Below are 57,671 nucleotides of genomic sequence, written 5' to 3' on the forward strand. Positions count from 1 at the left end.
CATTAAGCGGGTTCGGTTCTTTTGTTTTGGCAATATCTGCCCCTGAAACCTCCTGCGTGCTATACGTCAGCTGCCTTTTTTCCCTTTTTATCCCTAAAGCCGTTACAACTACTTCGTTTAGGGCTTGATTATCATCGGCCAGCGTAATGGTCAGCTGCGTCTGCGTTATTAGTTTGATTTCTTGCGCTTGATAGCCCAAAGCTGTAATCTGCAAAGTTGCCCCCGCCGGATAGCTGATAGTAAAAACACCATTAGCATCAGTAGAGGTACCCAGCGTTGTTCCGAGCAATTTAACAGATACCCCCGGGATGGGCTCTTTGGATTGGTCGGTTACCAGCCCCTTTAATGTCTTGGTTTGCCCCTGAACATCTAAGAAAGCCCATAAGCTTACGATGAAGGCAATTAAGTAGTTGATTCTCATGATTAATTTGTGTTGGTTTTGTGTATTATCGTCGCTCTTTGCGTCGACTATAACAAAACTATTACATAATCACGACGGATAATCCCCAAAAATTAACTACAACAAACCATATATTAACAAATAAACAAAATACGACACATTTTATTAGCTATTTTACATTTATTTACAGTAAAAAACATAAAAAACACATCAATAAGAAAAGAATACCCGTAATAAATCATGGAAAAACATAGAATTCGAATTCAGACAGCAATCCATAGCCACGTTTTTCTGAATAACTTGCCTGATAGGGCCCAACTCGCCATATTTTACCCTCCCATTCCGGCTCAACGTAAGGACTTCCAGGAAATTCAATCCATTTCGATCCGTTTTTGCTTCCACGAACGAAAATTAATTTTCCCTCTCGTTGAATTTGGAGGTAAGGATAAAAATCGAAGCCTGTATTATTATGTTGCTGCTTTCGCCTATCTTGTAAGTCAGTTATGATATTGCCTATTCCCCAACCAAGCATCACCCCATTCTGCAATAACTGTTCATTTTCTTCATTCACATAACGAACCATCAAACCCGCTTCATTTGGGCCCAATGGTTTGCGTTGCTGTAGACCGGACAAATCGTTCACTTTTAGTTGCATCAAAAAGTTTCCGGATATATTTTTATATAAAAAGGGCCCTCTGTTACCGCTACCATCCCAAGCTGTTTTTGCCGAAGCTAGATGAACGGCACCTTGGTGCTGCCTCACGGTTAGACTATCGGCCGAATCTCCTTCCATACCATTCCAATTATACTGGCCACTAAAATCCTTTGTGAGGTCTAAGCCCTCTCGCATACTAGTAAATCGGTTTTTTTCGACACCCTTTAGCGAAACTTGTTGTGAGCTCCATACGAAGCCATAACGGTCTTTTACAAAAAACCGAAAAGCGTGCTTTTCTCTTTTACTCAAATCTTGTGCGAGGTAATGGGTGGTTGATTGCCAGGCTGTACTTGGACTGTCCGTTCCGATTTCTTTAAAGCTAAATTGATAATCACGCTTGGCAAGCGAGGTATCTGCCTGCATAAAAGCCAAGTGTTCCGACACCCATTTTGGATGAATCGTATAGGTCGGATTAATTTGCTTGTCCGATTTTAGATTCAGCACGGAATCTGCCCAGCTCTTTAACTCGTTTTCATCTTTAGCCTCATCCAGTAAATGAAGCGACTTTAGATAAACGCCTTTTGATGGAATCACTTTCATGAGTGCTGCACGCAGCTCATTTCGTTTTTCCCATTTATCCGAATGGTAGTAATAAAGCCCATCCCGCTGTTTCACGAGGGCAGTTAATGCCCAAGTATCCTTCGCCTTCCGTTTACCATCTGTGTATACCAAAACAAGGCTATAATAAGCCAAGCTATCAAGTGTCGATTTTAAATAAGGAAACAGCGCGTCCCTCCCGTTCTTCATGTATACCGCCATTTGCCCCTTGTAAGCGAGTAGTTCAGCTTCCTGATTTTGAAGCTCTATTACTGATTTACCATAGCCTTTATTTATCCAAGTCTTCACTTTTCCAAACACTAAATCTTTCGATTCAAAAGATCCAACATACGCGCTCTTTTTAGCGCTATTCCGTAATTTTTCAATCTCTTGCGTCGTTAAAGCATAATCGTACATTTTTAGCGAGGCGATGGCACCACTGAAAAATTGCTGTAAACGTCTGTCTGTCCCAATTAATATTTCGGCAGGTCTTTCCAGAAAAAGCATGCGGTTACCGCGATTCTCTAATTTGCCATTGACATATAATCGCTCTTCCGTACCATCGAAAACAAGCACCACATGATGCCATTCATCGGCGCTTGGAATATGCTTGAAAGCCAAATTAGACCATCCCCCGTGTACGGCACCTCCGAGGGACGGATCGGATCCATAGCCCAATGATGCATGTGTCAAGTCTCTCCCGCCCGAAGCCCATTGAATAATTGGTTCTTCTTTAGCAATGTTTGCATTATTTATCCATGCACTGATGGTGAAACTACTGTTTCCTCCTATGGTTGGAGGAAGCGCCATTTCAGATTGCCAATAACTTTGTCCGTCAAAAACAAAAGCTTTTCGACCTTGCACCAAATCAATCGAACAGCTTCCGTTTTTTACCCGAAAAAGGCCGCCTAATACACCTTTGTTAGTCACCTTTTTATCTGCAGTGTGTAGGGCATATTGATCTGCCTCTAAGTCGACCAGCAGACCTAGACTTTCTTGCCTTCCAACTGGAGCTTGCGGCATTGACAGCTTTCCTTCTTCATAACCAATACGGGGTTCGCTAAATATTTTTACGTTCCAAATAGCTTTATTAAGTCCAGGTAACTGGGTGTTTTTTATGGTGATTCGAAAATAACGAGCTTTTACGTCGCCGTAATCTTTCATCGGGCTACCCCATTGCGTATTTTGGGTGCGGTCTGCAAAAACTTTCCAACGCTGACCATCGTTAGAATATTCCATCAGGTATTGATAATACCAAGTAGCATATTCAAACTGAGTGAAGACACTCTGTATACGTTCTTCTTTTCCTAAATCCACTTGCCACCATGCTTCATGCATATTATCGGCAGCCTTCCAGAGCGTTCCATTATTATCATCCGATGCATAGCCAGCTTTAAAATCTTCATTATATACCGAGGAAGCTTTTACAGTCTTACCTAATACTAAGTTTACCGACTGAATATTGCTTTTTGTTAACGCACCTATACCTTTATGCGTAGGCACAACTTTTTTTATATTTCCCTCTTCGTCGAACGCAAGCTTATCCGCGGCTATTTGTCGGTGAAAACCACCTCCACTGTGCGGATTGTTATGTCGGTGGTAAACGATGTAAAAGTCGTCTCCCTCCTGCAATACACTGTTATGCCCTGGTCCATGTATGGTACCGTCTTCATTGGTAACCAAAATCGGACTGTTTTTGCCATAAACAAAAGGTCCCATAGGTCCTTTCGTACTCATTACATAATGGACCTTATAGCTTGCATCTTCGCAATGCTCAGCGCTATACATTAAATAATAAATTCCATTCCGCTTAAACATAAAAGGAGCCTCAAAAAAGTCCTTCGCAATGGCATTGGAAATGATTCCTGTTTTCGCAAAAGATTTCATATCGGCATTCAACAACCCCATCCCACAACCACTGTTCGGATAAATTCCCCAGGTACCCCAAAACATATACATCTTGCCGTCATCATCCCGAAAGGTTTGCCCGTCTAACGTGATTACATTAGGCACGAAATAATTCGGAACAACGGGCTTTACACCAGGAAGCAGCGGAGTCCAGGGACCGGTAGGTGAAACGGACGAGGCACCGTAAAGCTCACAAGGCTGGCTATAGTACATATAATACTTACCGTCGACCGCCCTATTAACATCCGGGGCCCAATAGACAGGTGTATTCGGCCAATTCATCGGTTCCATGTACCAGTTCACAAAATCTTTGGATTTCCATACTTGAGATGGTCCCAATCCAAAACCGTTGCCATCCGTCGTGGCATAAATATAATAAGTATCCCCCCATTTCTTTATAGTTGGATCGGCGAAATAACCCGGTATGATGGGATTTCCAGCCTTTGGCCAGTTGTGTCCTAGCTCTTGTGCAAATCCGCGGGTCGAGAAAAGAAGTAGAAAGAAAACAAAAAACCTTTTTTTATCCATCATATTCTGTAAATAAGGAAGGGCCATCTCTTGCCCATAAAGATGGCTTTCCACATCAATTAAACGAACATAAACCAACTATTTAGGCCTTTTTACACTGTAAAAACCAAAGTTAAGGTCTTAGCAAATGGACAACCATCCAGATATTAACAGACTATTGTCTTTTTTTAACAATAAATGTCTTTAAAACAGTTATTTTATTTTTCTGCCAGCGCTCGATAGGAACGAAAATAGATCGCTTGCTAATAAATGGTTACTATTGGTTAAAATACTTTTAGTTTTAACTGCCGGCAAGTCATTAATTTCGAACAAAACAAATAAATGTCAATAAAACATTTATAAACTGAACTAATAACCAATTATAAATTAAGTTCAAACTAAGGTAAGCACTACAGAATCCGAAACAGTAGTGATTATTATTATGTAACACTAAATTAATGAGCAATGCACAACAGTTCATGACCCCTTTTTATCCTTCTTCCTTCACAAGCTACAAGGATGGAAGAATCAACATTGGCCAAAGTATTAAAATCAAAGTTTAACGTAAGTTTTATTATTATTTATGAAAAAAATCAACATTTCAGAGAAGGTGGGGCACTTTCGATTAGCTATGCTAGTTCCATTTTTCATTTGCCTTCTTATGCTCGCCAGTATTCTTTCATGTAAAAAAAATCCTTTTCATCCGGTTCCCGGAGAAGAGGTCGATAGTTTAGCGATTTATATTCCGCAAGAATTCCAACAGATGGATTTCAATGATTCAACGAGCACCTGGTGCTATCCTCGTAGCCGGCAGTCAGAACACTTCATTGTCTTTTGGGGAGCAAACTATGGAGATAAAGATCCAAATTCAACCGATATTCCCGCTAAATATCGGGTCAATATCGACGATCTGTTAACCAAAGCCGAATCTTTCTATGATTTAAATATTAATGTATTAAAATTTGCTGAGCGTGGTAAGGGTAAATCGAATCTCGACAAATATAAGATGATGATTTTCCTTTATTACCAAGACGAATGGTTAGCAACAGGTTCTGGTTACGATGACGTAATCGGCGCACTCTGGATAAGTCCGGGCACCTCACAACCCGTCGGTTCCACCATTGCCCATGAAATCGGGCATAGTTTTCAGTATCAGGTTCATTGCGATTTAGGCGGAGGTTCCGGTTTCCGATATGGTTTTGGTGGCAATGGAGGAAACGGCTTTTGGGAACAGACTGCGCAATGGCAAGCCTATCAAAGCTATCCGTTGGAAGCTTTCTCCTCACACAATTTCACCGTTTATACGCAAAACTATCATCGGCATATTCACCATGAATGGCAACGTTATGCAAGTTATTTCATCCATTACTATTGGACAAATAAGCATGGCATTGACATCATTGGGAGAATCTGGCGTGAAGCGCAACAGCCAGAAGACCCGATACAAGCTTACATGCGGATAACCGGTATTTCCAATGCGCAATTAAACGATGAATTATATGACGCAGCAGCGAAATTTGCCACGTGGGACTTAGATGCTTTGCGGGAAAACGGAAAAAATTACATCGGTGCACATAGCTTCAATTTTAATGAACTTGCCGATGGCAGTTTTCAGGTTGCTTATGACCATTGCCCAGGTACATCAGGTTATAATATCATACCACTGAAAGTACCCGCAGCCGGGACACAAATTTCAACGGCGTTCACGGGTCTACCTAATGCCACAGGGTATAATACGGTGGATGCTTCGCGCGCAGGTTGGCGGTACGGTTACGTAGCTTTATTAGCTAATGGAGCCCGCGTATATGGGAACATGGAGCAGGGTATTCATAAGACCGTGAATTTTACCATTCCCGAAAACTGTGCAAAGCTATGGTTTGTTGTAACGGGAGCACCTAGTACCTATACGGTACATCCTTGGGATGAAGACGAAAACAATGATGAACAGTGGCCTTATAAAGTTAAGTTTACAAACACGACACTTATCAATCATATCGATCTAGAAGAGGGAGCAACGCCGAAGGATACCACATTCACCTATGATGTAAGTTTTCCAAGAGACACGGTCAATTATACCGGAAAAACCGTAACCGTCGACATAACGCAATTAGCACAAACCTTCGTACTACAACCTGGCAAGATTACACAATTAATGGGAAGTAATGTTAAGTTTTACGCAGTTGAGCCTGATGGCAATTTGAATGCCACAACCACAGCCAATGGTTATGGTCATTGGTTTGACGCAAACGGCAATGTTATTAATTGGGGAAGTAACGCAAAAGTTTTCTCGGAGTTTAACGCCACAAATTTTGCCTTTTCAATCGGGCAGTATCCAGGCCATTCGATTTCAGGGAACCAATACACGGTGAAACAGGCCTTGGTCTATGAATATGAACCGGGAAAAACAGCACAAGCTACATTCGTATTTAAAATTAACATCGAATAAGCCATAAAGAGGAGTGTTCTCGGACACTCCTCTTTATGCTAATAACCCACTGCCAAGCCAATACTAAAAGATCTTCTTATGGAATAGAAACTTTGTCGAACAGACCATGCTTATTTAGAATAATTTAAAATAAATTGTTTAGACTCATTTTAAATAATATATTTGCTCCCAAAAATCTAAATACCCATGCCACAAAGGTTTACCTTCTTTATCTTTATATTTTTATGGACTTACGGTTCGGCCTTCGCCCAAGTCACCAGTATAAACGGCACGATTCGTACTTCGGACGGAAAACCTGCTGAGTTGGTGAGTATCACCGTAAAAGGTACTAAGCTCGGAGCCGTAACGGACAAATTCGGCAATTATTCTATAAAGGGCGTTACTCCTGGGTCTTATGCGCTTAAAGTAACTTCTGTAGGGCTTGAAAAACAAGAAAAAACAATCGAGGTAAAACCAGGTGTTCCCTTAACAATAAATTTTTCGTTGGCGGAAAACGCCGCTACCTTGCAAGAAGTGCTTGTGTCCACTAAAAATCTAAATAAAAAGGACAATTATGTTGCACGAATGCCGCTTAAGAAATTGGAAAACCCGCAAGTATATAGTATCGTATCATCAGAGACGATGAAAGAACAAGGGCTTACCAACTTTGACGATGCTTTACGCAATGTGCCGGGCATTACGCGTACTTGGGAATCAACAGGGCGAGCGGGTGATGGGGCTTCTTACTTTGCATTAAGGGGGTTTGACTCTCAACCCATTATGTACAATGGTTTACCGGGCTTAACAAGTGGAAACCTCGACCCCATCAATATCGAAGAAATACAAGTGATCAAAGGGCCTTCAGCCACCTTATTCGGCGGCAGCTTCTATAGTTATGGAGGGATGATCAATACGGTCACCAAGAAACCATATTATGAATTCGGTGGTGAGATCACTTATCAAATGGGAAGTTACGGACTAAATAGGGTGACGGCAGATATTAATACACCTTTAAGTAAAACAGAAAAAATAGCGCTGCGCATCAATACAGCCTATCACGATGAAAACAGCTTCCAAGATGCGGGTTTCAAGAAGTCCTTTTTCATAGCTCCATCGTTGGTTTATGAGGTAAACGATCGACTGTCTTTCCATTTGATGGCAGAAATTCTTGAAGAAGAGCGTGCCGTTCCGCCTGTATTTTTTCATTCAGACCGTACTGGACCGCTGCCATTTAAATCGCTCAAAGAACTTAACTTGAATAATGATCTATCATTTACCAATAATGACATGACCATTAAAAACCCACGATTTAATCTACAGGGCCAAATGCTGTACAAAATATCAGAACAATGGACTTCGCAAACGGCTATTTCAAGAGGGACTGTGAAGTCTGATGGTTATTACACCTATATTTGGGACGACGGAATCAGTGATTCGTATTTTGACCAATTTTTTCATAAAGAAAGACAAACAACCAGTGTAACCAATATTCAGCAAAACTTTAACGGCGACTTCAACATTGGTGAACTTCGGAATCGCTTATTGGTAGGATTAAACTACTTTAGCCGGAATGTTATTGATAATGGCTCAGGCACAGCAGCCGTAAGAAAAGTTACCCCACAGCAAGCAGAGGTGGAATATATCGAACCGGGTACCACTGACACGATCCCACCTGTTTACCTCTCGCGTGCTTTTGTTGACCAGATTCTAGCGGGTACAGGAAGTGCTAACAGTAATGTAAGCAATAGTTCCTATAGTGCTTATCTTTCCGATGTATTGAACATTACGCCGGCGTTATCGGCAATGGCAAGCTTACGGGTTGACCATTTCGTTTCAAAAGGGGAAAAAAGCGACCCGGAAGATGATTTTAACCAGACAGCATTATCTCCAAAGTTTGGCCTAGTTTATCAACCTATTTTGGATAAGGTGTCCCTTTTTGCCAATTATATGAACGCTTTTATCAATGTAGCCCCTCGTTCAGTTGCTGATCCAGATGGAAGTAATCCACGGATAAAATCGTTTAAACCTGAGCAGGCCAATCAATTCGAGTATGGTATAAAAACCGATTTGTTCAATGAACGATTAAATACCACCGTATCGGTATATAATATTATGGTGTCAGATCGGGTATCGCCGGATCCCGCTAATGTAAATAACTCATTACAGGGAGGTAAAGTTCAGAGTAAGGGCTTTGAGGTTGAAGTGAATGCCAACCCCATGCAGGGGCTCAATCTAATTGCTGGATATAGTTACAATAAAACCGAGGTTATAGCAGGTGATGAAGCGGATTTTTATAGTGAACCCGGCCGTGCGATTGGAGGTCAAGGTCCACAAAACCTCGCTAATTTATGGGCAAGTTATCGGTTCACAAGCGGGAAATTACAGCATTTCGGTGTTGGCGTCGGAGGTAATTATGCCGGTAAATATCGGGTAATTGATAGTAGTATAACGGGCGAATTTGATTTACCAAGTTATGTATTACTCAATGCAGGGCTGTTTTATAACCAAACACATTATCGCATATCCTTTAACCTAAATAACATCACCAATAAGGAATATTATATAGGTTATTGGTCGGTTAACCCACAGAGGCTCCGCAACTTCGCTGCCAGCTTTAGTTATAAGTTTTAGATCGATTACATAACTGATTAATCTCCGGATTTAGCGCGCATCATACGCTTCATGATGGGGTTAATCAGTATCAAGCCAATACCTATCCATACGGCATATAAGGCTAATTGCTTATACCCTTCCGTATAGGCTAGTAGCTTATCATATAAAGAGGCCTTTTCGTCGGTAACGGACATATCTGCGCCCAATAAACCGGCAACATATTGCCCGTAAGCGCTCCCTAGGAACCAAAGTCCCATCATCATACCCGTCAGCTTTTGGGGAGACAATCTGGTGATGACAGACATTCCGATTGGACCTATGCATAGCTCACTCAAAGTGATAAAAAACCAAGCAAGTGTAAAAACATTCAAAGAAGTTTTACCCTGTTCATTTGCATAAAACCGAGTTGCGAAAAACAAATAGAATCCGATAGCCAGTAAAAAGAATCCGATGCCAAACTTAATTAAGGTATTGGGCTCGATCTTCTTCTTCGCCATCCAAATCCATAACATTCCCAAGGGCGAGCTACAAAGTACAATAAAGAGCGCTCCCGATGAATTATTGATCATGTTGGGATCGATTTGGAAGAAAAGGAGCTCATGTTTTAAATTATTAGCCGCGAATAAGCTCAAAGAACCACCCATTTGCTCAAAGAATGCGATATAGAAAATATAAGCGATAATGAAGATCAGTGCCGCTAACAGAGGGTACCGAAACCGCTTATCCGACAGTTTGAACCATTCATAAAAGAAATATATTAGCGCTATCGGACCGATTGTATACATAAAAAGGTCGGTATACTGCGTGTTTTGAATCATGATCAAGATGCAGGGGATCGCCAGTAAGGCTAGTAAATAGACGAGTATTTCATTACGTCTACGCTTTCCTTTTGATTGGTGCAACAGCGGCGATAAACCAATGGGGCCTAACTGCTTTTTTGAGAAATGAAAAGTAATGAGTCCGATCAACATTACCCCACCTGCCGCAGCAAAGGCGGAACTCCAACTCACGTATTTTCCAAGATAAACGCACAGAATACCGCCCAAAAACGACCCGATATTAATACCCGCGTAAAACATACTAAAACCGGCGTCTCTCCGTGTGTCGGTGGGTTTGTATAGCTGGCCAACCATCGAAGAAATGTTCGGTTTAAAAAACCCGGTACCAATAATGGAGAGTGAGATTCCTATGTAAAAGAAATGATTTGGTGAAATAGCAATTAAAGTACTACCTGCAATCATTACCAAAGCGCCAAAAATCAGGGATTTATTAAAACCTAAGACTTTATCCGCTATGATGCCCCCCATAAAGGTGAAAGCGTATACAAATGCTTGTATTGCTCCGTATTTCAGGTTTGCTTCTCGATCATTTAAAGCTAATTGATCCACCATAAACAGGGCCAATATCCCCCGCATACCATAAAAGCAGAAGCGTTCCCACATCTCTACGGTAAAGAGATACCATAGTTGTTTTGGATATTTTCCTTCGAAATTTTGGATTTCCGCTAATGTTGTTCGAGGCATAACAGTACGTTGATTGACAAAAAAATTTTCCGAATGTAAATAATTATATCCGAAACAGGTAAATATCTATCAGTTGTTGATATGACAACTGATAGATATGAATGGAAACAGGCTTTTAAGAACTAAGGTACAAAAGTGGGCTGTTGGTCCGGATTGGGATTCTGTATGAGCAATGGATTATTAATTACTTCCTTTTCGGGAATCATCATAATTAGCTTGTTGGAATTCTGCGGAACATGTATGTTTTGATAATGCCCTTGTGCAGTTGTCCGCTCCACAGGTAATTGCAAACGCAAAATGTCAAACCATTCTAAGCCTTCTCCCCACATTTCTTTACGACGCTCCAATAAAATCGCATCGATCAAAGCTGCTTGGCTCGATGCATTTGTGAGGGCAGCACCTCGCTGTTGCTGTAACATATTTAGTACCTGCAAAGCTGTCTGCACATCATTCTGCCTTGCGGCGGCTTCCGCCTCTACTAAGTACATTTCGGCCGCCCGAAAATCGTATAAATTCCCGTATGGTGGCTCATCCCGCAATTCTAAAAATTTTGTTGCGGCATACTTTCCCGGATATAATGGATTTGCTATCACTAGTAAACGGGGATCATCCTTCATGATAACATCAACAAAATAATTGGAAGGGAGAATTTGCTCAGCCTGCCAAGGTGCATTATTTTGTCCAAAATCAAACCAGCAAGCGGGTGAATCGTACCACCAATAATCTTGTGACCCTTGCTCATAACCTAATACCCATTCGCGATTAGGACTGGAAAACCCAGCTTTATATTCGCCCATCGTCATCAACTCATAACTTGCACGAATTTTATTTGCGTATTTTCGCGCATTGACCCAGTCTTCCATCGTAAGATAGACTTCTGCCAAAAGAAAATTGACAACATCAATATTGTAATAATTAATACTCGGACGATTGAATTCAAGCAATAGCGTTTCAGCATCAGTTAGATCGGCCACAACTTGGTTGTAAACTTCCTGGACTGTGGCTCTTGGTTTCGGTTCCAGATCAGATGTTAACTGCAAGGGAACACCTGGCTGATCTTTTGCGATGCTGTAGGTATGTTGATACATACGAACCAAATTAAAATAACAACGGGCTCGTAAAGCCAAGGCTTGCCCTTTAATCGCGTTTTTATCAGATTGGCTTCCGATAGCTTTGTCCACATTTTCCAAAATAATATTGGCGTTGTTGACTATCTTATAGAGACTTGTCCACATGATTGATGTAATTGAGCTGGTAGCATCATAACGCTGATTGCTATATGTGTAAAAATACCAGTTATTACCAACCTGTTCTTGGTTAACCATCATATCGAAGCCTGATACAGTTGATAGCAGCCTAATTCCAGATGGACTTGATACAGGAGGATTATTATTCCCATCACGCATCATGCGATAGGTGCCTTGCAATAATAGGTTTAAGCCTGTTACGTCATTTAGCACCAGGTTTTCCGGTAAATTAGCAGTCGGTTCTTCCGTTAAGAATTTTTCACAACTGGTGGTAAGCAGTAACATAAAAGCCAGCATACCCAGAGTTATTTTTTTTATATTTTTCATTTCTTATTATTTTACCACCTCTAAAAAGATACATTTAACCCTAAGGAATAACTCCTTAGGGTTGGCACGCCGGAACTTGCAGCTGTGACCCCCATCATTATTCCCAAATTGTTATCATAGCCAAAGTTTTCAGGATCAGTACCTCGTTTTTTTGCACTGCCAAAGGTGAGTAGATTATCTCCCCGGAAATAGATCCTCAAAGCGGAGAGCCCCCACTTCGACACCAACGATTGTGGCAGTGTATATCCCAACATCACGTTTTTCAAGCGCACGAAATCATTATTGAAAATGTATTGATCACTATAACGGGCATTGGCAAAAGCATCAAAAGTACGGTAGGTATAGATTTTTGCCACATCCGTTACATCACCAGGCTGTTGCCAACGGCGATCTAAATTATCATAGGCTGCAAAATTTTCGCGCAATACATTGCTTTCGGAGAAATTATAATCGTAGAGCTTACCTCCAAAGCTATAATAAAGCATGAAAGAAAGGTCAAACCCCTTATACCGGAAATTATTGGTTAGTGCGCCATAAACATCCGGCAATACAGAACCTTGGTTAATTCGCTGTGCGTCCACATTCACTTCATCATAGTTTTCTGTTTTCACTTGACCAATAATATTTCCATTGCCGTCAAATTCGTATTTCCACCATTGGTTGTGTCCATTATCGGGGTTTACACCGGCAAAACTGGGCGCATAAATATCATAACGCGACCCCCCTTCTCTCCATTTAAAGATCGCAACCCCAAAATTATATTGGGTTTCTTTACTAGGTAAACTGGTAATTTCATTTTTATAACCTGTAGCATTAAGCGAGATGTTCCAATCGAAATCCTTTGTCCGAACGGCGGCATAATTAAGATCCACTTCCCATCCTTTGTTCTGCACATCTCCGATATTCCGTAAAATCGCATCCATGCCTAAAGAAGGAGCTAAGGGCATGTCAAGCAGTAAATCCTTCGATTTACGGGTAAAATACTCAACACTTCCAGAAAGTCTATTAAATAAGGCAAATTCTAAACCCACATTCGTCTGAATATTGGTTTCCCATTTGATGTTCTCATTCCTTAAACGTGCGAGTGTCACTCCAACTGCTCCCACGTAGCTCGTAGGTGCATATTGAGCTTGATAAGCATAGTAGTTATTTACCCGATCATTTCCTACTTCACCGTAGCTTGCTTTTAGCTTTAGGTTTTGCAACCAATCCTGTGTGTTCTCCATAAAAGATTCTTCAGAGATACGCCAAGAAGCACCTAAAGAATAAAATCGACCCCAACGATTATCGGGATGAAAACGTGATGAACCATCGGTACGTAAACTTCCTGATATATAATACCGGTTATTATAGTCGTACTCCGCCTTGCCAAAAAAGCTAGCCAGACCATAACGGGCATAGCTTGACCTCACAGTCGGGTCATTAGATGCTAACTCCAGCTCTTTGAAATATGGAAGCGCAAGTCCAGAACGGGTTGCCCCAGAACCAGAGGTTGTGTAGGAATAGATTTCCTGTCCGGCCAACACATTGATATGGTGTAAGTCATTAAAAGTTTTATCGTAGGTTAATACATTATTAACCGTATGTGAATAGGATCGGTAATTGTCTCGCTGTACATACCCCTCTGAAGGAAGCAGTTGATTTTCTCGTTCGGGACTTTTCCACATGCTATAGAAATTATCGATTAATTGAAAAGAATAAGTCGTTTTCAGGCTTAACCCCTCTAATAATCGGAACGTAAGAGCAGATACCGTTTGTAAATTATCGGTTTGGCTGTTTTTTGCTTCTGTTAAGGCTCCATAGGCGCTCCATCGAGGCCACCAGGCACGACCGTTACCTACCCCCTCATCTAGTTGCGGTTTTCCGGTAAAAGGACTTATCGCATATGAATTGGTTTCATAGTCCCATAAGTAAGCGGAATATTCCGTTGGCATCACACGAAACACCCGTGCGTCAAAGCCACCGTTTACATCCGCGCTGTTCATAAACATAATGGAGTTACTCATACTGAACCAATCGTTGATCTTTGAGTTCAAGGCCACTCTTCCGGTGTAACGCTTAAAACCGTCGCTGATATGAACACCCTTATCATTTAGGTAGGAAAAGGAGGCATAATACGTATTGTTTTCGCCCATTGCTCCGCTAAAATCTACTCCGTAATCTTGCTTTAATCGATAATTGAAGGCTTCATCGAACAGATCAAAATCCCATAAACGTTGTGCTTCCGATTTTATTTTCCCGTCCAAACCAACAGGATAATCCATGTTCCAACCCGAACGATAATTCCTTAACAGGTTACCATTCGCATCATAGAGGGGTGTCGTATTCCAAAATACAGAAGGCACCCGGTTACTCGCGTACGCTCGCGCTTCTTCATCGGATTTTCCATCAAAATCTCGCGCATCGTTGTACAAGCCTTCCCATGCCAGTTCCCATTGTTTGGCCGGAGAGACACGCTCCGGAAACTTAACGGCAAAATCACTGGTTGTCCAAGCGGCCCGTGCATTCACTTTTGCCTTGCCCGAAGCACCCCGCTTGGTCGTAATCATAATCACACCGTTTGCTGCCCGTGAACCATAAAGAGAGGTTGCCGCAGCGTCTTTCATGACCGTGATAGATTCAATGTCTGATGGTGAATAAGCACTTAAATCAACATCCGACGGTACCCCATCCACTACATATAGGGGCGCCATTTCGGCTGTTAACGATCCAATACCCCGAATCGTAATCGTCGGATTCGCTCCAGGTCGTCCGGAGCTATTCGTTACTTGAACCCCGGCGGAAAGACCCTGTAGGCCCTGCGCAACATTGGAAGTGTTGACGTTTTCAAGTTGTTTCGCATCAATGACGGTAGCAGACCCGGTGAAGGATGATTTTTTGCTCGTTCCGTAGGCGGTAACCATAACCTCATCTAAACCGGCAATATCATCTTCCATAACCACGTCCATATCATCAGCACTTGTAACGGACAATTCATAATTTTTATACCCAATCGATCGGAAGATCAACTTAACACCAAGCTTAGGTAGCTGAAGTATAAATTTCCCGGATTCATCTGTTTTAGTACCTATTCCTTCTCCTTCTTGCACAATGCTCACGTCAGGCAACGGAAGCCCTCTCGAATCTTTTACACGTCCGGTTACTTGTTCCTGCGCCTCCGCACGCATTATGGAAAGTAACAACAGCATTAAAAATGTCCAACTAAGACATTTCTTGTTGGTTTGGTAGTTTGCTTGCATACAAATTTTAATTTTAATTAATACATCGTGTGGATTACACAAAAGCTAGATTTCGTCGTGATTTCCTCGGTTCTGATAAATAAATAATTGGTAGCGTTAGTATATAAATGTCATTTAAACATTTATATTTCAAATGTAGAGGGAAACGGGAATTCACACTCTCCGGATTTTAACAAGTACGCTTTAAAATTTAACCAATTTGTTACATGTGGCTAATATTTAGGAAGTTTTAGGAAATAAATGGCTGTGCGTAGCAGGTATCCTTAAAATCAGAAAGACCATCCGCCTCACGGCGGACGGTCAAACACACATGAAACAAAGTCTTTTAGTCTTATGCTTTATCCTTGCATTACTAAGCTTGATGCTCGTTGATATTTTTAAAAATGGCCGTTACAACTGGTTAATATTGAACTCCGTACTAGCCTTCCACACAAATGTACATAAGGCGCTTATTTAAAGTTGAGCATATCTTAACAATCTATCATCGAATATGAACGAAAAAAGGGAACCCCTTCTTTCGAAGCGGCCCCTACCATAGATTACGTTAATATGCTCCCTAATTATTACAGATCAATGTTAATATAGTTTCTTGACTATGCAACGGCACTCGGTAAGCGCCCCTTTCGATATCCTGCTTTTTATCCAGGGAATAGCTTGTTGCTTTACTATCTTGGTTCAATCGCAAAAAGGCCTCTGGGGTAAAAGCATTTTTAGCAGCAAGCTTAATGCGTATAGCTTTTGTATTTACATTGTACGCAACTTCACTGAATTGGCCTGCATCAAGGCTTAGCCAGAGCTTGGCCGATGCGATAAATATTTTCGATTTTGCAGCGGTAGTTGGCTTGAACACAACCCAATCCTTTTCTTCTCTCGTGTTACCACCAAAACCTAACCATCCAAAATCTTCATGATGCACTAAGTAGCTCGACGTATTGATCGCATAACCAAAGAAACCGCTACCGTAATCTCCTGACAGGGCATCGTTTGCCAAGGTAGAAGGGTAAGAGTGAAAAGCGGAAGGACCGAAGCCGTCCTCGGTAATATTAGCGATCGAACCCATTAGACCTCCATATCCGACACGCAATAAATGAAGATTTTCGGGTTGATCACGGTAAGCCTTCAAAACCGGAATCGCATTCAATGCCGAACCATAGTGATGAATCTGCCGCTCAATCCGTGCGATTTTACCCCCATAAAGAAAATCCCAGTAGCGGCGCGCATTACCATTATAGGCCCAATGTGGCATGGTAGGCATATAGGCCATGATAGCGCTTAGTGTTACGGCCGCCTTATCGTGATAGCCAAAATAATCGGACCACATATATACTTCTTCTTGCCCGGTGGAATCCCAAGGCATTTCGCTCCCAAATGGATAATTAAGGGTGCGCCAATGATCTGCTCTTGCTTTCATCGCTGCTTCCAATTCCTGCGCTTCAACCAATCGGTTTTCATTCTTCAAGTCTTGCAATATGAGCAAAAATATGCTTCCTTCCATTTGACCAAACTGCGCATAATAAGGCGCCTGTTTTACCATGGCCATGCTGGTGTGAAAAGCCTTCTCTAAATACCATTGCCAATTTTCTTGATCTACCAAGCCTTGATGATAACGGGACAATCGGTATAATACCCAATGAGCTGCCGCTACGTGCGGATAATTATAGGATCGTCCAACATCATCCGCCCCTTTTTTATTCCAGGCCGACCAAACTTTATAATTAATATTCGAATCGTAAGTACCTGCCGGCATGGAGTCCGGCTCATAATAAAACACACTTTTTTTAACGCCATACTTTTGAGGCCCTTCGCTATGCTGAATATTTCCCCACAGCGTTTCATGCGCAAAAACTTGTAACTTCTGTAGTTCTTCCTTATTAGGCTGCACGAATTGCTTCATCATCGCCTCTAACCAACTTCCTGCGCCTCCTTCGTCACTTAATCCAGCTACCCAAGCGCGGCGATCTTGTGTAACTTGCTTTTGTTCTTCGTAATCATAAGAGATAACGGAAGGATTCCGCCCAAAGGGATCATTCGCTTGATCAAACCACTGTTTGGTGGTCAAAAAGTGGCCGATAGAATCCATGATTTGAGATTCGGGTCGGATTACTTTATAATGAATGGTCTGCGTTTTACCATCTGCATAATGAACTTTTACAGTTGCCCTACCCCACTTCCTTCCTGTAACCTGATACGATTGCAAATTCTCTTTAATACGCTTATCCTTCATTATAGATAAGGCGTTCTTCGGATAAATATCGATCGATTTCACCTTCGACGCATAATCAATAAAAAGCTTTCCTTCTACATCTTGAGGCAGCACATAGCCGGGGATTCCAACTGCGACCGGCCTGTTATTCGCCTTCAAAGCTTTTTCAAGCTGCGTAACATGATCGGCTAATATGAACTGCAATCCGTAGCTTATCTGTTCTTTCGGCTTTAACACGACGGCACTCGGTTCATTCCACTGGCTAACACCCTTCCATTCCTTTTCTGCATAAGCTTTACTATGCACCATCCATTCGTGAAAACCTTCAAAAGTAATACCCCTTGGTGTTGGATCATCCAGCAGTGGTCTGTATGCTTCAAACGGTGTTTTGCCGTAGGGAAGTACCAACAGCGCTTCTCCAGTCCCGCTCAAACGCGCCACTTGTAAATACCCTGCATCCATGCCTATATAAGGATCAAAAAAAACGTTTTTTGCATGCGCCTCATCCAAACTTCGCTCGTGCAAGATATTATTAAAGATCATGGGAATTCCGAGAGCACCTATCTCAACACCTTGCTCCGTGTTGTTAGTAAGTTCAAACCGAAGAATCAGCTTTCCATCTACCTGTTCCCAATAACGCTTAACCTTTATCGGAGCGTCATTCCCTAAAGTAGAACTTAAATCAGCCGCCGCTAATACTTTCCCCGCTTGAGGCAAAGCCTGTACCGTGCTCCGATGCTTTGCTGACGAATAATCTTTCCATTCCACGGATCCGACCTGCCTTAAACGCAAATTAATATCACCTAACTGATAAAGTCCATCGGCCTTACGCAAATCCAATCGATCACCGGGCGTGAAGTCAAATGCTAAATCGTTCAGTGGTTGCAAGGCCGCAACCGTCTGTGATTCCTTAACGAGCACAAGATTAAATGATTGGGTGCGATAGGTCTCCTTCCCGCTGGCGAGCCCTAAAGTTTCTGGCCGCTGAGCAAGTACTTTCCAAGGATCTTGTGCATAACAAATGGAAGTCAATAATATACAAAATGGTATCAATAAAAGACTCCATGTAGGCCTTTTGCCAATGCCAACCGTTGGTATATGCATCTCTCTGTTCATGTATATCTTAGCTTATGTAAAAATTGCTTCAATATACAAATGTAAACAAGACACTTATTCAATTGAAACCGAATATTGACCTAAAGTAAGCTTATTTTAACGTTTCTCAGTAGTTCAAGCAGGGATTTCGTCTTTAAAAAAGGAAGGATTATTTTAGTCATATTTTTATTCTCTTTAATTTCATCCTATTGTTTTCTTTTTAATGGTTGATGAGAGCTCGAGTAAATAATAGTTGCCCTGTGTGTCCATTATTATTTACATCTCGGTTTCATCTCACTTTACCATCGATGCAAAGTGAGGCAAACATCAAGGCTGTCCAGTTCTCGCTAAAAATTCGGTTCCTATCCCTCTGTTCTGCGGAGCCGCCCCTATTCACAATTCCTTCCCTTCGCTTTTTCGCATAACACTTTAGCCCGCCCTACTAACCGAATTTTCTTTACGCTCACCCTGGAAGGCCGTTTTACCCTGCGCTATCACCCAGACGCATAGCCGTTCCGAAGGACGTCAATGGCCTAGTCTGTGGAGGCAGCAACCGGCAGTCAAATATGCCCCTTCACCATTATTATGCGAAGCAGACGGTAATCAGTGAATCGGCGAACGAAGGGCATGCCATTGCGCAAGAGGGTGGCTCCGATTCACGGATGGGCATCTGACCACGGGTTGCAACGGAATAGACAAGCCGAAGCACCTTGCCCCACTTGGGTGCGTCCAAGTGGGATGTATAAAATAATCCTTCCTTTAATATAAACACCTTCATCTGCATATTAAAACGAAACCGACCAACGGGAGTTCACCGAAGGTAATCCCTGCCCTACTTTTAGCCTGTTTTGGCATCGATCACTGGACTATTTGATTTCTAAAAATTGGACTACATAAACAAAATCATAAGTGTATACCTTCACACAAAATTAGCATCATGTTTTCAATACAAACTCCCTTAGAAAATGAACGCGCATTGTTAGTTCCTTTAGTAGAAGCCGATTTCGATGATTTATATGCCATTGCGTCAGATAAAAGGGTATGGGAACAACATCCCAATAAAGACAGGTGGCAAGAAACGATTTTCCGAACATTTTTTGAAGGCGCTATACAAAGTAAGGGGGCCTTTAAAATAATAGATAAGGAAACAGGCCTCGTAGCAGGCAGCACGCGTTTTTATTCCTATAACGAAGAAGATAATAGCATTCAGATCGGTTATACTTTCTTTGCTATCCAATTTTGGGGTACAGGCTTAAATCCTGCAGTGAAAAAATTGATGCTAGCGTATGCCTTTCAATTTGTGGATCGGGTATACTTTCAGGTTGGCGCAGGCAATCTTCGTTCGCAGATAGCAGTCAGCAGGCTCGGCGCTACGAAAATCGCCGAGCAAGAAGTAGCTTATTTTGGAGAGCAACCGAAGCTAAACTTCGTATATGAATTGAAAAAGCAGTGAGAGGCTTCATCCTCATACTCGTCACCAAATTGTCTTACCATGCTGGTGGTTCTATTCCAAGCAAATGCTTTACAAAATAATCTCTTCTTTTATGTTCTCCAAAATCGCCACCTGAAGAATGTCCCATACCGGGCACCATTAAAAAATCAAAATTCTTGTTCGCTTTAATTAAGGCATTTACTACCTGAAGAGTAGAAGAGGGATCCACATTATCATCTAATTCGCCTACTATAAGCATCAATTTACCTTGAAGGCGATAGGCATTTTCGACATTGGATGATTCGGTATAATGCGGGCCAATGGGGTAACCCATCCACTGTTCGTTCCACCACATCTTATCCATTCGGTTATCATGACAACCGCAAGAAGACACGGCTACCTTATAAAAATCAGGATGAAAAAGCAAGGCCCCTGCTGAGCTTTGCCCGCCTGCTGAGGTACCGTAAATGCCTACCCGGTTTAAATCCATATACGGATATTTTTCAGCTGCTGCTTTCATCCATGCAATACGGTCGGGAAATCCTGCGTCCTTTAAATTTTTCCAGCAAACATCATGAAATGCCTTGGATCGATTGGAGGTACCCATTCCGTCCATCTGTACTACGATAAAACCAAGTTCAGCTAGTTCCTGCGCGCCATATGGGACAAGGGTTTGAAAGTTTTTTGGAACAAAGGAACTGTGAGGGCCGGCGTAAATATACTCGATCACAGGATACTGTCTAGTGAGGTCAAAATTGGTTGGGCGTACAATGATGCCCCATATGTCTGTGATGCCATCTCGGCCTTTGGCTGTAAAAACTTCGGGCATTTTCCATCCCGTAACCGATAAAGGCTGTATATTGGCCTCTTCCAAATCCATCAGTATTTTACCGGTAAGTGCGTCTCGTATGCAGGCTTTAGGTGGCAAATCTACGCGTGAATATTGATCAACAAAGAGCCCATGATTAGGGGAGAACGTCCCTTCATGGTTTGCGTTTTCTCTTGTTAAAACTGCCATTCCCGTTCCGTCAAAGTTAATGCGACAGTACTGAATAAGATAGGGATCTTGTCCTTTTTCCCGACCACTAGCGGCAAAAATGATTTGTCGCGCTTTTTCATCTACATGAACGACTTTCCGAACCACCCACTCCCCCTTTGTAATTTGATTTTTTACCTTTCCGGATAAACCATCATAGAGGTACAGATGATTCCAACCATCGCGTTCAGAAGCCCAAATAATTTCTTTTCCATCTGCTACATCATAGCGATATTTTTTTCCGCTATAATCAATAAAAGTTTTGCTCCGCTCGTCCACCAAAACTTTTGCCACACCAGTTTGCCCATCCATTTCAATGATTTGATAACGCTGATGTCCTCGTTGGTTATATTCAACGGTAAAGGAACGGCTATCCTTATGCCAGGTTGGGAAAGACAAATCGTACTGATTTTCGATCAACGCAGCAGGCATAGCAATCACTTTCTGCTCTTCTACTAAAAATAAAGCTGGTGTGCGCTGGGGTAAGGCATCTCCCGGTTTAAGATAATCGCGCGTTTGTAACTTAGGTTGTAGTTGCTCTTCAGGTGATGATTCGATTAAATAAAGTGTATGATCTTCATTCTTCCTAACTTTAGCAGCCACAAGCTTTTTGCTATCAGGTGACCACGACATCCAAGCATCGTAGTATTCCCCGGCGGAACCATCGAAGCTCAACTGAACTTCCTTATCGTCACCTTTCCTCCGTTGGATATACACATTATAGTTTTTTATATAGGCTATCCATTGGCTGTCAGGCGAAAAGGTCTTTCTATCTTGTACATCTTTGGTTCTGGACCCCCAATAATTTTTTCCCTTCTTCAAGCGTTCGGTGAGCGCTTTATTTTCTTCGACTTTTTCAGTTGAAAAATCCAGTTCCCATCCTTTTTCATAAGCCACAAAAGTTAGTCGCTTCCGTTCCATGGAATAAGCCAGCTCAGTAAGCGGTAAATCCGCTGCCTTCGCATGCACACCGCTTAACACCGATAACTGATCGGCCACATTTTGATGATCGAAAGCCGGCTTCTTTATGTGCTGTTTGCTATTAGCTATTATAAACTGTTTACCGGTAGCAGTAGTTGAACTATAAAAAACCGTAGAGGCCGAGTCAATCCACACGATATTCGAGGTCAATCCCAAAGCTTTGCCTTTAATTAGTTGTCGTAGATTATTTGCTCGATCATAATCCTCTTTAGTTCCTTGTCCGAAAACGGATTGCACTGTAAGCATGGCTATTCCGATCATAACCAGGCCTAATATATTTTTGTTCATTTCTTATGAGTTATAAGTCCCAATTTGTATGCACCGGCGAACCCAGCATCCTATTCCTTGATTTGTCTTTTTGCTATCAGATAATAAACCGGAATTCCTGCTAAAGTGATGATCAAGCCGGGCCAGGTATATTGTGGTTTGTAGATGATCAAAAGCACGCAAAAACTTAAGCCCATTAAAATATAAATAATTGGTAGCACCGGATAACCCAAGGCTTTATAGGGGCGCGGTTGCTCGGGTCGCTTCTTCCGCAAAACAAATATTCCTATAATGGTTAGCATATAGAATAGCACCACCACAAAGGAGATCATGTCCAGAAGATCGCCATAGCGACCACTTAAACACCATAAGGATGCAATAATGGCCTGTAGCCACAATGCTACCTCAGGAACAGCCTGCTTATTTAGGGTACCCACCTTCTTAAAAAAAACCCCTTCTTTGGCCATCGAGTAGTAAACGCGTGCACCCGCCATAATAAGACCATTGTTACATCCAAAAGTAGATACCATGATCATTAACGCAATGATAATCGTCCCTGCATTACCAAAAATAATATGAGATGCGGTCACAGCAACACGATCTTTTTCGGAAGCAGCCATCTCAGGAAGGCTCAAAACACCCGTATACATTAAATTGGTAAGCATATATAAGAGGGTGACCAGTATCGTTCCAAGTGCTAAACTAAGACCAACATTTCGTTGTGGGTTTTTAACTTCGCCTGCAATAAAAGCAACGCTATGCCAAGAATCACTACTAAAGATAGATCCTACCATAGCAGCAGCTATAGCACCAAAAGCGGCCATACTGGTATAGGTTTCCACCGAACCATCTACATTTAATCGCTGCAAATTCCAAGATGAACCGCTTAACCAATTTGCTTGCCATACGTCTGATTTAAGTGCAAATAATCCAAAAATAATTAGGAGAGCTAATGACAATATCTTCGCTAAGGTAATGATCGTTTGCACCCATTTGGCATTACTCACGCCACGGGTATTGATATAGGTCAACACCAAAATAACTACAATGCTAAGTAGTTGAGCGGGCGATAACTGAATAATACCTAAATCTGCTATCATTAAATCCTCACTAAATTGAGGTAAGAGATAGGCTGTAAACTTTGCAAACGCTACACCAACAGCAGCAATAGTGGCTGTTTGAATTACAGTAAAAAAGCTCCAGCCATATAAGAAGCTAATTAAGGGATTATAGGCCTCTTTCAAATAGATATATTGTCCACCGGCTTTTGGGAACATCGAACTAAGTTCGCCATAACTCAAAGCAGCAGTCAGCGTCATAAAACCGGTAATAAACCAAACAAACATTAACCAACCTGCGCTTCCCGTTTGACGGGTGATATCCGCGCTAACGATAAAGATGCCGGAACCAATCATGCTCCCCGCTACAAGCATGGTGGCGTCAATGAGTCGTAAAGCGGGTTTGAACCCCTTTTGATCGGTATCTTCTTTCCCTGTTGCGACAGCAGTAACAGTCAGCTCATTGTTATTTGAAATCATAGAATTTCCAATTTGTTTTGAAATCTTTAGCTAATTTTTGCTGTGTAAGAATCGCCCGCATCATTTCTATAGGCATCTGATTTTCTTTCATAAATGCGTCATGAAATGCTTTCATAGTCATTTTACCGCTGTCAACCAGTTCATGCTTCAGTCCCATAATCTGGATTCCTCCAAGCAAATAAGCTGCTTGATAAAGAGGGGGGTATCCTCCTTGGAACGACCGTCGCACCTCCCCTTCGGCATTTGCGCGCTCAAAGCCAACACGATCTACTAGAAAGTCTATGCATTCTTGAGGAGACCACTTCCCTAAATGATAGTTCAACGAGAAAATAATACGTGCACAACGGTGCATCCGCCAGAATAACATACCTATACGCTCCTCGGGAGTTTTGGCGAAACCATTTTCGTACAATAATAGCTCCCAATAGAGGGCCCAGCCTTCTGTATAAAAGGGTGTTCTGAATTCTCTTCTATAAGGTTTATAACGGCTATTCATAAAATATTGCAGGTGATGTCCCGGTATCAGCTCATGCTGAACAGTACCCCTTGAAAAATAGGGGTTATTCCCTCGCATACTCATCATCTTATCTTCGTATGCCATCTCCGGTGTTGGATAGGAGATGCTAATTTCTCTTCCCCCTGTGAAAAACGGATTTACCAGTTGCCTTTCCGGCGTCATCATAATCATTCCCCACGTTTCATCCGCCAATTCGGGCCAGGTAATCCAATCTCTCTTTGTAATAAAAGATTTTGCGTCATTATAGAGTTTAATAATCAATGCGGGTTGTTCGCCTGCAGGAACATAGCTGTTCTTCACCTGTTCTTGTGCCTTTTTCCAATCGGAACCGAAGCCCATTTCCTGCGACGCTTTCAGCAGCTCTTGATCACACCAGGCGAACTCTTGGTTGGCAATATCGATGAGCTCTTGGGGTGTATAAGGGATAAACTCTCTTCGCAGCAATTTGTTTAAGGTCACGTCACCTACAGGGTTTCCTTTAATACCACTATTATCGGGTTTTTGGGTCGTTCTCACTTCTCCGAGTGCAAACAGCCCTTCAGCATATTTTCCCAACAAAGAGTCCAACTCCTCAAAGGTTTTCGGTACCCACCAAGTAAACATCGGATCGTAACCATTATAAAATTTAAAAATGTTCTGCACCCGAGCTTGTAGCGCATAGACAGCCTGCTTTGCAAAATCGGCCTTTTTCATGTCAATTTTGGCCTGTTTAGGCAGCCCTTCCAGCTGAACTTTTAGATAGTTCACAAATCCGTTAAATTCTTTTGCAATCTGTTCACCATCAACAGAAACACCACGTAGCCGCATTTTCTCTAAACTATAGATCGAATCGGCAAAAGGAATAAAGGACTTGATGGCTTGATAATTTGCACGCTCTTCCTTCAATTCTTCCTGATAGCCTTCTAACTGATTTTTTAACAGCAGGTAGTCTACCTGACCATTAACCTGTAAATCATTAAATGGAAATTTAGCCAGTTCATCTAGGTACTGAATAGTGAGCTCATCCAATCTTTCCCGCTGTTGGGGTGAGTTCAAAACCGCTTGATAGGAAAACCCATTGGTTGCCCGCGGTGAATAAAAATCCAATATCGTGCGCACATCTTGATTGTACCGAATAATGGTCGGCGCTATTTCGCTTGTCTGTTTGTAGAAATCATTTGACTGTGCACCTGTTTCTTTTATCTGTACAATGAATAAGAAAACGAGTATCGCTTTTGAGAGCGAAATAATGGACTTCGGGCCTGTATTGATCATTTCTTCTTGCTGTTTATAAAATTATAACTTAGTGTACCCTCCTCATCTGGTCACCTTGCTAATCGAGTATCACCTACTGCTGCCCTAAGAAAAATGGAGGTTTATTATTGTTAATTGTTAGCAAGAGCAAATATAATTTTATCGGTAGGTAATGGCCGATCAAATATTAACCATTTATTACCTTATTTTAAAACGAAATGTAATATAGTAGTTAGCTTTCACATTCTTAGCCTTCAGGAATTTCGCTTTTAAAAAAGAAGGATTATTTTATACATCCCACTTGGACGCACCCAAGTGGGGCAAGGTGCTTCGGCTTGTCTATTCCGTTGCAACCCGTGGTCAGATGCCCATCCGTGAATCGGAGCCACCCTCTTGCGCAATGGCATGCCCTTCGTGCGCCGATTCACTGATTACCGTCTGCTTCGCATAATAATGGTGAAGGGGCATCTTTGACTGCCGGTTGCTGCCTCCACAGACTAGGCCATTGACGTCCTTCGGAACGGCTATGCGTCTGGGTGATAGCGCAGGGTAAAACGGCCTTCCAGGGTGAGCGTAAAGAAAATTCGGTTGGCAGGGTGGGCTAAAGTGTTATGCGAAAAAGCGAAGGGAAGGAATTGTGAATAGGGGCGGCTCCGCAGAACAGAGGGATAGGAACCGAATTTTTAGCGAGAACTGGACAGCCTTGATGTTTGCCTCACTTTGCATCGAAGGTAAAGTGAGATGAAACCGAGATGTAAATAATAATGGACACACAGGGCAACTATTATTTACTCGAGCTCTCATCAACCATTAAAAAGAAAACAATAGGATGAAATTAAAGAGAATAAAAATATGACTAAAATAATCCTTCCTTTAATATAAACACCTTTTCGTTCATTCCATGTAAAAAATTTGTAGCTGAAACTCTTTTTTTCGAAAAAGGGTTTCATATAAAAAATTAAAACTCTATTTTCAACGATGCGAGCATCCGACTCGCATGAGAAGACAATTTTAACCTGCAGATCAAAGATGGAATATACATTTGATGCCATTGTAATAGGTTCTGGTATTAGCGGTGGCTGGGCAGCAAAAGAGCTATGTGAGCGAGGCTTAAAAACACTCGTTATCGAGCGAGGCAGAATGGTAAAGCATGTCAAAGATTACCCCACTGCGATGCTTGATCCTTGGGATTTTCAACATGGCAACACGAAAACACGTGCGATGATTGATGAAAATCCAACCATCAGCAAGCATTATGCGTTTGATGAGTCAACCAAACATTTTTACATTCAGGATGCTATACATCCGTATATTCAGGAAAAGCCTTTCGATTGGATCCGTGGTTATCAAGTCGGCGGTAAGTCGCTCTTATGGGCAAGGCAGACCCAACGTTGGAGTGATTATGAATTTGAGGCGCCAAAACGTGACGGTTTTGCGGTTGATTGGCCCATTCGCCACCAGGATCTAGCACCTTGGTATAGTCATGTGGAAAAGTTTGTTGGTATTTCAGGTAATCGCGATGGGCTACCCAACCTTCCCGACAGCGAGGTTCTCCCGGCATTTGAAATGAATGTGGTTGAAAAACATATTAAAAATAAAATTAATCTCCATTTCCCGGATAGGCCTGTTATTATGGGAAGATGCGCGCATGTAACAGCACCACAAGCAATACACACCAATCAGGGGAGAACGAAATGTATGGCACGTTCATTATGTCAACGCGGCTGTCCCTTTGGGGCCTATTTCAGTTCAAACGCTTCAACCTTACCTTGGGCAGAAAAAACGGGTCATCTCACCATCAAAACAGATACCGTTGTTCATTCGATCATCTATGACGAAAAAACAGGAAAGGCCCTTGGTGTGAAGGCGATTGAGAGCGACACAAAAAAAGAGCATTTCTACAAAGCCCGTATTATATTTGTAAATGGAGCTACCTTAAATAGTAACTTGATATTATTAAATTCCAAATCAGCTAAATTCCCTGATGGGCTCGGCAACCTTAATGGCTTAATGGGGACACACATCGCCTTTCATAATTATCGAGGTCGAATAACGGCTTCTCTAGAAGGATTTGAAGACCAATATTATTTTGGCCGACGTCCAACTCAAGTTTTTATGCCCTCTTTCAGAAATGTATACAAGCAGGAGACAGATTTTTTACGCGGTTATATGGTCGCTTTTAGTGCAAGTAGGGAAGGATGGGCCAAACCGGTAGATGGTATCGGCGCTTCTTTCAAGGAGGCGCTTACAGAAGCCGGAAAATGGACTATTTCTATGATGATGCAGGGAGAGACTGTGCCCATTAAGGAAAACCATGTCCGATTGAGCAAAGAAAAATCGGATCAATGGGGTGTCCCCCTACTGATTACTTCTATCGCCTATACGGAAAACGATGATAAGCAACTTCAGGATTTTTTTCAGGAAGGCACAAAAATGCTTGAAATGGCTGGTTGTAAAGACCTTGTCACAGTTGATCAACATGCAATCGGCTATAGAAATCCCGGACTTGAGGTACATGACATGGGGGGTGTACGTATGGGACATGACCCGGAAACATCGCTTTTAAATAAATGGAATCAACTACATCATTGTAAGAATGTATTTGTGACAGACGGTGCATGCATGACCTCAACGGGCAATCAAAACCCTTCCCTTACCTTTATGGCATTGACAGCACGAGCGGCAAATTATGCAGCAGATGAAATAAGAAAGGGCAACCTATAACAGGTCGCCCTCCTTCAAGAACAATCTAAAAGCTAGAACTTCATTACAAAGCCTCCGTATGACTCCATAGGCATTAAAACTTCGTTTGTTGCTTTCACCGGATGGTGGGTAATCAATGTCGAACCCTTGCCATCAACAAACATCTCTCCGTCCTTGCTATGAATAAAAGATAAATCAAGCTTAAGATCTCTCGGCTTTTCTTCTCCATTAATAGCCGCGACATACCAATTTTCACCCGATTTGCGTGCGATGACCACATACTTACCTGGATAACCATCTATAAACTTTACATCATCCCAACTATTCGGTAATGAACGTAAAAAATCTCGAACATCATCCGATACTTTCTCCATGCCTTCAGGAGACTCTGCATAATGTTGTATGCCTGAAAGAAAGAGTACACTTGTGGCCAATTCAAACGCACTACTTGTTTTCCGTTGTACACTGCTTTGAATTTTATAAAGATTCATCGGCGTAAAATCCATCGGATCGAATGCATTGCGTGTAAAAGGAAGCATGGTGGCGTGCGTAGCTTCTTTGTCGGCATCTGCCTGACCAAATGTAACCATTTCAAAGCCTCGAACCGCTTCTGCCGTCATCAGGTGCGGGTACGTCCTCGCCCAACCTCTTGGCAAGGTAGCGCCATGAAAGTTTACCAATAATTGGTAACTGGCGGCATCTTCTAAGATTTCTTGATAATAACGAATAACCGATTGACCGTCTCCGCCGAAGAAATCGACCTTGATTCCTTTAATGCCCATTTCCTTTAAACGCTTAAACTCCTGTTGCCTACCGGTGTGGCTTAGTAATTTATCTTTGGGTGTATATTTTACCGTGTTCCAGTCCCCGGCAGAATTATACCATAAAATTAGTCCAACGCCTTTCCGACTGGCATACGCAGATAATTCAGCGATTTTTTCGTAACCAATTTTTGTATCCCAATTCACATCGATCAGGCAATATTGCCATTTCATACTTGCCGCAAAATCAATATACCGCTTTTGTTCATCATAGGTAATAAAATCGTCCTTGGAATTAATCCAGCTCCACGAGGCCTTTCCGGGTTTAATGAAGGAGGAATCGGTATTCATCGCGGGCGGAGCAAGGTCGGTCCCTAAGGTAGATTCAATTATGGTTGCCAAATTGCCAACGGTAACAATCCTCCATGGAGAATAGAACGCTTTATCTGAACGAGGTAAAATACCATCGCTCACGATTTCTTCTCTTGAATCGGGAAAAGTGATGTGATAAATTCCGTTGGGTGACTGCGCTGCCAAACGGCTTGCACAATACTGACTATCCAAAGCCGCTTCTGTAATAAGTAACCAGTTATTGCCGCTTTTAAACAACGAAGGATATATCCAGCCCGCTCCTGTTTTCTCTGGCGTCCCAACGGGTATTTCCTGCTCATAATGTTCCTCATAAGAAGGATTCGTATGCTCCCAACCGGTTTTAGCAACGGCCATAGGTTGTAACCAAGCCTTTGACCCTGTTGGTAAGTGATAAGTTGTCAATTCTTTTTCAACCTTGGTGTGTGTTTTTATGTCAGGAAAATAGTAACGGAAAGCTAAGCCATCATTGGCTAATTGAAATATGATGCGACAATGTTGACCTTCTTCATTTTGTAACCCCAAAACCAGACCATTTGCTGCATAGTGATTTTGTTTTCTCTTTGCATTGTGCATTACATAGTCATCGTTAATGCCCTCATATACGGAATCGGATAGTACTTGTAACTTGTCCTCGAAACTGGTTTGGCTGAGTAAAGCGCCCAATCGGGATGAGTCCAAGACAAGCGTGTCATTTTTGCGAAGCTGATACCATAGTCGTCCTCTTTCATCCAGTTTATAGGTCAGCACAATTTTCCCATCAGGGCTCTTCAATACCGATTGTGAGCCAGATCGGCAAGCCGCGAAAACTAAACAACAAAGAAATAGTGCACCGTACCGGAGCCGATCCCATTTTTGCTGAAATAGTACCATCCTTATTTAATTAAAAATTTATAGATTGTTTTGGTTTGATAGCGTTCACTTGGTTTTAATACCGTGGAAGGAAAAGCCGGTTGATTGGGTGAATCAGGAAAATGCTGCGTTTCCAAACAAAAGGCCGAGCGATACCCGTAATCTTTACCGCCTTTGCCTATAGGTTGTCCCCCCTCCATAAAATTGCCACTATAGAATTGTATGCCGGGCTCTTCCGTCAACACTTCCATTTCAATACCGGTTTTGGGACTGTATACGCGAGCTGCTGACTGCAAGCCATCTTTCTTATTTAATACAAAATTATGATCATACCCTTTTCCTCTCTTCATTTGCTCATCATTTGCATTAATTCGTGCACCAATCGGTGTTGCTTTTCTAAAATCGAAAGCTGTGCCCGTAACGTCCAAAAATTTACCTGTTGGAATCAACGTTTCATCTACAGGGGTAATTTTATCGGCGTAAATGGTTAGATCATGATCTAAAATGGTGGCATCACCTTCTCCATTTAAATTAAAATAGGCATGATTTGTTAAATTTAAAACGGTTGCTTTATCGGTAGTAGCGGTATAGTCAATTTCTAAACGATTATCATCTTTTAAAGAATAAACAACAGTCATATCGACATTGCCAGGATAACCCGCTTCTCCATCGATCGAATGATACGTTAGTTTTACTGTTTTTTCATCTACTTGCTCGGCATCCCATACCTTATCATACACACCATTAGCCCCGCCATGTAATGAGTTTTCTCCATCGTTTTTTTCCAGTTGATACGTTTTTCCATCAAGGGTAAACTGCCCTTTTGCAATGCGATTTCCATAACGTCCAACAATAGCCCCATAAAAAGTTGCTTTATTTGCTTTATAGGTAGCCGCTTTATCATAGCCTAATACAACATCAGTTTGCGTACCTTGTTTATTGGGTACAAGCAAACTGACCAAACGTGCACCATAATTTGTAACGGTTGCCTTTGCTTTGGCATTTGTAAGCGTGTACAATTGCACCTCTTTTCCGTCTATTTCCGCATTGAAAGTCGAGGCCGTATCGGTTTGATTTGCTTCTGCTTTTTCAGCTGACTGCTGTGCGCGTTGATTACAAGCACTATTTAGAAGGCTTGCAGTCAAAATGGTAACATAAATTATTTTGTTCATGATTTATTATCTATTCGTTTGCGAATTCGTGATAAGTTAATAAGGGCCAATTATCGTGTACCACGAGGAGATACCAGCTTAACATACCTACCTCATTTTAATTTTAAAGATATGAAAAGAATAAGGAGCTAGCTGTGTCTCTAGTGTTTTACCTTGTAGAACGACTTGATCTATTTTCGGACTCACCCTGTTGGGATCTTGGATTGTGTTTTCCTCCTCCAACCCAGCCGCTAAGAGAACGTGCTCAACATCCTGTGCTAAGCTACCTTTAGTCTGTATTTTAAAGCTCCCATCGATTGCGTAGTCATTGTGATTTACCACTTTGATAATTACTTCATTTATTTTCTGATCCAGGACGGCCGAAGCATAGACACCTTGCTGTCCACTCACAGCCTCATTTTCCATGCGGATAGGTATTACATCTGTTCCTTTGTTGGTAGCATATAGCTTCTGCACCTGATAGTTCGGTGTACCATAAGCCTGTAAGTTATCTACCCAGATTAAATCCGGTGTCCATTGCCATCCATCTACATGGGCGAATAAAGGCGCATAAGACGCCATACCAACAACGTCCGCATTTCGCTCTACCCCCGTCAGAAACGCTGCTTCTGCAATAGCTGCTTTCCAATTGTTTCGATTACCGGTACCTGCTGTGCGATCGGTATGAGCAGCATATTCACCCGCAAAGATTTTGGGACCTTGACGATCATAGGCATCGTAACGATTCGCATGCGTCAAAAACCAATCTGGACTACGATAATAATGTTCATCGATAAAATCAACCTGTAAGCGTCTCAATTCTTTATTGAGAAATTCGAAACGCTCACCTTCCGGATCGGTACCTGAGCTTGCAACAATCTTAATTTCAGGATAGTGTGCATTCAGGGCTTTTTTAAACACTTCCAATCGTTCTATATATTGTGGACCCCAATTTTCATTTCCCACACCCAGCATTTTCAAATTAAAGGGTTGCGGATGTCCCATTGCTGCTCGTAACTGACCCCACTTTGTACTAAGATCTCCATTGGCAAACGCGATTAAATCCAGGGCATCTTGTACATATTCATCTAACTCATCCAGCGGTACCAACTCAGCGGTATTAAATTGGCAGGCCATTCCACAATTTAATATTGGAAGCGGTTCGGCACCAATATCCTCGGCCAATTGAAAGTACTCAAAGAACCCTAAACCAAATGTCTGGTAATAATCGGGTGTTAAGCGATGCTTAAATTCCGTATTCCAGCGATTGATGATCAGTTTACGATCTTCAACTGGCCCAACCGTTTTTTTCCATTGAAAACGATTTGCTAAATCCCTACCTTCTACAATACAGCCCCCGGGAAAGCGTATAAAACCAGGTTTCATGTCAGCCAACAATTGTACCATATCGGCACGTAATCCTCCCGGTCTTTTTTTCCAAGTATCTTCGGGAAAAAGTGAGATCATATCTAAATCCAAAACACCTTTGCCTTCAAACCAAAGAATGAATTTGGCTTTTGGTTCTGTTCTCGTAGCTTGAAAACTTATTTGTTGTTTTTGCCAATCTACACCCGTTTTTTCCGGGCGAAAGTTACTCTCCCCAATGATAGCGCCTAGACTATCGACCAATTGCACATGGAGTGTAATACCAGGAGTGCTTTGCTTATACAAAATGCTAAAGTCGTATCGAAGGCCTTGTTTAACTCCCATTCCTCGAAAGCCTTCATTCCTTAATCCAACTTTACCTGCTGATAAGTTAGTATTGACTCGTAAAAAACGAGGATTATTTGGCTTATCTTTTCGATTTAATACCAAGAAAGCTCCTTCTCCAATATTTTCTCCCAGCTTCTTCCAGCCCATAAAAGGATCCGCGAATTCAAAGGACCGATTTTTTATAAGTTCGGCATAAATCCCTCCGTCAGCTCCTAAATTAATATCCTCAAAAAATACCCCCCACATGTTTGGTGATATGTCGGCTATTGGGTGAGAAGCATCGATGGTAAACGTCTTTTTCTCCTGAGCATGTACGTTGAGTATACAGCTCAAAATAAATGCTCCTAACAACTTACTGCGCATCATTCGATTATATTTTCTATCGTTTATACTGCTAATTTAACTCCAAGACAGCCACAGAGAAAGGCGGTAGGGTGACTGAAATTTGGTTATTTTTAATATTGCCCCCTTTAAATACCTCGGGTTTTATATAATCCGGCTTTTCAAAAGAATTAAAATCTCTTAGTTTTTTCGAAGTAAGTAATCTTCCACTTAGGTTTTTATATTCTTTATCACTTAGTTCAATCGTCACTTCTTGTTGTTTTTTTGGATCGATGTTGACCAGCGATATATGCGCATTGCCGTCCTTTGCAATGGATGCAGAAGCAGAAACAGCAGGAATGGACTCGCCGTTAAATGAAAGATTTTGGCTATTTACTTCAATTGGAACCAATTTGGCATCCTGATGCACTTTGTACATTTCCAAAACATGGTAGGTTGGCGTTACCAGCATCTTGTCCCCTTCGGTTAATATAACCGCTTGCAGCACATTCACCGTTTGCGCCAGATTAGCCATTTGCACCCGTTCTGCATGATTGTTGAATATATTGAGCGTCATACCGGCTATCATCGCATCCCTCATGGTATTTTGTTGATATAAAAAGCCGGGATTAGTGCCAGGCTCTACCTCGTACCAACCGCCCCATTCGTCCACAACCAGTGCAATCTCCTTTTTAGGATCATATTTATCCATGATTGCGCTGTGCTTTTCCACCAATTCATTCATAAACCAGGCAGATTTCATCGTTTTGAAATACTGTTCATCGGTATACATGGTTGCTGAACCTTTCTTTTGCCAGTCAATTACTGCATAATGATGCAATGCGAGTCCTTTAACCAATGATTTGGGTATCTTTTTCATAAGCGTCTCCGTCCACTCGTAGTTATCGCTGTTAGCACCTGATGCGATACGAAACAACCCACCATTATTTGTCCAATCTGACATAAAAGTGGCGTATTTACGGTATACATCTGCATAATATTCGGGTGTCATATTTCCCCCACAACCCCACGCTTCGTTACCGACTCCCCAAAACCGAACTTTCCATGGTTTATCACGCCCATTTTCCCTTCGAAGATCAGACATCGGACTTTTTCCATCAAAATTGACGTATTGAACCCAATCGGCCAATTCTTGCACCTCTCCGCTACCTACGTTGCCTGCCAAATATGGCTCCGTACCAAGTAGTTCACACATATTTAAAAAATCATGAGTACCAAAACTGTTATTCTCGGTCACTCCTCCCCACCAAGTATTCACAATACTTGGTCGCTTTCCCTTCGGCCCGATACCATCCTTCCAATGATACGTATCCGCAAAACAACCGCCCGGCCAACGAAGATTGGGTATGTTTAATTTTTTTAATGCCTCAATCACATCATTGCGAACACCGTTGGTATGTGGAACGGTTTTATTGTCCTCGCCTACATAAATGCCATCGTAGATGCAACGGCCCAAATGTTCGGCAAAATGCCCGTAGATATGTTTATTAATGGTAACGGTGTCTTTCCCCGGCAGTAATTTCACCAGGTTTTGCGCCCATAATGTCGTGCCGGAAATCAGCAGGGACAGTAAGGCAATAAGTGGTTTTTTGTTCATGGTATCAATTTTGGTAACTAACAATAATTGGCTATATACTCGCCTAAGATAGAAAATTATTAATAAATGTAAAACAAACATTTAAAACAAGTCGATTCGCTGCGCCAGTTGAATTTTAGATTGATTTGTTGCATGTGTTTTATGTATTGTTTTTTGCGTTAAGCTTAAATTGGTCTGACGAATATAGAAGCTTTTTATTAAACGTCAAAAAAACATTTAATAAAAATTGTCTAAAAAACACTTATTTAAATACTTAATCGTTTAAACAAATGATTATCTTTGTAACATCGTATGTTTTTTCGATTTGATAAAGCAAATAGAATTTGATTATATTTATCGCATGTAATGCATCCGTGGAACTAATTTTTACATAAATGCTGATAATGATCTTAAATGAATATTATCTTACCGATCTAATTACCTTTAAATTATGACGAAATACTCAAAACAAACACGCCTACTTGTTGCTGTAGACTGTATTATCTTTGGATTTGATGGAGAAAGCCTTAAATTACTGCTTATCCAAAGAGGCTTTGAACCCGAAAAAAATAAATGGAGTTTAATGGGTGGGTTTGTGGAACCGAGCGAAACACCCGAAACGGCAGCCGCACGTGTTTTAAAACAATTAACAGGCTTAGAGCATGTATATATGGAGCAAATGGAAGTTTTCGGTGAGCCTAATCGGGATCCAATCGAAAGAACCATCAGTATAGCTTATTACGCCCTTATTGATATTCGTAAGTATAAAGATCAGCTTAGCAAGGAATACCGTGCCGAGTGGATGCCATTAAAGGAAATACCGAAACTCATCTTCGATCATAATAGCATGGTAGAGCATGCAAAGAAAAAATTGCGTTATAAGGCAGCGCTGCATCCGATACTCTTCGAATTGCTCCCCGAAAAATTCACCATTCCGCAAATACTTACACTTTACGAGGGTGTTTATGATATCGTTCTGGATAAAAGAAACTTCAACAGAAAACTTTTGTCCACAGGTTTACTCGTGCGTCAGAAAGATAAGGATAAGGAAAATTCGAAAAAAGGTGCATTTTATTACAAACTCAATAAGGAAACCTATAAAGACAAAATAAGCTCATTCTTAAACTTTATACCAAACCCTTAATTTTTTTAACCACATTTTTTCGATAATATTTTTTTATCTAAAAAAATAAATGTTATTTTGACACGAAATGACAGAAGAGATTGACAGACTGACCAATTAGTATCGCAAACTTCACAGCACTGTGACTCTCTATATATAAAAAAACAACGAACAAAATACGCTTTAGTATATGGACAATGCATATGTTATCGGAGTAGACTATGGTACGGATTCCGTACGGTCTGTGTTAGTGGATGCACATAATGGACAAGAGATCGCTTCCTCCATCTATTATTATCCGCGATGGAAACAGGGTTTATACTGCAACCCCTCCATCAATCAATTCAGGCAACACCCCTTAGATTATATCGAAGGTCTGGAATACACGATTAAAGACTGCTTACAGCAAGTCGGGGAACAAATATCCACTCGCGTAAAGGCGATCGCTGTTGATACGACGGGTTCAACACCTGTTGCCGTTGACAAAACAGGGACACCGCTTGCGTTACTTCCTACTTTTCAGGAAAATCCAAATGCGATGTTCGTGCTTTGGAAAGATCATACCGCCGTAAGGGAAGCCGATGAGATTAATCAAACAGCTAAAAAATTTGACATTAACTACCTGCAATATGTAGGTGGAATTTACTCCTCAGAATGGTTTTGGGCTAAGTTGCTTCATATTCTACGTCAAGATAAAGATGTAGCAAACAACTTATTTACTTGGGTTGAGCATTGTGATTGGATTCCATTTTTACTAACTGGCGGCCGAGATGCGTTAGCAATTAAAAGAGGTGTATGTTCAGCCGGTCATAAATCTCTCTGGAATGAATCGTTCGACGGGTATCCACCAAATGAATTCTTTGCTGCAGTAGACCCTTTATTGAATGGTTTCACAGCCAATATTTCGAAGGAAACCTATACGGCGGATAAAGAGGCGGGCCATTTGTGTGAAGAATGGGCGCAAAAGCTCGGCCTCAGCACATCAGTGATTATCGGAATTGGTGCTTTTGACGCCCATATGGGTGCTGTTGGTGGACAAATCGAACCCTATTATTTGAGTAAGGTGATGGGTACTTCTACCTGCGATATGTTAGTAGCACCAAAACATGAAGTAGACGGCATCTTAGTAGGCGGTATCTGCGGCCAAGTTGATGGCTCGGTTATTCCCGGAATGTTGGGAATGGAGGCTGGCCAATCAGCATTTGGCGATGCTTATGCCTGGTTTAAAAACTTACTGATATGGCCGCTGAAGAACTTGTTGCCAACAAACGATGATCCGGCCTTGGAGGCCCTGATCAATCAGGTTGAACATCAAATAATTCCACAACTAAGCAAGCTCGCCGAAAAAATAGAACCCAGCATACAACAAGAATTGGCAATTGACTGGCTAAACGGCAGGAGAACACCTGATGCCAATCAAGCACTTAAAGGCGCTTTTTTTGATCTAAATTTGGGCACAAATGCCGTGCAACTTTTTAGGGCAATAGTAGAAGCAACTTGTTTCGGGGCTAAAAAGATTGTCGATCGCTTCAATGAACAAGGTGTGCCGGTTAAAGGCTTAATCGGCATGGGCGGAGTTGCCAGAAAAGCACCTTTTATTATGCAAATGATGGCAGATGTAATGGATATGCCAATAAAAATCCATCGTTCCGAACAAACCTGTGCCATTGGCGCAGCTATGTTTGCTGCCACCGCAGCCGGGCTATATGCAAAGGTAGAGGACGCTATGAATGCGATGGGGCAAGGCTTTGACGCAGAATATCATCCGAATCCACAGCGAACAGCGATTTATAAACAACGCTATGAAAAGTATACACAAATGGGTACGCTCATCGAAGAAAATTTAACCTTGAACGAGCATACATTAACTCCTATCGCTTAAAATTTATGGCTAACTATCAAGAGATAAGAAACGCAGCATATGAAAGCAATATGCAACTCCCGAAGCTAGGCTTAGTTCTTTTTACCTTTGGCAATGTGAGCGTTGTCGATCGGTCGAGCGGGGTCTTTGCGATCAAGCCAAGTGGCATTCCATATGAAAAACTAAGTCCCGAAAACATGGTTATTGTTGATTTTGAAGGCAATACAGTTGAGGGAGATATGAGACCTTCTTCTGACACGAAAACCCATGCCGTATTATACAAACATTGGGAACATATTGGCGGAATTGTTCATACACACTCAACATACGCTACAGCATGGGCGCAAAGTCAACGGGACATTCCCATTTTTGGTACAACGCACGCAGACCATCTTACTACCGATATTCCATGTGCTCCGCCCATGGCAGATGAGATGATTCAAGGTAATTATGAATATGAAACAGGTTTCCAAATTCTCAACCATTTTAAAGAACACGGTTTGGATTATCGGGAAGTAGAAATGATCTTAGTAGGAAACCATGCACCCTTCACTTGGGGTAAAACGGCAGAAAAGGCTGTTTATAACAGCGCTGTCCTGGAAACAGTGGCGCAAATGGCTTTGTTAACAGAGCAGATCAATCCCAATGCACCTCGGCTTAAAGATTCATTGATCAAAAAGCATTTTGAAAGAAAGCATGGTCCAGACTCCTATTATGGACAACAATAAATTTTAAGCTTTAAGGCATGAGGTGTAAGGCGTACTTCATAACATAAGTAACATTGCTAACAACAAATAACGAATAACGAATATGTTAAATTTAAAAACTTTTGATGTCTGGTTTATTACAGGCAGTCAAGACTTATACGGACCGGAAACACTTGCACAGGCAGCGGAGCATGCTAGCCAGATTGCCGATTATTTGAGTAAGCAAGCATTGATTCCTGTCAATATCGTATACAAACCCATCGTAAAAAACGCAGAAGAAATATACAATACGATTGCTGAAGCCAATAAGGACACCAATTGTATTGGCATCATTACCTGGATGCATACGTTTTCTCCCGCAAAAATGTGGATCAGGGGGTTGAATGCACTCAAGAAGCCTTTATTGCACTTACATACTCAATACAACCGCGATATTCCATGGAATAGCATTGACATGGATTTCATGAACCTTAATCAAAGCGCGCATGGCGACCGTGAATTCGGCTTTATCGTTTCTAGGATGCGAATTAATAGAAAAGTCGTGACTGGTTTCTGGCAAGATGAAGATGTTGCCAAAAAAATTGGCATCTGGACCAGAGCTGCCGCGGCCTGGCATGATTGGCAAGGAGCAAAATTTGTACGCTTCGGTGATAATATGCGATATGTCGCCGTAACCGATGGAGATAAAGTGGAAGCCGAAATGAAATTCGGCTTCTCGGTGAACACTTATGCCATCGGTGACCTAGTAGCTGAAATAAACAAAATAAGCGATGAGGAGGTTCTTGCCCTTGTAAAAATATACGAAGAAGAGTACACACTTGCTGATAATGCAAAGGAAGGCGGGGCACAACGGCAACATGTATTGGATGCGGCAAAGATTGAAATCGGTTTAAAGAACTTTCTGCAAGCTGGCGGATATAAAGGGTTTACGGATACTTTTGAAGACTTACACGGCCTGGTACAACTTCCTGGTATTGCAGCGCAACGGCTCATGCAACAGGGCTACGGCTTTGCCGGAGAAGGTGACTGGAAAACACCTGCATTAGTACGTGCCTGCAAAGTAATGGCTTCCGGTTTGCCTGGAGCCAATGCCTTTATGGAAGATTATACGTATCACTTCGATCCCAATAACGCGATGGTACTTGGATCGCACATGCTTGAAGTGGACGCCTCTCTAGCAAAGGATAAACCGCGCTTAGAAGTTCATCCCTTGGGTATTGGCGGAAAAGCTGATCCGGCTCGCCTTGTATTTAATGCCGCCGGAGGGAAAGCATTGAACGCTTCGCTCGTGGATATGGGGAATAGGTTCCGTCTTATTGTAAATGCCGTAGAGGGCATTGATGTCCAAAATGAACTACCAAAACTACCAGTTGCACGTGTTCTTTGGAAACCATTGCCAGACATGAAAACGGCTTGTACGGCTTGGATTTATGCGGGCGGTGCACACCACACTGTTTATAGCCAAAACCTGACAAGCGAATACCTGGAAGATTTTGCTCGTATTGCAGGTATTGAATTTGTCAAAATCGATGAAAACACCAAACTTGATCAATTCGAAAATGAATTGAAGTGGAGTGAAGTGTTTTATCAAATTCAGAAATAAAATAAAAAAGGTGGCGCAATGACTCTTTCGCCACCTTTCTGCTAACCTTTTAACCTTAAAAATCCATTATGGGAAAATTTGCACAAATTGATTATATCATATTCCTGATCTACTTTGTGGTGGTGGCAGGATATGGATATTGGATTTATCGCAAGAAAAACAATGCGAATGCCAGTAGTAAAGATTATTTTTTGGCAGAGGGATCTTTAACGTGGTGGGCAATTGGCGCTTCACTTATCGCCTCAAATATATCTGCCGAGCAATTCATTGGTATGAGTGGTAACGGCTTTACCGTTGGTGTAGCCGTAGCGGCTTACGAATGGATAGCAGCCTTAGCGCTCATCATTGTAGCGGTGTGGTTTATTCCTGTTTATCTGAAAAACAAGATTTTCACCATGCCGCAATTCTTAAATAATCGATATAATGAAACAACTAGTCTCATTATGGCCGTGTTCTGGCTATTCTTATATATCTTCGTAAACCTAACATCAATTCTATTCTTAGGAGCTTTGGCCATTAATAATTTAGCGGGGGGTGGAAGCTTTCACATGATTGTATTGGCTTTATCGATCTTTGCAGTGATCATTACCTTAGGTGGTATGCGCGTAATCGGCTTCACAGACGTTATTCAAGTGCTTGTACTTATTATTGGAGGCGTAGCCACAACCTATGTCGCGCTTACGCTAGTAAGTGAGCACTTTGGTTTGGGTAAAGATGTGTTGGCAGGCTTCTCACAGTTGATGAAAGATTCGCCAGAGCATTTCAAAATGATCATCGAAAAACCGACAGCTTCATCTTCTCAAGAGGAAATCAATAAATACCTTATGCTACCGGGGCTAGGGATGTATTTGGCGGGAATATGGATCGTTAATTTAAATTATTGGGGCTGTAATCAATATATTACCCAACGTGCGCTGGGGGCGGATTTAAAAACGGCTCGTACGGGGATTCTATTTGCCGGGTTTTTGAAACTTTTTATGCCAGTCATCGTGATGCTACCTGGGATCGCTGCTTATGTACTCTATAAAAACGGAGCGCTGCAAGAAGAAATGGCTCCGGGAGGGCATTTCAATCCTGACAATGCCTATTCGGCAATTTTAGGCTTCTTGCCGGACGGCATGAAGGGTTTGTCGCTGGCCGCTTTGACAGCAGCTATTGTAGCTTCATTAGCAGGAAAGGCTAATAGTATAGCTACTATTTTTACGATGGATATCTATAAAAAGTATATGAATAAAGATGCTTCCGAAAAGAATTTAGTAAATGTTGGAAAAATTACGGTAATAGTCGCTATCCTTGCGTCTATTCTCTTCACGTGGGACGATATGCTTGGAATAGGTGGAGAAGGTGGATTTACTTTTATCCAAAAATATACTGGCTTTATAAGCCCCGGCGTATTGGCCATGTTTTTACTGGGTATGTTTTGGAAACGAACTACGGGAAGTGCCGCGATTGTAGGGTTGGTTATGGGATTCGTTTTATCCGTCGTTTTTAATAATTATGCACCAACGTGGTTCGGCAATGATACGTTATTGTACACCGCTTATCCGAATGGACGGGGCGCCTATGAAATCCCCTTCCAGATTTGCATGGGGCTTTCATTCTTATTCACCGTTATTGCCATGATTGCTATTAGTTTAGCCGGGCCAAAAGTAAACCCTAAAGCCTTTGTATTAGATACCAAGATGTTTAAAGTAGAACCTTCTGTGATGGTTATGATTGTATTAACTTTATTGTTAGTGAGTGCACTCTACGTAAGATTTTGGTAAAATCTGAAACAGCCCGACCCTCCATCGTTGATCAATGGAGGGTCGGGCTGTTTATATTGAAAATATCGTGCGATACGCTTTTAAAGAAATCTTAAAAATGGCCCGAAGGCCCTAACATAATCAAAACAGCTCAACAAAATTGATAAAATATTACTAATTTTGTACAAGAAATGTTGCATAAACCAAATTTTATTTTTTACATTTGCAACCATTATTAATGTAAAGAAAAATTCTTTAACAAGATGAATATAGCTGATATGCATATAATAATCGCTAAATCTTCCAATCCTGGAGGTGCTAGGGTTACGCCATGCATAAAGGCAACCAGTAATAAGCTTGTTTTAAGAGTCCGACGACCCATTATGCCCCGGGCTTGATTCGAGGGCATACCCACTCCACAAAAAATGCAATAGCGAGTCCGGTTATTGTATCCATCAAAATAGTTAACAAAAAGATAATCAAAATCAAACGGTAGAGCAAAATGTGTTTTATTGTTTTGTTCTCTTGGGGAATGCTCATTCAATGAATACTTCAAATTTTGTTGTTATTCCAGCAAACGAATCGCATATCGGATATGCGGAGCAGATTTGCAACGAAATGGCGGAATCTGCCAAAGCGCGTGGTACTGGCATTGCACGTAGAAAACCAGAATACATAGCCAATAAGATGCTTGAGGGGAAGGCTGTTATCGCGCTTCAAAAAGATGGCACCTGGGCAGGTTTCTGCTACATCGAAACGTGGAGCCATGGCGAGTATGTTGCCAATTCGGGTCTTATCGTTAATCCGCTTTTCCGGAAGGAAGGATTAGCAAAAGCCATTAAAAAACGGATTTTTGATTTATCACGCGAAAAATATCCCAAGTCGAAAATATTTGGCCTGACTACCGGCTTTGCCGTCATGAAAATCAATTCGGAGCTTGGCTACGAACCCGTTCCTTATTCAGAGCTAACCCAAGATGAAGAATTTTGGAAAGGTTGCCAAAGTTGTGTAAATTACGATATTTTAATGGGTAAAGACCGTAAAAACTGTATGTGCACCGCTATGTTATGGGATCCTGTTGAAAAGGAAAAAGAGCTTCGGCAAAAAATTGAACAAAAAGCAAAAGCAAAAGAGCGTTTGAAACAAATGCAAAAAAAGCATTCTTTATTAAAACGTATCGAATTAAGTCTGAGGAGAAGAAGTAAAATGATCGCCACTTTATTCTTAGCGTACGATTGAGCGAATCTATTATCCACAACTTACAGTAGCGAGCTTCATTATTATTTAAAAATAAATCATTCTAATGAAACCTGCATAAATTGCCATAACAAAGGATATAAATAATTTATGCAAGCTTCATCACCGATAAAGAACATATTTAATCAGATGAAAAAGAAAGTAGTATTAGCATTTAGCGGGGGGTTAGACACCTCTTTCTGTGCCATTTACCTATCCAAAGATATGGGCCTGGAAGTTCATTCAGTTATCGTCAATACGGGTGGATTTTCGGAAGATGAACTTAAACAGATCGAAGCACGTGCTTATGAACTCGGCGTCGTTTCACATGCTACGATCGACGAAACGCAGAACTATTATAATGATAGCATAAAATACCTTGTTTATGGGAATGTATTAAAAAATGCGACCTATCCTTTATCAGTAAGTGCTGAGCGTGTATGTCAAGCAACTGCTATCGCCAACTATGTAAAGAAGATCGACGCAAACTTCGTCGCCCATGGAAGTACCGGAGCAGGGAATGACCAAGTGCGTTTTGATATGATTTTCAATATTCTAATTCCAAATGTGGAAATTATCACGCCAATTAGGGATTTGAAATTAAGTCGGGAATCCGAGATCGATTATTTACACAACCATGGTGTTGCTTATAGTGCTGAGAAAGCAAAATATTCCATTAATAAAGGAATCTGGGGAACTTCTGTGGGTGGAAAAGAAACCTTAACCTCTCATGAAACCCTACCTGAAGAGGCTTGGCCAACACAGGTAACAGCCAGTGAAAGCAGGAGAATCACAATCGAATTCGAAAAAGGAGAACCTGTGGCGCTAGACGGAGAGCAATTGGGGCCGGTGAAGGTGATACAAAAATTGCAAGCAATTGCTCAACCCTATGGAATAGGAAGAGACATTCATGTGGGCGATACCATCATAGGTATCAAAGGAAGAGTTGGTTTCGAGGCCGCTGCACCAGTTGTTATTATTAAGGCACATCATACGCTTGAAAAACATACGCTTACGAAATGGCAGTTAAGCTGGAAAGATCAGTTGGCTTCATTTTATGGAAACTGGATGCATGAAGGGCAGTTTCACGATCCAATCATGCGTGACATTGAGGCCTTCTTGCAAAGTTCGCAGGAAATGGTTAGCGGTAAAGTTTTTATTGAACTAAACCCTTATCGATTTAACGTAATCGGTGTGGAATCAGAACATGACTTAATGTCAAGTAAGTTTGGAAGCTATGGCGAGATGAATAACGCATGGACAGGAGAAGATGTGAAAGGATTCTCTAAAATCTTCGGCAATCAGGTGATGATTTGGCATAAGGTGAATCAGAAATAATATTAGGTATGAGTTGTGTGTTTCGGATTGCTTACTTGGCACATCTCGTAACGTGCAACTGACAACTTGCAATTCATAAAAAATGAATAAAATAAAAGTAGGTATTGTTGGTGGAGCAGGCTATACCGGTGGCGAACTTTTGAGAATTCTCATTAACCATCCGTATGTAGATATTGTTTTTGTAAATAGCAACAGCAACGCAGGGAATCCCGTTTATTCAGTACACACTGATTTATTTGGGGACACGGAGCTTCAGTTTACGGATAAACTTTCTCAACATATTGATGTTTTATTTCTTTGCGTTGGCCACGGTGCTGCACGCAAGTTTCTAGAGGCGAATTCCATTGATGAGTCGATACGAATAATTGATTTGAGTCAAGACTATCGGTTGAAGTCGACAGCGGAAAACTTTATTTATGGGTTACCTGAACTTCAACGAGAGGCCATAAAAACGGCACAGCACATTGCGAACCCAGGTTGTTTTGCTACGGCGATTCAATTAGGTTTACTGCCTTTGGCAGCCAACGGATTGCTTCGTTCCGAAATACATATCAATGCAACAACAGGTTCAACAGGTGCAGGGCAAAGTTTGTCATCAACCTCACATTTTAGCTGGAGAAACAACAACCTTTCAGTCTACAAAGCTTTTGAGCATCAACATCTGCATGAAATAGGTGAAAGTCTTATTCAACTCCAGTCTTCGTTTGACCAAACAATTAATTTCGTACCACAGCGCGGGGCCTTTACGCGAGGTATCTTAGCATCTACCTATTTAGAGTCGACATTATCTGTTGCCGAGGCTTACGATTTATACAGGAATTATTACGCAAATCATCCATTTACACATGTGAGTCTCAACAACATAGACTTGAAACAAGTGGTGAACACCAATAAAGCACTAATTCATTTAGAAAAGCATGGTAATAAGCTGATGATTATATCCATCATTGACAATTTGCTAAAAGGGGCAAGTGGACAGGCGGTGCAAAATATGAATCTTTTATTTGGATTGGAAGAAACAATAGGATTAAAGCTAAAGGCAATTGGTTTTTGAGTTACAAGTAGTACGTTATACGTTTAATCTCAAAATGCAGAATTATAAAGAATTGATTGTATGGAAAAAAGCGCATCAAGCGAAGCCTAATATCTATAAAACCAGCGCGACTTTCCCTAAAAAGAACAATGCGGCTTAACCAGCCACTTAACACCCATAAATCCAATGAAACTATTCGACGTATATCCCATAAATCCAATTGAAATTGTAAAAGGAACGGGTTCTTATGTTTATGATGCCAATGGGCAAGAATATTTAGATCTATATGGTGGCCATGCGGTTATTTCCATAGGCCATAGCCATCCCCATTATATCCAGCGAATAACGGATCAGCTGAACAAGATAGGCTTTTACTCAAATTCGATCGAAATACCTTTACAAAAGCAATTGGCCGAATTGTTGGGCAAAGTTTCTGATAAAAAAGATTATCAGCTCTTTTTATGTAATTCCGGGGCAGAAGCAAATGAAAATGCACTCAAGCTCGCTTCTTTTTACAATGGTCGTAAAAAAGTGATCGCATTCAAAGGCGCGTTCCATGGAAGAACTTCGCTAGCTGTATCAGCCACCGATAATCCAAAAATTATAGCACCCGTAAACGAAACAGATCATGTTACTTTCCTTCCCTTTAATGATGAGGATGCACTGGAGAAAACTTTTGCTGAACAGGGCGAGCTGATTTCTTCGGTTATCATCGAGGGTATACAAGGGGTTGGCGGTATAAAAGTAGCAAGCCATCGTTTCCTACAAAAAATAAGACGTCTAACAGAACAGTATAATGCGCTCTTTATTGCTGATTCGGTTCAATGTGGATATGGACGTTCCGGAAAATTCTATTCGCACGATCATGCAAGCACGCAAGCAGATATCTATAGTATGGCGAAAGGTATGGGTAATGGTTTTCCAATCGGTGCCATTTCCATTGCTCCTAAGATTAAACCCTGGTTTGGCCAATTAGGTACTACATTTGGCGGTAATCACTTAGCGTGTGTAGCAGCGCTATCCGTTTTGGAGACTTTGGAAAAAGACCAGCTAATAGAAAATGCTGCGCAAGTGGGAAGGTATCTGATGCAGGAGCTTAAAGGTTTTGATAAGGTCAAGGAAGTAAGAGGGGAAGGATTAATGATAGGCATAGAGCTACCGGAAGCGTTAAATCAGGTTAAAAAAGACTTGCTATTTAAAAATCATATATTTACCGGTGAAGCTAAACCCAACGTGATCCGCTTGCTTCCCGCATTGAATCTGGGGAAGAAAGAAGCAGACAGGTTTTTGGAGGCGCTGGAGGAAAGATTGAAAGGAATTTAACGGAAGTGTAGGCTTCAGACAGAAAGGTAAGGATATAAAATTATTGCGTTGTATCTCGTATGTTTTAACACTTGCAACGGGCAACACCCAATTGACAACTATTTTAAAACAACACTTAATGAAGAATTTTTTTTCTGTGGCGGATGTTGATGATCTATCAGCCCTTGTCAAAGAGGCTTTAGCGCTCAAAGCCACACCGAATGCCCATCGCACCTTGGGTCAGCACAAAATGCTTGGACTTGTTTTCCTAAACCCTAGTTTACGTACGCGACTTAGTACACAAAAAGCGGCAATGAATCTAGGAATGGATGTTATGGTGATGAATATGGACAAGGATGGTTGGGCACTTGAAACCAGAGACGGGGTTGTGATGGATGGCACCACGGTTGAACATATTAGGGAAGCTGCAGCCGTCATGGGAACGTATTGTGATATATTGGGTTTACGTTCCTTTCCTGGTTTAAAAGACCGCAAAGAAGACTACAGCGAAGATCTTTTTAATAAGTTTTCAACGTATTGCAAAAAACCGCTTATCAGTTTAGAAAGCGCAACACGCCATCCACTTCAGAGCTTAACGGATTTAATTACCATATTAGAAAATACGACCGTTGCTTCCAAACCAAAGGTGGTGCTCACTTGGGCTCCCCATGTCAAAGCGTTGCCACAAGCAGTTCCCAATTCATTTGCTGAATGGATGTGCAAAGCACAACAACAAGGATTAGTCGACTTTACCATTACGCACCCGGAAGGATATGAGCTGGATGAGCACTTTACAAAAGGAGCAACGATTATTACCAATCAGCAGGAGGCATTAAAAAATGCTGATTTTGTCTACGTCAAGAACTGGTCGAGTTATCAAGAGTACGGAAAAATACTAATTACCGGTCGAGACTGGATGCCTACGCCTGAAAAACTAAAAGCAACAAATAAAGCAAAGATCATGCATTGCTTGCCTGTTAGAAGAGATCTTGAATTGGCCTCAGCCTTGCTAGATGGTCCCGACTCACTTGTTATTCAAGAAGCTGGTAATCGCGTATGGGCAGCCCAGGTTGTATTGAAAAGAATATTGTCCAACCTATAAGCATCCCTAAGGACTTGTATGGAAAAACTAAGCATTGTAAAAATTGGTGGTAATATTGTAGAGGATCAAATAGCCTTGAATACCTTCACCAGGGCTTTTGCCAATTTAGAAGGCAGAAAGATTCTAGTACATGGTGGAGGGAAGATCGCTAGTAAATTGGCAAATGAGTTAGGCATTGAAGCGAAAATGGTCAATGGCCGGCGAATAACCGACTTGGAAACGCTAAAAATCGTGACAATGGTCTACGCTGGATTGGCAAACAAAAATATTGTTGCCCTATTACAAGCGAATGACTGTGATGCGATTGGATTAAGCGGAGCTGATGGAAATACGATTTGTGCGGTTAAACGCCCTGTAAAGGAGATCGATTATGGATTCGCTGGGGATATAACGCCAACTTCAATTCATACTAAGCGTATTCAAGGCTTAATCGAGCTCGGTTTATATCCCGTATTTTCGGCGATAACCCATAATGGAGAGGGCCAATTATTAAACACCAATGCGGATACAATCGCCTCTGCATTAGCAGTCGCGCTCGCAGCAAACTATGAAACCGCCCTGATCTATTGCTTTGAAAAAAGAGGAGTACTAGAAAATATAGAAGACGAAAATTCCGTCATTACAGAAATTAACCACACCAACTATAGCGTATTAAAAGCGCAAGGCGTCATTGCCGATGGTATGATTCCAAAACTTGACAATGCTTTTGACGCTATTTCGAAGGGTGTTAAAAAGGTTGTCATCAAACATGCGGATGACCTAATCGATGAGCGAGCGGGAACAACCATTTTTTAATTAATCATTCAATACGAACATTATGCCCAAAATAACCATCATAGGAAGTGGCAATATTGGTCTTTCTTTGGCAAAAGGATTGATAGCAAAGGACTATTGTAATGCCTCCGATATAACACTTACCAGAAGGAATATCAGAACCATGGCACAGGAAGCGGAACTTGGTTTTAAGCTTTCGGATAATAATAGAGAAGCCGTTACAGATGCCGATATTGTAGTATTGGCGGTATTACCGCAGCAATTGAATCAGGTACTGGAGCAAATTAATGGAGCCATTATTCCTGAAAAGCATCTGGTCGTTTCCGTCATTTCAGGTGTAAATTGTCGAGATATTCGCCTTAAACTCGGAGATGACATACAAGTGATACGAGCCATGCCGAACACGGCCATTGCTATTGGACAATCAATGACGTGCATTGCTTCAGACAATGCACTTGATCAGAACATGGATGAGGTTACCCGCCTATTTGAGACGGTGGGTGCAGTTGTCACTATTAATGAAGATTTAATGACTTCGGCAACGGCCCTTTGTGCCTGCGGCATTGCCTTCTTTTTAAGAAGTATTCGCGCTGCCTCACAAGGAGGTGTCGAGATAGGTTTCCACGCACACGATGCCCTTAAAATGGCCGTCCAAACAGCGAAAGGGGCTGCTGATCTATTGCTACAAATGCAAAGTCACCCAGAAAGTGAAATAGATAAAGTAACTTCTCCAAAAGGCTGTACCATCGCCGGCTTAAATGAAATGGAACATAATGGTTTTAGTTCCGCCTTTATTAAAGGCATTAAACTTTCTGCCGAACGGGCCAGCGGACTATACAAAGATTAATATGAGCATGTTAATAACAGATAGTATCGATTTATTGAAAGACCTGATTCAGGTTCCGTCCTTCAGTAGAGAGGAAGTCGGAACAGCCACCCGAATTGAACAGTTCTTACAAGAAAAAAGTGTACCCTGTTACCGCGATTTAAATAATATTTGGGCCTTCAATAAGTTCTTCGATAAAAAAAAACCTACTATTTTGTTGAATTCCCATCATGATACGGTTAAACCTAATACGGGATACACGCGAGACCCTTTCAAGGCCGAGATTATCGACGGTAAACTGTTCGGCCTGGGAAGCAATGATGCGGGTGGCCCATTAGTATCGCTCCTCGCTTCCTTCCTACATTTCTATCCGCTAAATGGCCTGCGTTATAATTTATGCTTTGCCGCTACAGCAGAGGAGGAAATCTCTGGTAAGAATGGTATTGAATATATATTGCCTCAATTAGGTCCGATAGACTTCGCCATCGTGGGTGAACCGACGGAAATGCATCTAGCCATTGCAGAAAAGGGTTTAATGGTACTCGATTGCACAGCCCACGGTATGTCGGGACATGCCGCAAGAGAAGAAGGAGACAACGCTATCTATAAAGCACTGGAAGATATCGAATGGTTTCGTACTTATAAATTTCCAAAAGAATCAGCTATTTTCGGACCGATTAAAATGAACGTAACGATTATCAATGCCGGCTCTCAACATAATGTCGTTCCAGCCACCTGTAATTATGTGGTTGATGTCCGTACAACAGATGTCTACTCCAATGAAGAGGTGTTGGACGTGATTCGTCGGCATGTGAAAAGTGATGTGCAAGCAAGATCTACTCGACTCAACCCTTCATCAATCACAAAAGAACACCCTTTTGTGAAAGCAGGAATAGCTTTAGGGAGGAATACCTACGGTTCCCCCACCATGAGCGATCAGGCGCTCATTCCTGTACCATCTCTAAAAATAGGCCCGGGAGATTCCGCCCGCTCCCATAGTGCAGATGAATTTATCTATATTAGCGAAATCGAAACGGGCGTAGAACTTTATATAAAGATGTTAAATAATCTCTTATTTTAACGATATAAGGAGAGAATTATATTAACAGGATAAAGCTGAACAGCTAATAAAACCCATATAGAATGAAACTTTGGCAAAAAGAAACGGAAGTAGAACAGTCTGTTGAAAAATTTACGGTAGGTAACGACCGAGCCCTTGATCTGTTTTTAGCTCCTTTTGATGTATTAGGTTCGCTTGCACATACACAAATGCTAGCGCATATTGGCTTATTGACACCGGAAGAATTAGCGATCATTCAAAAAGAACTCAAAAATATCTATCATGAAATTGAAGATGGAGGTTTTAGTATCGATGAACATGTAGAGGATGTTCATTCACAGATTGAATTGTTGCTTACTCAACGTATCGGAGATGCCGGAAAAAAAATACACAGTGGCCGTTCAAGAAATGACCAAGTCTTAGTTGATCTTAAGCTTTACTTTAGAAATGAGATTAAACAGATCGTGGACAACACGAAACTTTTATTCGAACTACTCATCGAGCTCAGCAATCAATATAAAGACATCCTAATGCCAGGGTATACACATTTGCAAATCGCTATGCCTTCTTCATTCGGTCTTTGGTTTGGAGCTTATGCCGAAAGTTTAGTAGACGATCTGGAACTTATGCTGGCTGCTTGGAAGATTTGCAACAAAAATCCATTAGGTTCAGCTGCAGGTTATGGATCTTCCTTTCCTTTAAATAGAACATTAACCACAGCCTTGCTAGGTTTTGAGACCTTGAACTATAATGTAGTTTACGCACAAATGGGTCGCGGAAAAACGGAGCGTGTACTAGCACAGGGAATGAGTGCGATTGCTGCGTCATTGGCAAAAATGGCAATGGATGCCTGTCTATATATGAACCAAAATTTTGGATTCATTAGTTTTCCGGATGAGTTAACAACAGGATCGAGCATTATGCCACATAAAAAAAATCCAGATGTATTTGAACTTGTTCGCGCTCGCTGTAATAAAATCCAAGCGCTGCCTAATGAAATTGCACTGATGACTACGAATCTTCCCGCTGGTTACCATCGCGACTTGCAACTACTTAAGGAAAATCTATTTCCGGCCTTTCAATCGCTCAATGACTGCCTCCAAATGATGCATTTAATGCTCAACAATATCAAAATCAACACAACTATTCTTGAGGATCCAAAATATAGTTATCTATTCAGTGTAGAAGTGGTGAACCAGGAAGTATTGCAAGGTGTTCCTTTTAGAGAAGCCTATAAAAATATTGGTCGGGCAATAGAAAAAGGAACCTTTAAACCACTCAAAGAGGTGAAGCATACACATGAAGGAAGCATTGGAAACCTGCAGAACAAGGAAATAAAATATCTTTTCGATCAAGTACTTGCTGGATTTGGTTTCAACAAGGTTGACCATGCCCTGAAAGAATTGCTACAATAAGGATGAAAGGTACAAGGCATAGGGTTTAAGGTGAAACTACCTCCTTATGCCCTACGCCCTGTTCATATACCGTATCTGTTAATCTTTTACCAATGTACCTATTAACTCTCCTTGTGCTAGTCGAACCAAATTACCCCCTTTATTCATATCGAAAACGATGATCGGTAATTTGTTCTCTTGACACAAAGTGAAGGCAGTCATATCCATTACGTTCAATCCCTGATTGTACACGTCCTGGAAAGTAATCTGATCAAATTTCGTTGCATTGGGATCCTTTTCAGGATCTGCTGTATAAATACCATCGACACGCGTACCTTTTAATACTACGTCCGCATTGATTTCGATGGCTCTTAGAGAAGCGGCGGTATCGGTGGTAAAGTAAGGGTTTCCGGTACCCGCGCCGAAAATCACAATCCTGCCTTTTTCGAGGTGTCTTACAGCTCTTCTTCGAATAAATGGCTCACAAATCTGTTCCATTTTTATGGCGGTTAACAGACGGGTCTTCATACCTGCTTTTTCTAACGCATCCTGCAAAGCCATGCTGTTGATAACCGTAGCGAGCATACCCATATAATCAGCCTGCACACGATCCATGCCTGCTTTTTCCGCACTCAATCCTCGGTAAATATTTCCGCCGCCAATAACAATTGCAATCTCTACCCCTTCATCATACACAGCCTTTATGTCTTGTGCGTACTGGGCGACACGGTCAATATCAATACCGTACTGTTTGTTACCCATTAAAGCTTCTCCGCTAAGTTTAAGTAGGATACGTTTGTATTTCATTTGTATATAATTATTGATAAGTATTCATATAATGACCTGTGGAATTGCACAAGGCTTCTTCGCCATTATAAGCAGCGAAGAATCCGGTAACGATGATGTTTTTGTGGAATGTATTCAAGATAAACAGGAAACTGATTTGATTGGTATTTCCTTTTGATATGCAGTATTGGATATTCATCCAGCTATTATTTAATTTTTAAAGATATATAGTGTATTCTTTTCAATGTATCTTTCAAAACAACTATTTTATTATGGGAATCCTTATTCATTTCGAAACCTATTATTTACGCCCAAATCCATTCCCAAATATTTCGAGCAATGGAACTTCCGACGATTCAATATATCCATCCATGCCCTTTTAATAACCGTCAGGATCTTGAGACTGATCTTTGATGAATAAAAATAAGAACTGCCCGCCAAAGATATTAAAAAATAGTAATAATCCATTTACTCAAAAACGATCAGATACATAACAATTTCATCACAAAAAGAAACGATCACGAAGCGTTTCAGCAAGCCAGCGCCATTTCACCTCAATGCAAGTTCAAAAAGATAATTACTCCGGAAATTAGGTACGATTGTTGTACATTTATCTCAAAGCTTTTACCACAAACCTTAACACATTATATGGTGGCCTACTTAAATAAAATTTCAAAGTTAGCTGAGCACCTTCCGCTAACAATCCTATTATTTTCATGTACATGCTTAAGCTTTATATCTTGCTCTACGAAGAAAACGGCAACGGAACAGCAATTAGACGTACCTTATGTGGCAAGTAAGCCTTCAGTTGTCCAAGCAATGCTACAAGTTGCCCAGGTCAACAAAAACGACTTGATATACGATTTAGGTTGTGGAGACGGCCGAATTGTGATTACAGCGGCGAAGGAGTACGGAGCAACCGGTGTGGGGGTAGATATCGATCCGAATAGAATCAAAGAAGCCAATCGGAACGCCCAAAAAGAAGGGGTCAGTGATAAAGTCCGGTTCTTACAGCAAGATCTTTTTGATGTTGATTTTAGTAAAGCATCCGTTGTTACACTGTATTTACTCCCCTATGTTAATTTGAAACTCCGTCCAAAATTGTTGGAACAACTAAAGCCTGGAACCCGCGTTGTTTCGAACGAATTTGATATGGGTGATTGGAAGCCTGAGAAAAAAATAAAAGTTGGCGAATCCACTATTTACTTCTGGACAATTCCGGAAAAAAAGCCAAAATAATATGAATTATCTATGAGCGATAAATTCATTTCATTGACTTAACTTTGCCGGCATGGCTGGCATTTACTTTCATATACCTTTTTGCAAACAAGCATGTCATTACTGTGATTTCCATTTCAGTACCTCGTTCAAGTATAAAAAGAACATGCTGGATGCCATGGCAAAAGAACTACGCCTGCAATCCAATTATCTTAATAGGGCCCAAATTAATACCATTTATTTTGGTGGCGGTACACCTTCGATTTTAGAGGCCTCAGAAATAAATTTTCTACTGGATGAAGTAAGCCGTCATTATGACATCAACCATGTCACTGAAATTACACTGGAAGCTAATCCTGACGACTTAGACAAAATGAAGGTAGAAGCCCTTAGAAAAACTTCTATCACCCGATTTAGCATTGGAATTCAATCGTTCTATGACGAAGATTTAAAATGGATGAACCGTGCACACACAGCTCAGGAAGCTGACAGCGCAATTAAACGCGTACAGGATGCGGGTTTTGAAGATCTTACAGCCGATTTAATTTATGGTTACCCTTTATTGAGTGATGAAAAATGGCTAAGCAACATAGGGAAACTTGTACAGCTACATATTCCGCATATTTCCGCTTATAGTATGACCGTAGAACCCAGAACGGCTTTGGCTCATCTTATCAAAACGGGTAAACAAAAAGACATGGATGACGAACAATCGGCTGCACAATTTCTTCAACTTATAGAAACATTGGAAAGCAACACCTATGAGCATTATGAAATTTCAAATTTTGCACTGCCCAATCGTTACGCAAAACACAACACAAACTACTGGAAATCAGAACCCTATTTAGGAATAGGTCCTTCAGCACACTCCTTTAACAACTTCCAACGTCAGTGGAACATTCATAATAACCATCAATATATCGCGTCGATAAACGATCGTGTTGTTCCATTTGAGATGGAGATCCTGTCCGAAATGGATCGAATCAATGAGTATATTATGACCTCATTACGAACTATGTGGGGCCTCAACTTGGATTATATCGAAGACCTTTATGGAAGCGAATCATGCCGTATTATTGTAAACAATGCCAAGCAATTCGAGGAAGAGAATAAATTATATAGGGATCAGAATACACTCAAGCTTACGCTTTCAGGAAAATTGATGGCAGACCATATCGCTTCCGAGCTTTTCATCGAAGAAGAACATGAACACAAAAAAAACTAAAAAGAATATATTACCTAATAATCAACGCGTTATTTGGATTATCGGAGCCTCTTCCGGGATAGGAGAGGGTTTGGCAAAGTATTATGCGTCGATCGGGGCAAAGCTCATCCTGTCAGCCCGCTCAAAAGATCGGTTATACCAAGTGAAGACATCCTGCAAAGGTAATCCCATGAGCGTTCACGTATTACCCCTTGATTTAGAAGATAAAGCTTCTCTATCTGAAAAAGCACGGGAGGCCTTGCGCATTTTTGGTAGAATTGACACCTTAATCCATTCTGCGGGCATAACACAACGGGCCCTGGCAATTGAAACAAATCTATCGGTGGCACAAAAGATAATGGACGTTAACTATTGGGGGCCTGTAGCAATAACACAAGCTATACTACCCAGCATGCAGCAACTGGGCCAAGGACATCTCGTAGTTATAAGTAGTTTAATGGGAAAAATTGGAACCCGATTTAGATCGTCTTATGCCGCATCCAAACATGCGCTGCATGGTTATTTTGAGTCATTACGACCGGAAATTTATGACGATAACATACACATCAGCATCGTTTGTCCGGGTTTTGTAAACACCACACTCGGAGAAAAAGCACTAAAAGGTAACGGCGAAAAATATCAAAAGAAGGACGAGGTTCATGCAAGGGCCATGTCGGTTCCTCAGTTTGTGAAACGTTTAATCCCACATCTTAACAAGCAAAAAGAAGAAATATTCATAGCTGGAAGTGAGATTAAGGCTATTTGGGCCAGTAAGTTTCTACCAGGAAAACTTTTTAGGAAAAAAATCCGCGAAGCGAAAGTAATTTGAACGGACTTTGTTGTCAGTCTCACCTTTATTCTTCCTATTCGCAAGGGTTGGTCCAGTAAACGCTGCTACTTAACTATTTACCTACTCAACGGCTTCCTGCCAAATAATCCATAATCTTCCCTGTAGCACCCGCCTGTTGTTGCACATAGCCATATGCCCGATTTCCGGCTTCTTCTCTTATCGCTGTTTCTTGTAAACGTTCAAACAGAGCGACAAACTCTTGTAAGTTGTGAACGCTATAAGCTGCTTTAGCTGCAATTAGATCTTTTGCTTCTTGAAATTTCTGATAATTAGGCCCAAAAATTACAGGAACACCATAGGTTGCTGCTTCCAATATATTATGAATACCCACACCGAAACCTCCGCCAACATAAGCGACATCAGCATAGCTATATAAGTAAGAAAGCATCCCAATATTATCAATAATTAGAACAAAAACATTCGCATTATCTATTGGTCGAATGCTGCTATTTAATGTCGAAAAGCGAACACTCTGTTTAAATCGATTATCAATTTCATCTAAATGAACGGTGTCAACCATATGTGGTGCGATTACTATTTTCCACTCAGGATAAACCTGTCGTAAAGACATAATTAACTCTTCGTCCGGTAACCAGGTACTTCCGGCCACCAGCACTTTATGCCCTTTCACAAACTGGGAGACCACCTCGATCTCGCGCTTATGTTGCGAAAGATGTGCAACACGGTCGAATCGCGTATCCCCTGTTAAAGCGACGTTTTTTAGGCCAATACGATGTAGCAGCGAAACGCTTTCCTGATTTTGTGCGAAATAAAAAGTCACATACCGCAAGGTCGATCTAAAAAATCGGCCGTACCAAGTGAAATAAAACTGTCCTTTCCGGAATATAGCTGAAACTAAATAAAGGGGAATTCCCCGATTATGAAGCACTTTAAAATAATTATGCCAAAATTCATATTTTACGAAGAACACTTCTTCAGGATTGATCAGCTCAATAAATCTGCGCGCTTTGTTTGGTGTGTCTGCGGGAAGGTAAAACACATGATCTGCTTTTGCATAGTTAGCACGCACCTCATAGCCCGATGGAGAAAAGAAAGTAACTACCACCAATTTATCCGGAAAATGCTCCCGATAAGCCTCCAAAACTGTTCGTCCTTGTTCAAATTCTCCCAATGAAGCAAAATGGAACCAAGTATGTTTTTTCGATGAATCTACTTGGCGGATGATGTGTTTAAACAAATCTCTCCTACCCTCTTTCCATTTTCGAATTCTGACATTAAAGGGCGCGGCGATATATACAAAAAACTGACCTAAAAAAATACCCAAATTATATAATATCC

The 57,671-nt window shown here is 41.4% G+C and carries 37 protein-coding genes (2 of these 37 cut by a window edge); 21 read left to right on the plus strand and 16 right to left on the minus strand.

The window, feature by feature from the left end:
* Both RYH73_RS02045 and RYH73_RS02050 read right to left on the minus strand, forming a co-directional pair.
* On the minus strand, positions 1 to 421 hold the 5' portion of the coding sequence (locus RYH73_RS02045; RefSeq protein ID WP_335311591.1) for a SusC/RagA family TonB-linked outer membrane protein. The gene continues 2,579 nt to the left of window position 1, outside the view; 421 of the gene's 3,000 nt are visible here — the first part of the coding sequence; it begins with the start codon at positions 419 to 421; its stop codon lies off the left edge, out of view.
* A gap of 217 nt (positions 422 to 638) precedes the next feature.
* Positions 639 to 4,142, minus strand: coding sequence for a family 43 glycosylhydrolase (locus RYH73_RS02050; RefSeq protein WP_335311592.1), 3,504 nt, complete (start codon positions 4,140 to 4,142; stop codon positions 639 to 641).
* Between the two features lie 508 nt (positions 4,143 to 4,650).
* Between RYH73_RS02050 and RYH73_RS02055 the strand changes: the two genes are divergently transcribed.
* Positions 4,651 to 6,513, plus strand: a complete 1,863-nt coding sequence (locus RYH73_RS02055; protein ID WP_335311593.1) for a DUF4859 domain-containing protein — start codon at positions 4,651 to 4,653, stop codon at positions 6,511 to 6,513.
* Between the two features lie 186 nt (positions 6,514 to 6,699).
* Positions 6,700 to 9,123, plus strand: coding sequence for a TonB-dependent receptor (locus RYH73_RS02060; RefSeq protein ID WP_335311594.1), 2,424 nt, complete (start codon positions 6,700 to 6,702; stop codon positions 9,121 to 9,123).
* Between the two features lie 17 nt (positions 9,124 to 9,140).
* Here RYH73_RS02060 and RYH73_RS02065 read toward each other — a convergent pair whose 3' ends face one another.
* The 4 genes from RYH73_RS02065 to RYH73_RS02080 form a co-directional block, all read right to left on the minus strand.
* Entirely contained in the window at positions 9,141 to 10,628 is a 1,488-nt protein-coding gene (locus RYH73_RS02065; protein WP_335311595.1) for a peptide MFS transporter, read from the minus strand.
* Positions 10,629 to 10,750: 122 nt separating this feature from the next.
* The gene (locus RYH73_RS02070; protein ID WP_335311596.1) at positions 10,751 to 12,202 is read right to left on the minus strand and encodes a RagB/SusD family nutrient uptake outer membrane protein; all 1,452 of its coding nucleotides are present in this window, start codon (positions 12,200 to 12,202) and stop codon (positions 10,751 to 10,753) included.
* Between the two features lie 20 nt (positions 12,203 to 12,222).
* Positions 12,223 to 15,441: a SusC/RagA family TonB-linked outer membrane protein gene (locus RYH73_RS02075; protein ID WP_335311597.1), complete on the minus strand. Its 3,219-nt coding sequence runs from the start codon at positions 15,439 to 15,441 to the stop codon at positions 12,223 to 12,225.
* A 556-nt stretch (positions 15,442 to 15,997) separates the two neighbouring features.
* Entirely contained in the window at positions 15,998 to 18,760 is a 2,763-nt protein-coding gene (locus RYH73_RS02080) for a DUF5695 domain-containing protein (RefSeq protein WP_335311598.1), read from the minus strand.
* Between the two features lie 916 nt (positions 18,761 to 19,676).
* Between RYH73_RS02080 and RYH73_RS02085 the strand changes: the two genes are divergently transcribed.
* Positions 19,677 to 20,192: a GNAT family N-acetyltransferase gene (locus RYH73_RS02085; RefSeq protein WP_335311599.1), complete on the plus strand. Its 516-nt coding sequence runs from the start codon at positions 19,677 to 19,679 to the stop codon at positions 20,190 to 20,192.
* Between the two features lie 34 nt (positions 20,193 to 20,226).
* Here RYH73_RS02085 and RYH73_RS02090 read toward each other — a convergent pair whose 3' ends face one another.
* Genes RYH73_RS02090 through RYH73_RS02100 form a run of 3 tightly spaced genes read right to left on the minus strand, consistent with a single transcriptional unit; the run spans position 20,227 to position 25,764 of the window.
* The gene (locus tag RYH73_RS02090) at positions 20,227 to 22,476 is read right to left on the minus strand and encodes a S9 family peptidase (protein WP_335311600.1); all 2,250 of its coding nucleotides are present in this window, start codon (positions 22,474 to 22,476) and stop codon (positions 20,227 to 20,229) included.
* 50 nt (positions 22,477 to 22,526) lie between these two features.
* Positions 22,527 to 23,993 carry an APC family permease gene (locus RYH73_RS02095; RefSeq protein ID WP_335311601.1) on the minus strand — a complete coding sequence of 489 codons (1,467 nt, stop codon included), beginning with the start codon at positions 23,991 to 23,993 and terminating at the stop codon, positions 22,527 to 22,529.
* Positions 23,980 to 25,764, minus strand: coding sequence for a DUF885 family protein (locus RYH73_RS02100; RefSeq protein WP_335311602.1), 1,785 nt, complete (start codon positions 25,762 to 25,764; stop codon positions 23,980 to 23,982). Before RYH73_RS02100 ends, RYH73_RS02095 begins: the two co-directional genes overlap by 14 nt.
* 1,008 nt (positions 25,765 to 26,772) lie before the next feature.
* On the opposite strand from RYH73_RS02100, the gene RYH73_RS02105 reads away from it, so the two are divergent.
* The gene (locus RYH73_RS02105) at positions 26,773 to 28,467 is read left to right on the plus strand and encodes a GMC family oxidoreductase (RefSeq protein WP_335311603.1); all 1,695 of its coding nucleotides are present in this window, start codon (positions 26,773 to 26,775) and stop codon (positions 28,465 to 28,467) included.
* Positions 28,468 to 28,499: 32 nt separating this feature from the next.
* On the opposite strand, the gene RYH73_RS02110 is transcribed toward RYH73_RS02105, so the two are convergent.
* From RYH73_RS02110 to RYH73_RS02125, 4 genes are all read right to left on the minus strand, one after another.
* Positions 28,500 to 30,449 carry a glycoside hydrolase family 97 protein gene (locus RYH73_RS02110; protein ID WP_335311604.1) on the minus strand — a complete coding sequence of 650 codons (1,950 nt, stop codon included), beginning with the start codon at positions 30,447 to 30,449 and terminating at the stop codon, positions 28,500 to 28,502.
* Positions 30,450 to 30,451: 2 nt separating this feature from the next.
* Positions 30,452 to 31,600: an aldose epimerase family protein gene (locus RYH73_RS02115; protein ID WP_335311605.1), complete on the minus strand. Its 1,149-nt coding sequence runs from the start codon at positions 31,598 to 31,600 to the stop codon at positions 30,452 to 30,454.
* A gap of 87 nt (positions 31,601 to 31,687) precedes the next feature.
* A complete protein-coding gene (locus RYH73_RS02120; protein ID WP_335311606.1) occupies positions 31,688 to 33,658 on the minus strand; it encodes an alpha-L-arabinofuranosidase C-terminal domain-containing protein in 1,971 nt (656 codons plus the stop codon).
* A 28-nt stretch (positions 33,659 to 33,686) separates the two neighbouring features.
* On the minus strand, positions 33,687 to 35,231 hold the full coding sequence (locus RYH73_RS02125) for an alpha-N-arabinofuranosidase (RefSeq protein WP_335311607.1): 1,545 nt from the start codon (positions 35,229 to 35,231) through the stop codon (positions 33,687 to 33,689).
* A gap of 430 nt (positions 35,232 to 35,661) precedes the next feature.
* On the opposite strand from RYH73_RS02125, the gene RYH73_RS02130 reads away from it, so the two are divergent.
* From RYH73_RS02130 to argH, 14 genes are all read left to right on the plus strand, one after another.
* Entirely contained in the window at positions 35,662 to 36,354 is a 693-nt protein-coding gene (locus RYH73_RS02130; protein WP_335311608.1) for an NUDIX hydrolase, read from the plus strand.
* A gap of 169 nt (positions 36,355 to 36,523) precedes the next feature.
* Complete coding sequence (locus RYH73_RS02135) at positions 36,524 to 38,215, plus strand: ribulokinase (RefSeq protein WP_335311609.1); 1,692 nt, start codon at positions 36,524 to 36,526, stop codon at positions 38,213 to 38,215.
* A 5-nt stretch (positions 38,216 to 38,220) separates the two neighbouring features.
* Positions 38,221 to 38,922: an L-ribulose-5-phosphate 4-epimerase gene (locus RYH73_RS02140; RefSeq protein ID WP_335311610.1), complete on the plus strand. Its 702-nt coding sequence runs from the start codon at positions 38,221 to 38,223 to the stop codon at positions 38,920 to 38,922.
* Between the two features lie 82 nt (positions 38,923 to 39,004).
* Positions 39,005 to 40,504, plus strand: coding sequence for an L-arabinose isomerase (araA, locus tag RYH73_RS02145; RefSeq protein WP_335311611.1), 1,500 nt, complete (start codon positions 39,005 to 39,007; stop codon positions 40,502 to 40,504).
* Between the two features lie 68 nt (positions 40,505 to 40,572).
* Positions 40,573 to 42,270, plus strand: a complete 1,698-nt coding sequence (locus RYH73_RS02150; protein WP_335311612.1) for a sodium:solute symporter family transporter — start codon at positions 40,573 to 40,575, stop codon at positions 42,268 to 42,270.
* A gap of 522 nt (positions 42,271 to 42,792) precedes the next feature.
* Positions 42,793 to 43,488 (plus strand): GNAT family N-acetyltransferase, encoded by a 696-nt coding sequence (locus RYH73_RS02155; RefSeq protein WP_335312587.1) that lies wholly within the window; start codon positions 42,793 to 42,795, stop codon positions 43,486 to 43,488.
* Between the two features lie 147 nt (positions 43,489 to 43,635).
* A complete protein-coding gene (gene argG, locus RYH73_RS02160; protein ID WP_335311613.1) occupies positions 43,636 to 44,823 on the plus strand; it encodes an argininosuccinate synthase in 1,188 nt (395 codons plus the stop codon).
* Between the two features lie 82 nt (positions 44,824 to 44,905).
* Complete coding sequence (gene argC / locus RYH73_RS02165) at positions 44,906 to 45,877, plus strand: N-acetyl-gamma-glutamyl-phosphate reductase (protein ID WP_335311614.1); 972 nt, start codon at positions 44,906 to 44,908, stop codon at positions 45,875 to 45,877.
* Between the two features lie 165 nt (positions 45,878 to 46,042).
* Positions 46,043 to 47,179 carry an aspartate aminotransferase family protein gene (locus RYH73_RS02170; RefSeq protein ID WP_335311615.1) on the plus strand — a complete coding sequence of 379 codons (1,137 nt, stop codon included), beginning with the start codon at positions 46,043 to 46,045 and terminating at the stop codon, positions 47,177 to 47,179.
* A gap of 118 nt (positions 47,180 to 47,297) precedes the next feature.
* On the plus strand, positions 47,298 to 48,260 hold the full coding sequence (locus RYH73_RS02175) for an acetylornithine carbamoyltransferase (protein WP_335311616.1): 963 nt from the start codon (positions 47,298 to 47,300) through the stop codon (positions 48,258 to 48,260).
* 18 nt (positions 48,261 to 48,278) lie between these two features.
* Positions 48,279 to 49,055 carry an acetylglutamate kinase gene (gene argB / locus RYH73_RS02180; protein WP_335311617.1) on the plus strand — a complete coding sequence of 259 codons (777 nt, stop codon included), beginning with the start codon at positions 48,279 to 48,281 and terminating at the stop codon, positions 49,053 to 49,055.
* A 22-nt stretch (positions 49,056 to 49,077) separates the two neighbouring features.
* On the plus strand, positions 49,078 to 49,881 hold the full coding sequence (gene proC, locus RYH73_RS02185; protein ID WP_335311618.1) for a pyrroline-5-carboxylate reductase: 804 nt from the start codon (positions 49,078 to 49,080) through the stop codon (positions 49,879 to 49,881).
* A gap of 1 nt (position 49,882) precedes the next feature.
* On the plus strand, positions 49,883 to 50,941 hold the full coding sequence (locus RYH73_RS02190) for a M20 family metallo-hydrolase (RefSeq protein WP_335311619.1): 1,059 nt from the start codon (positions 49,883 to 49,885) through the stop codon (positions 50,939 to 50,941).
* 62 nt (positions 50,942 to 51,003) lie between these two features.
* Positions 51,004 to 52,335 carry an argininosuccinate lyase gene (argH, locus tag RYH73_RS02195; protein ID WP_335311620.1) on the plus strand — a complete coding sequence of 444 codons (1,332 nt, stop codon included), beginning with the start codon at positions 51,004 to 51,006 and terminating at the stop codon, positions 52,333 to 52,335.
* A gap of 78 nt (positions 52,336 to 52,413) precedes the next feature.
* On the opposite strand, the gene pyrH is transcribed toward argH, so the two are convergent.
* The gene (gene pyrH, locus RYH73_RS02200; protein ID WP_335311621.1) at positions 52,414 to 53,121 is read right to left on the minus strand and encodes a UMP kinase; all 708 of its coding nucleotides are present in this window, start codon (positions 53,119 to 53,121) and stop codon (positions 52,414 to 52,416) included.
* A 10-nt stretch (positions 53,122 to 53,131) separates the two neighbouring features.
* Positions 53,132 to 53,299 (minus strand): hypothetical protein, encoded by a 168-nt coding sequence (locus RYH73_RS02205; protein ID WP_335311622.1) that lies wholly within the window; start codon positions 53,297 to 53,299, stop codon positions 53,132 to 53,134.
* Positions 53,300 to 53,748: 449 nt separating this feature from the next.
* On the opposite strand from RYH73_RS02205, the gene RYH73_RS02210 reads away from it, so the two are divergent.
* Genes RYH73_RS02210 through RYH73_RS02220 form a run of 3 tightly spaced genes read left to right on the plus strand, consistent with a single transcriptional unit; the run spans position 53,749 to position 56,351 of the window.
* Complete coding sequence (locus RYH73_RS02210) at positions 53,749 to 54,339, plus strand: SAM-dependent methyltransferase (protein WP_335311623.1); 591 nt, start codon at positions 53,749 to 53,751, stop codon at positions 54,337 to 54,339.
* 52 nt (positions 54,340 to 54,391) lie between these two features.
* Complete coding sequence (hemW, locus tag RYH73_RS02215) at positions 54,392 to 55,543, plus strand: radical SAM family heme chaperone HemW (protein WP_335311624.1); 1,152 nt, start codon at positions 54,392 to 54,394, stop codon at positions 55,541 to 55,543.
* The gene (locus RYH73_RS02220; protein ID WP_335311625.1) at positions 55,524 to 56,351 is read left to right on the plus strand and encodes an SDR family oxidoreductase; all 828 of its coding nucleotides are present in this window, start codon (positions 55,524 to 55,526) and stop codon (positions 56,349 to 56,351) included. Before hemW ends, RYH73_RS02220 begins: the two co-directional genes overlap by 20 nt.
* An 85-nt stretch (positions 56,352 to 56,436) precedes the next feature.
* Here RYH73_RS02220 and RYH73_RS02225 read toward each other — a convergent pair whose 3' ends face one another.
* Positions 56,437 to 57,671, minus strand: the 3' portion of a protein-coding gene (locus RYH73_RS02225; RefSeq protein ID WP_335311626.1) for a 3-deoxy-D-manno-octulosonic acid transferase. It continues 4 nt past the right edge of the window; only the last 1,235 of its 1,239 coding nucleotides appear in the window; its start codon lies off the right edge, out of view — the gene reads right to left on this strand; it ends in the stop codon at positions 56,437 to 56,439.

Origin of the sequence: Olivibacter sp. CPCC 100613 (assembly GCF_036959255.1) — a bacterium.
Classification (GTDB): Bacteria; Bacteroidota; Bacteroidia; order Sphingobacteriales; family Sphingobacteriaceae; genus Olivibacter.

What these genes read in the sequence shown, in the direction of transcription:
- argB (WP_335311617.1), top strand. Translation starts at nt 48,279, where the DNA reads ATGGAAAAACTAAGCATTGTAAAAATTGGTGGTAATATTGTAGAGGAT.
- RYH73_RS02190 (WP_335311619.1), top strand. Translation starts at nt 49,883, where the DNA reads ATGAGCATGTTAATAACAGATAGTATCGATTTATTGAAAGACCTGATT.
- RYH73_RS02205 (WP_335311622.1), bottom strand. Translation starts at nt 53,299, where the DNA reads ATGAATATCCAATACTGCATATCAAAAGGAAATACCAATCAAATCAGT.
- RYH73_RS02055 (WP_335311593.1), top strand. Translation starts at nt 4,651, where the DNA reads ATGAAAAAAATCAACATTTCAGAGAAGGTGGGGCACTTTCGATTAGCT.
- araA (WP_335311611.1), top strand. Translation starts at nt 39,005, where the DNA reads ATGTTAAATTTAAAAACTTTTGATGTCTGGTTTATTACAGGCAGTCAA.
- RYH73_RS02065 (WP_335311595.1), bottom strand. Translation starts at nt 10,628, where the DNA reads ATGCCTCGAACAACATTAGCGGAAATCCAAAATTTCGAAGGAAAATAT.
- argG (WP_335311613.1), top strand. Translation starts at nt 43,636, where the DNA reads ATGAAAAAGAAAGTAGTATTAGCATTTAGCGGGGGGTTAGACACCTCT.
- argC (WP_335311614.1), top strand. Translation starts at nt 44,906, where the DNA reads ATGAATAAAATAAAAGTAGGTATTGTTGGTGGAGCAGGCTATACCGGT.
- RYH73_RS02080 (WP_335311598.1), bottom strand. Translation starts at nt 18,760, where the DNA reads ATGAACAGAGAGATGCATATACCAACGGTTGGCATTGGCAAAAGGCCT.
- RYH73_RS02220 (WP_335311625.1), top strand. Translation starts at nt 55,524, where the DNA reads ATGAACACAAAAAAAACTAAAAAGAATATATTACCTAATAATCAACGC.
- RYH73_RS02130 (WP_335311608.1), top strand. Translation starts at nt 35,662, where the DNA reads ATGACGAAATACTCAAAACAAACACGCCTACTTGTTGCTGTAGACTGT.
- RYH73_RS02155 (WP_335312587.1), top strand. Translation starts at nt 42,793, where the DNA reads ATGAATACTTCAAATTTTGTTGTTATTCCAGCAAACGAATCGCATATC.
- pyrH (WP_335311621.1), bottom strand. Translation starts at nt 53,121, where the DNA reads ATGAAATACAAACGTATCCTACTTAAACTTAGCGGAGAAGCTTTAATG.
- proC (WP_335311618.1), top strand. Translation starts at nt 49,078, where the DNA reads ATGCCCAAAATAACCATCATAGGAAGTGGCAATATTGGTCTTTCTTTG.
- RYH73_RS02175 (WP_335311616.1), top strand. Translation starts at nt 47,298, where the DNA reads ATGAAGAATTTTTTTTCTGTGGCGGATGTTGATGATCTATCAGCCCTT.
- RYH73_RS02090 (WP_335311600.1), bottom strand. Translation starts at nt 22,476, where the DNA reads ATGAACAAAAATATATTAGGCCTGGTTATGATCGGAATAGCCATGCTT.
- RYH73_RS02135 (WP_335311609.1), top strand. Translation starts at nt 36,524, where the DNA reads ATGGACAATGCATATGTTATCGGAGTAGACTATGGTACGGATTCCGTA.
- RYH73_RS02110 (WP_335311604.1), bottom strand. Translation starts at nt 30,449, where the DNA reads ATGGTACTATTTCAGCAAAAATGGGATCGGCTCCGGTACGGTGCACTA.
- RYH73_RS02060 (WP_335311594.1), top strand. Translation starts at nt 6,700, where the DNA reads ATGCCACAAAGGTTTACCTTCTTTATCTTTATATTTTTATGGACTTAC.
- RYH73_RS02085 (WP_335311599.1), top strand. Translation starts at nt 19,677, where the DNA reads ATGTTTTCAATACAAACTCCCTTAGAAAATGAACGCGCATTGTTAGTT.
- RYH73_RS02125 (WP_335311607.1), bottom strand. Translation starts at nt 35,231, where the DNA reads ATGAACAAAAAACCACTTATTGCCTTACTGTCCCTGCTGATTTCCGGC.
- RYH73_RS02210 (WP_335311623.1), top strand. Translation starts at nt 53,749, where the DNA reads ATGGTGGCCTACTTAAATAAAATTTCAAAGTTAGCTGAGCACCTTCCG.
- RYH73_RS02100 (WP_335311602.1), bottom strand. Translation starts at nt 25,764, where the DNA reads ATGATCAATACAGGCCCGAAGTCCATTATTTCGCTCTCAAAAGCGATA.
- argH (WP_335311620.1), top strand. Translation starts at nt 51,004, where the DNA reads ATGAAACTTTGGCAAAAAGAAACGGAAGTAGAACAGTCTGTTGAAAAA.
- RYH73_RS02075 (WP_335311597.1), bottom strand. Translation starts at nt 15,441, where the DNA reads ATGCAAGCAAACTACCAAACCAACAAGAAATGTCTTAGTTGGACATTT.
- RYH73_RS02095 (WP_335311601.1), bottom strand. Translation starts at nt 23,993, where the DNA reads ATGATTTCAAATAACAATGAGCTGACTGTTACTGCTGTCGCAACAGGG.
- RYH73_RS02115 (WP_335311605.1), bottom strand. Translation starts at nt 31,600, where the DNA reads ATGAACAAAATAATTTATGTTACCATTTTGACTGCAAGCCTTCTAAAT.
- RYH73_RS02120 (WP_335311606.1), bottom strand. Translation starts at nt 33,658, where the DNA reads ATGATGCGCAGTAAGTTGTTAGGAGCATTTATTTTGAGCTGTATACTC.
- RYH73_RS02170 (WP_335311615.1), top strand. Translation starts at nt 46,043, where the DNA reads ATGAAACTATTCGACGTATATCCCATAAATCCAATTGAAATTGTAAAA.
- hemW (WP_335311624.1), top strand. Translation starts at nt 54,392, where the DNA reads ATGGCTGGCATTTACTTTCATATACCTTTTTGCAAACAAGCATGTCAT.
- RYH73_RS02105 (WP_335311603.1), top strand. Translation starts at nt 26,773, where the DNA reads ATGGAATATACATTTGATGCCATTGTAATAGGTTCTGGTATTAGCGGT.
- RYH73_RS02140 (WP_335311610.1), top strand. Translation starts at nt 38,221, where the DNA reads ATGGCTAACTATCAAGAGATAAGAAACGCAGCATATGAAAGCAATATG.
- RYH73_RS02070 (WP_335311596.1), bottom strand. Translation starts at nt 12,202, where the DNA reads ATGAAAAATATAAAAAAAATAACTCTGGGTATGCTGGCTTTTATGTTA.
- RYH73_RS02150 (WP_335311612.1), top strand. Translation starts at nt 40,573, where the DNA reads ATGGGAAAATTTGCACAAATTGATTATATCATATTCCTGATCTACTTT.